General features: G+C 73.7%; 54 protein-coding genes, 2 pseudogenes and 1 riboswitch (1 of these 57 only partly in view). Of the genes and pseudogenes, 32 read left to right on the top strand and 24 right to left on the bottom strand.

All coding sequences use genetic code 11. The annotated features are described in order from the left end of the window. A pseudogene (locus CXR44_RS39735) lies at positions 1-900 on the top strand (hypothetical protein); the annotation flags it as partial. 311 nt (positions 901-1,211) lie between these two features. Continuing rightward, positions 1,212-2,069, top strand: a complete 858-nt coding sequence (locus CXR44_RS29205) for a hypothetical protein (RefSeq protein WP_245899526.1) — start codon at positions 1,212-1,214, stop codon at positions 2,067-2,069. Between the two features lie 7 nt (positions 2,070-2,076). Here CXR44_RS29205 and CXR44_RS29210 read toward each other — a convergent pair whose 3' ends face one another. Together CXR44_RS29210 and CXR44_RS29215 are read right to left on the bottom strand one after the other, a co-directional pair. Beyond that, complete coding sequence (locus tag CXR44_RS29210) at positions 2,077-3,210, bottom strand: UDP-N-acetylglucosamine--N-acetylmuramyl-(pentapeptide) pyrophosphoryl-undecaprenol N-acetylglucosamine transferase (protein ID WP_101789355.1); 1,134 nt, start codon at positions 3,208-3,210, stop codon at positions 2,077-2,079. A 4-nt stretch (positions 3,211-3,214) separates the two neighbouring features. Next, positions 3,215-4,030 (bottom strand): formylglycine-generating enzyme family protein, encoded by an 816-nt coding sequence (locus tag CXR44_RS29215; protein WP_101789356.1) that lies wholly within the window; start codon positions 4,028-4,030, stop codon positions 3,215-3,217. A gap of 250 nt (positions 4,031-4,280) precedes the next feature. On the opposite strand from CXR44_RS29215, the gene CXR44_RS29220 reads away from it, so the two are divergent. Further along, positions 4,281-5,231, top strand: coding sequence for a Ppx/GppA family phosphatase (locus CXR44_RS29220; RefSeq protein ID WP_101789357.1), 951 nt, complete (start codon positions 4,281-4,283; stop codon positions 5,229-5,231). Positions 5,232-5,289: 58 nt separating this feature from the next. Further along, complete coding sequence (locus tag CXR44_RS29225; protein ID WP_101789358.1) at positions 5,290-5,487, top strand: hypothetical protein; 198 nt, start codon at positions 5,290-5,292, stop codon at positions 5,485-5,487. On the opposite strand, the gene CXR44_RS29230 is transcribed toward CXR44_RS29225, so the two are convergent. Further along, positions 5,482-5,967, bottom strand: coding sequence for an ATP-binding protein (locus CXR44_RS29230; protein ID WP_101789359.1), 486 nt, complete (start codon positions 5,965-5,967; stop codon positions 5,482-5,484). The genes CXR44_RS29225 and CXR44_RS29230 overlap by 6 nt on opposite strands. A gap of 85 nt (positions 5,968-6,052) precedes the next feature. Then, complete coding sequence (locus tag CXR44_RS41800) at positions 6,053-6,598, bottom strand: TetR/AcrR family transcriptional regulator (protein WP_101789360.1); 546 nt, start codon at positions 6,596-6,598, stop codon at positions 6,053-6,055. A gap of 141 nt (positions 6,599-6,739) precedes the next feature. Between CXR44_RS41800 and CXR44_RS29240 the strand changes: the two genes are divergently transcribed. Continuing rightward, complete coding sequence (locus tag CXR44_RS29240) at positions 6,740-8,278, top strand: MDR family MFS transporter (protein ID WP_245899559.1); 1,539 nt, start codon at positions 6,740-6,742, stop codon at positions 8,276-8,278. A 115-nt stretch (positions 8,279-8,393) separates the two neighbouring features. Here CXR44_RS29240 and CXR44_RS29245 read toward each other — a convergent pair whose 3' ends face one another. Further along, the gene (locus CXR44_RS29245; protein WP_219602029.1) at positions 8,394-8,714 is read right to left on the bottom strand and encodes an STAS domain-containing protein; all 321 of its coding nucleotides are present in this window, start codon (positions 8,712-8,714) and stop codon (positions 8,394-8,396) included. Positions 8,715-8,784: 70 nt separating this feature from the next. On the opposite strand from CXR44_RS29245, the gene CXR44_RS29250 reads away from it, so the two are divergent. Then, entirely contained in the window at positions 8,785-9,714 is a 930-nt protein-coding gene (locus tag CXR44_RS29250; RefSeq protein WP_101789362.1) for a GNAT family N-acetyltransferase, read from the top strand. A gap of 30 nt (positions 9,715-9,744) precedes the next feature. On the opposite strand, the gene CXR44_RS29255 is transcribed toward CXR44_RS29250, so the two are convergent. The 7 genes from CXR44_RS29255 to CXR44_RS29285 all read right to left on the bottom strand — a co-directional run bounded on the left by CXR44_RS29255 (position 9,745) and on the right by CXR44_RS29285 (position 17,752). After that, on the bottom strand, positions 9,745-11,082 hold the full coding sequence (locus CXR44_RS29255) for an AAA domain-containing protein (RefSeq protein ID WP_245899528.1): 1,338 nt from the start codon (positions 11,080-11,082) through the stop codon (positions 9,745-9,747). After that, positions 11,079-12,506, bottom strand: a complete 1,428-nt coding sequence (locus CXR44_RS29260; RefSeq protein ID WP_101789363.1) for a hypothetical protein — start codon at positions 12,504-12,506, stop codon at positions 11,079-11,081. Before CXR44_RS29260 ends, CXR44_RS29255 begins: the two co-directional genes overlap by 4 nt. Positions 12,507-12,611: 105 nt before the next feature. Next, positions 12,612-13,712, bottom strand: coding sequence for a hypothetical protein (locus CXR44_RS29265; RefSeq protein WP_101789364.1), 1,101 nt, complete (start codon positions 13,710-13,712; stop codon positions 12,612-12,614). Further along, on the bottom strand, positions 13,709-14,617 hold the full coding sequence (locus CXR44_RS29270) for a serine/threonine-protein kinase (protein ID WP_245899530.1): 909 nt from the start codon (positions 14,615-14,617) through the stop codon (positions 13,709-13,711). The genes CXR44_RS29265 and CXR44_RS29270 overlap by 4 nt, the downstream gene beginning before the upstream one ends. A 182-nt stretch (positions 14,618-14,799) precedes the next feature. Beyond that, on the bottom strand, positions 14,800-16,410 hold the full coding sequence (gene mctP / locus CXR44_RS29275) for a monocarboxylate uptake permease MctP (RefSeq protein ID WP_101789365.1): 1,611 nt from the start codon (positions 16,408-16,410) through the stop codon (positions 14,800-14,802). Then, positions 16,407-16,616 (bottom strand): DUF3311 domain-containing protein, encoded by a 210-nt coding sequence (locus CXR44_RS29280; RefSeq protein ID WP_101789366.1) that lies wholly within the window; start codon positions 16,614-16,616, stop codon positions 16,407-16,409. Before CXR44_RS29280 ends, mctP begins: the two co-directional genes overlap by 4 nt. Before the next feature lie 137 nt (positions 16,617-16,753). Then, positions 16,754-17,752, bottom strand: coding sequence for a helix-turn-helix transcriptional regulator (locus tag CXR44_RS29285; protein ID WP_397024815.1), 999 nt, complete (start codon positions 17,750-17,752; stop codon positions 16,754-16,756). A 181-nt stretch (positions 17,753-17,933) separates the two neighbouring features. Here CXR44_RS29285 and CXR44_RS29290 point away from each other — a divergent pair, with 181 nt between their 5' ends. Next, on the top strand, positions 17,934-18,176 hold the full coding sequence (locus CXR44_RS29290) for a DUF6289 family protein (RefSeq protein ID WP_101789368.1): 243 nt from the start codon (positions 17,934-17,936) through the stop codon (positions 18,174-18,176). 3 nt (positions 18,177-18,179) lie between these two features. Here CXR44_RS29290 and CXR44_RS29295 read toward each other — a convergent pair whose 3' ends face one another. Then, the gene (locus CXR44_RS29295) at positions 18,180-19,628 is read right to left on the bottom strand and encodes a glycosyltransferase family 39 protein (RefSeq protein WP_101789369.1); all 1,449 of its coding nucleotides are present in this window, start codon (positions 19,626-19,628) and stop codon (positions 18,180-18,182) included. A 225-nt stretch (positions 19,629-19,853) separates the two neighbouring features. Here CXR44_RS29295 and CXR44_RS29300 point away from each other — a divergent pair, with 225 nt between their 5' ends. The 4 genes from CXR44_RS29300 (at position 19,854) to thyX (ending at position 25,202) form a co-directional block, all read left to right on the top strand. Continuing rightward, the gene (locus CXR44_RS29300; RefSeq protein WP_101789370.1) at positions 19,854-21,992 is read left to right on the top strand and encodes an anthranilate synthase component I; all 2,139 of its coding nucleotides are present in this window, start codon (positions 19,854-19,856) and stop codon (positions 21,990-21,992) included. 284 nt (positions 21,993-22,276) lie between these two features. Continuing rightward, positions 22,277-23,092, top strand: a complete 816-nt coding sequence (locus CXR44_RS29305; RefSeq protein ID WP_101789371.1) for a GDSL-type esterase/lipase family protein — start codon at positions 22,277-22,279, stop codon at positions 23,090-23,092. 87 nt (positions 23,093-23,179) lie between these two features. Then, complete coding sequence (locus CXR44_RS29310; protein ID WP_101789372.1) at positions 23,180-24,325, top strand: amidohydrolase family protein; 1,146 nt, start codon at positions 23,180-23,182, stop codon at positions 24,323-24,325. A 94-nt stretch (positions 24,326-24,419) separates the two neighbouring features. Beyond that, positions 24,420-25,202 carry an FAD-dependent thymidylate synthase gene (gene thyX / locus CXR44_RS29315; RefSeq protein ID WP_101789373.1) on the top strand — a complete coding sequence of 261 codons (783 nt, stop codon included), beginning with the start codon at positions 24,420-24,422 and terminating at the stop codon, positions 25,200-25,202. A gap of 13 nt (positions 25,203-25,215) precedes the next feature. On the opposite strand, the gene CXR44_RS29320 is transcribed toward thyX, so the two are convergent. Together CXR44_RS29320 and CXR44_RS29325 are read right to left on the bottom strand one after the other, a co-directional pair. Next, on the bottom strand, positions 25,216-25,524 hold the full coding sequence (locus CXR44_RS29320; RefSeq protein WP_144070127.1) for a ubiquitin family protein: 309 nt from the start codon (positions 25,522-25,524) through the stop codon (positions 25,216-25,218). Between the two features lie 3 nt (positions 25,525-25,527). Beyond that, entirely contained in the window at positions 25,528-26,607 is a 1,080-nt protein-coding gene (locus CXR44_RS29325) for a WD40/YVTN/BNR-like repeat-containing protein (RefSeq protein WP_101789375.1), read from the bottom strand. 215 nt (positions 26,608-26,822) lie between these two features. Here CXR44_RS29325 and CXR44_RS29330 point away from each other — a divergent pair, with 215 nt between their 5' ends. Continuing rightward, entirely contained in the window at positions 26,823-28,427 is a 1,605-nt protein-coding gene (locus CXR44_RS29330) for an FAD-dependent oxidoreductase (protein WP_101789376.1), read from the top strand. A 20-nt stretch (positions 28,428-28,447) separates the two neighbouring features. Further along, the gene (locus tag CXR44_RS29335; protein ID WP_101789377.1) at positions 28,448-29,764 is read left to right on the top strand and encodes a cytochrome P450; all 1,317 of its coding nucleotides are present in this window, start codon (positions 28,448-28,450) and stop codon (positions 29,762-29,764) included. A gap of 21 nt (positions 29,765-29,785) precedes the next feature. On the opposite strand, the pseudogene CXR44_RS29340 reads toward CXR44_RS29335, so the two are convergent. Beyond that, positions 29,786-30,028 (bottom strand): annotated as a pseudogene (locus CXR44_RS29340) (BTAD domain-containing putative transcriptional regulator); the annotation flags it as partial. Between the two features lie 127 nt (positions 30,029-30,155). Here CXR44_RS29340 and CXR44_RS29345 point away from each other — a divergent pair. Continuing rightward, positions 30,156-30,950: a helix-turn-helix domain-containing protein gene (locus tag CXR44_RS29345; RefSeq protein WP_180903760.1), complete on the top strand. Its 795-nt coding sequence runs from the start codon at positions 30,156-30,158 to the stop codon at positions 30,948-30,950. Here the strand turns inward: CXR44_RS29345 and CXR44_RS29350 are convergent. Both CXR44_RS29350 and CXR44_RS29355 read right to left on the bottom strand, forming a co-directional pair. Next, on the bottom strand, positions 30,947-32,014 hold the full coding sequence (locus tag CXR44_RS29350; RefSeq protein ID WP_245899532.1) for a globin domain-containing protein: 1,068 nt from the start codon (positions 32,012-32,014) through the stop codon (positions 30,947-30,949). The genes CXR44_RS29345 and CXR44_RS29350 overlap by 4 nt on opposite strands. A gap of 314 nt (positions 32,015-32,328) precedes the next feature. Further along, complete coding sequence (locus CXR44_RS29355) at positions 32,329-33,159, bottom strand: GNAT family N-acetyltransferase (RefSeq protein WP_101789379.1); 831 nt, start codon at positions 33,157-33,159, stop codon at positions 32,329-32,331. 217 nt (positions 33,160-33,376) lie between these two features. Here CXR44_RS29355 and CXR44_RS29360 point away from each other — a divergent pair, with 217 nt between their 5' ends. Next, complete coding sequence (locus CXR44_RS29360; protein WP_101789380.1) at positions 33,377-34,063, top strand: gamma-glutamyl-gamma-aminobutyrate hydrolase family protein; 687 nt, start codon at positions 33,377-33,379, stop codon at positions 34,061-34,063. Positions 34,064-34,418: 355 nt separating this feature from the next. Next, complete coding sequence (locus CXR44_RS29365; protein ID WP_101789381.1) at positions 34,419-35,375, top strand: alpha/beta hydrolase; 957 nt, start codon at positions 34,419-34,421, stop codon at positions 35,373-35,375. A 351-nt stretch (positions 35,376-35,726) separates the two neighbouring features. Here CXR44_RS29365 and CXR44_RS29370 read toward each other — a convergent pair whose 3' ends face one another. Then, the gene (locus CXR44_RS29370) at positions 35,727-36,335 is read right to left on the bottom strand and encodes a class I SAM-dependent methyltransferase (RefSeq protein ID WP_101789382.1); all 609 of its coding nucleotides are present in this window, start codon (positions 36,333-36,335) and stop codon (positions 35,727-35,729) included. A gap of 130 nt (positions 36,336-36,465) precedes the next feature. Between CXR44_RS29370 and CXR44_RS41235 the strand changes: the two genes are divergently transcribed. The 12 genes from CXR44_RS41235 (at position 36,466) to gcvP (ending at position 50,522) form a co-directional block, all read left to right on the top strand. Beyond that, the gene (locus CXR44_RS41235; RefSeq protein WP_245899534.1) at positions 36,466-38,526 is read left to right on the top strand and encodes a sensor histidine kinase; all 2,061 of its coding nucleotides are present in this window, start codon (positions 36,466-36,468) and stop codon (positions 38,524-38,526) included. Further along, positions 38,523-39,209 (top strand): response regulator, encoded by a 687-nt coding sequence (locus CXR44_RS29385; RefSeq protein WP_101789383.1) that lies wholly within the window; start codon positions 38,523-38,525, stop codon positions 39,207-39,209. Before CXR44_RS41235 ends, CXR44_RS29385 begins: the two co-directional genes overlap by 4 nt. Positions 39,210-39,414: 205 nt before the next feature. Continuing rightward, a complete protein-coding gene (locus tag CXR44_RS29390) occupies positions 39,415-39,960 on the top strand; it encodes a hypothetical protein (RefSeq protein ID WP_245899536.1) in 546 nt (181 codons plus the stop codon). A gap of 10 nt (positions 39,961-39,970) precedes the next feature. After that, a complete protein-coding gene (locus CXR44_RS29395; protein WP_101789384.1) occupies positions 39,971-40,564 on the top strand; it encodes a phosphoribosylanthranilate isomerase in 594 nt (197 codons plus the stop codon). Then, positions 40,554-41,327, top strand: coding sequence for a GNAT family N-acetyltransferase (locus CXR44_RS29400; RefSeq protein WP_101789385.1), 774 nt, complete (start codon positions 40,554-40,556; stop codon positions 41,325-41,327). The genes CXR44_RS29395 and CXR44_RS29400 overlap by 11 nt, the downstream gene beginning before the upstream one ends. 80 nt (positions 41,328-41,407) lie before the next feature. Then, on the top strand, positions 41,408-41,989 hold the full coding sequence (gene clsA, locus CXR44_RS29405) for a cardiolipin synthase ClsA (RefSeq protein WP_101789386.1): 582 nt from the start codon (positions 41,408-41,410) through the stop codon (positions 41,987-41,989). Positions 41,990-41,993: 4 nt separating this feature from the next. Continuing rightward, complete coding sequence (locus tag CXR44_RS29410) at positions 41,994-44,498, top strand: mannose-1-phosphate guanyltransferase (protein WP_101789387.1); 2,505 nt, start codon at positions 41,994-41,996, stop codon at positions 44,496-44,498. A 268-nt stretch (positions 44,499-44,766) separates the two neighbouring features. Next, on the top strand, positions 44,767-45,279 hold the full coding sequence (locus tag CXR44_RS29415; protein ID WP_101789388.1) for a double zinc ribbon and FHA domain-containing protein: 513 nt from the start codon (positions 44,767-44,769) through the stop codon (positions 45,277-45,279). Positions 45,280-45,302: 23 nt separating this feature from the next. Then, positions 45,303-45,938: a transcriptional regulator FtsR gene (gene ftsR / locus CXR44_RS29420; RefSeq protein WP_101789389.1), complete on the top strand. Its 636-nt coding sequence runs from the start codon at positions 45,303-45,305 to the stop codon at positions 45,936-45,938. 189 nt (positions 45,939-46,127) lie between these two features. Beyond that, entirely contained in the window at positions 46,128-46,598 is a 471-nt protein-coding gene (locus CXR44_RS29425) for a bifunctional nuclease family protein (RefSeq protein ID WP_101789390.1), read from the top strand. A 148-nt stretch (positions 46,599-46,746) separates the two neighbouring features. Beyond that, entirely contained in the window at positions 46,747-47,367 is a 621-nt protein-coding gene (locus CXR44_RS29430; RefSeq protein ID WP_101789391.1) for a MerR family transcriptional regulator, read from the top strand. Between the two features lie 23 nt (positions 47,368-47,390). Further along, a riboswitch (glycine riboswitch) is annotated at positions 47,391-47,486 on the top strand. A 156-nt stretch (positions 47,487-47,642) separates the two neighbouring features. Then, on the top strand, positions 47,643-50,522 hold the full coding sequence (gene gcvP, locus CXR44_RS29435) for an aminomethyl-transferring glycine dehydrogenase (RefSeq protein ID WP_101789392.1): 2,880 nt from the start codon (positions 47,643-47,645) through the stop codon (positions 50,520-50,522). A 165-nt stretch (positions 50,523-50,687) separates the two neighbouring features. On the opposite strand, the gene CXR44_RS39740 is transcribed toward gcvP, so the two are convergent. After that, complete coding sequence (locus CXR44_RS39740; protein WP_180903762.1) at positions 50,688-50,837, bottom strand: hypothetical protein; 150 nt, start codon at positions 50,835-50,837, stop codon at positions 50,688-50,690. 138 nt (positions 50,838-50,975) lie between these two features. Between CXR44_RS39740 and CXR44_RS29440 the strand changes: the two genes are divergently transcribed. Next, complete coding sequence (locus CXR44_RS29440) at positions 50,976-51,785, top strand: hypothetical protein (RefSeq protein ID WP_101789393.1); 810 nt, start codon at positions 50,976-50,978, stop codon at positions 51,783-51,785. Between the two features lie 50 nt (positions 51,786-51,835). Here CXR44_RS29440 and CXR44_RS29445 read toward each other — a convergent pair whose 3' ends face one another. Continuing rightward, positions 51,836-52,096, bottom strand: a complete 261-nt coding sequence (locus tag CXR44_RS29445; RefSeq protein ID WP_144070128.1) for a hypothetical protein — start codon at positions 52,094-52,096, stop codon at positions 51,836-51,838. Positions 52,097-52,679: 583 nt separating this feature from the next. Beyond that, positions 52,680-53,021, bottom strand: coding sequence for a hypothetical protein (locus CXR44_RS29450; protein WP_101789395.1), 342 nt, complete (start codon positions 53,019-53,021; stop codon positions 52,680-52,682). Positions 53,022-53,102: 81 nt separating this feature from the next. Between CXR44_RS29450 and CXR44_RS29455 the strand changes: the two genes are divergently transcribed. Continuing rightward, positions 53,103-53,699, top strand: a complete 597-nt coding sequence (locus CXR44_RS29455; protein WP_101789396.1) for an alpha/beta hydrolase family protein — start codon at positions 53,103-53,105, stop codon at positions 53,697-53,699. Between the two features lie 231 nt (positions 53,700-53,930). On the opposite strand, the gene CXR44_RS29460 is transcribed toward CXR44_RS29455, so the two are convergent. Then, positions 53,931-54,122 (bottom strand): DUF5999 family protein, encoded by a 192-nt coding sequence (locus CXR44_RS29460; RefSeq protein WP_101789397.1) that lies wholly within the window; start codon positions 54,120-54,122, stop codon positions 53,931-53,933. Positions 54,123-54,319: 197 nt separating this feature from the next. Further along, the gene (locus CXR44_RS29465) at positions 54,320-54,880 is read right to left on the bottom strand and encodes a TetR/AcrR family transcriptional regulator C-terminal domain-containing protein (protein ID WP_180903763.1); all 561 of its coding nucleotides are present in this window, start codon (positions 54,878-54,880) and stop codon (positions 54,320-54,322) included. Between the two features lie 111 nt (positions 54,881-54,991). Here CXR44_RS29465 and CXR44_RS29470 point away from each other — a divergent pair, with 111 nt between their 5' ends. After that, a complete protein-coding gene (locus CXR44_RS29470; protein ID WP_101789399.1) occupies positions 54,992-55,390 on the top strand; it encodes a hypothetical protein in 399 nt (132 codons plus the stop codon). 362 nt (positions 55,391-55,752) lie between these two features. Further along, positions 55,753-55,844, top strand: the start of a protein-coding gene (locus CXR44_RS29475; RefSeq protein ID WP_180903764.1) for a dienelactone hydrolase family protein. Its footprint extends 643 nt past the window's final position; only the first 92 of its 735 coding nucleotides appear in the window; the start codon lies at positions 55,753-55,755; its stop codon lies off the right edge, out of view.

Below are 55,844 nucleotides of genomic sequence, written 5' to 3' on the forward strand. Positions count from 1 at the left end.
CTGACCCGCACCGCGGCCGTGCCACTGATCGGCCTGGCCCTGCTCCACCTGCTCGTCCGGCGCGCCGGATGGCGGCCGCTCGCGGCGATGGCCCTGGCGGGGACGCTCCCGCTGGTCGCGTACGCCGGCTGGTACGCCCAGCACCACGGCAGGTTCGCGCTCAGCGGCTCCGACGGGGTCGCGCTGTGGGCGCGCACCATGACCTTCGCCGACTGCTCGGTCGTCAAGCCGCCCCCGCAGGAGGCGCGGCTCTGCCCGAACGGCACCGTCGTCGACGCCGCCTCCGAGTACGTCTGGGCACCCACCGCCTCGCTCAACCGGCTGCCCGGCGGCAGGTTCGCCCACAACGACCTGGCCAGGTCCTTCGCCGTGCGGGTCATCGCGGCCCAGCCGCTCGACTACCTGGCCGAGGTCGTCAAGGACACCTCCCTCGCCTTCACCTGGGAGCCGGTGCCCCACCCCAGTCGCATGCACCCCACCACGTCGTTCCCGCGCGGCTCCTGGCCGCTGCCCGAGCAGCACGCCCTGGTCGGCGAGGTCCGCCGCGCCTACGACAGCGACATCCGCGGCATGCGCTCGGTCGAGCCGTACGCCTCCCTGCTGGCCGCCTACCCGTACCCGTGGTTCCTGCACGGCACCCTGTTCGGCGTGCTGCTGCTCGCCGGCGGGCTCGGCTCGATCGGCCGCCGCCGCCCGGCGCTGCTGCCGTGGGCGCTGGCGATGTTCCTGCTCGTCGCGCCGGTCGCCGCCCTCGACTTCGACCACCGCTACGTGCTGCCCGCCATCCCGCTCGCCTGCGTCGCCGCCGCCCTGGCACCGGCCGGGACGCGACGCCCGAGGTCCTGCCCGTCCCGGAGTGAGGACGCTCGCTCCGACGTGAGGACGCCCGTCCCGACGTGAGGACGCCCGTCCCGGCGTGAGGAGGCCCGCGCGGGTGTGAGGAGGCCCGCGCGGGTGTGAGGAGGCCCGCGCGGGTGTGAGGAGGCCCGCGCGTCGCGACTCCGCCCCCGCCCGCGTGCCCGGACGGAAGGCGCCGCCCCCGCCCTCACCCCCCTCCGCGGCCGGCTCTGTGGCCGTCGGGGTCGGTGGGACTGTCCTTCGCGAGGCTGACACCGGCGCCGAATGTTCCGTACTATTCGGACATCACGAGCGTTGGGGGCGCCAGGGTGCCGGCACAGAGCGTGGGTGTGGTCGTCGATCCGGGAGTACCGGTGGACGTCGCCGGATCGCTACGCGCGAACGCCCCCCTGCTCGTCCGGATCAGGTCCGGCTGGGTGCCGCCCGCCACGCCGCCGGAACCGCCGCGGCGCGGCCCGTCCAGCGTCGGACTGCTCGCCGCGACCCCCGTGGTGCTCGCCGTGATGGCCCTGCTGCTCGACTCGCCGGTGGCGCCGGCCGGCTTCGCCGTGCTGGGCGGCTTCCTCTTCGTCGTCCTCCTCAAGATGACCTCCATGAACGAGCCCGCCGAGCGGGAGCGGCCCCACGCGCGCCGCGTGTACGAGCAGGCCCGCCTGTACGACGGCCGTTACCTGCTCCCCGAGGACTTCGACCGGGAGGCGGCGGACGCGCTCGGCCGGGCGCAGCGGGCCATCGGCACCGTGCTGCGCTCCCACGTCAACGCCGAGGGGCTGCTCGACGGGGCCCGCAACGCCGTGCTGCTGCCCGAGCAGGAGTGGGAGATCGCCCGCCTGCTCGCCAAGCTGTCGGCCCTGCGCGCCGAACACCGCGCGCTGCTCGCCCGCGGCGTCGCACCCGAGGTCGCCGCCGTCGTCCAGCCGCTCGAACGGGCCCTGGCCGACAGCGAGGCGGCGATCGTCGCCCGCGTGGAGGCGCTGGAACGTTACGCCGCCCACGTCACGGAGGCCGAGCGGGCCTACCACGCCCGCGGCCAGATCGAGGAACTGCGCACCCGGCTGCCGCGCTACGAGGAACTGCTGGCCGAGTCGGGCGCCGATTCGCTGTCCGTGCCGGAGATCGAACGCCTCGCGCAGGACGCCGACCAGCTCGAACGGCTGCTGAGGCGCAGCGTCAGCTCGGCGCACGAGGCGTTCCGCTATCTCGAGGGCTGACCGCCCGTCAGCGGGGCACCGCCGCCGTCTCCAGCAGCAGGTCGCACAGCGCGTCGGCCGCGTCGAGACGGCCCAGCTTGCGCGCCGCCTCCGCCATGGCCGCCCGCAGCCCAGGATCGGCCAGCAGCGGCATCAGCTCCGCCAGCAGCTGCTCGGCCCCCGGGTGCGGCTCCAGCAGCGCCCGGGCCGCTCCCGCCGACACCAGGTAGGAGGCGTTCTTGCGCTGCTCGTCGCCACCCGTCGGGATCAGCGGCACGAGCACCGACGGCTTGCCGATGGCCGTCAGCTCCGAGACCGTGCCCGCCCCGCTGCGCGAGATCACCACGTCGGCCGCGGCGAACAGGTCGGCGAGCTCCGGCCCCACGTACGGCACCGGGTGGTAGCGCTCGGCCAGCTCCGGCGGCAGCTGCACGGCCCGCATCTGGTCGATCCACGCCGGGCCGCACTGGTGCACCACCTGGGCGTGCGGCAGCAGCCGGGGCAGGATCTCCGCGATCAACGTGTTGATCTGCTTGCTGCCCTGGGCGCCGCCCGTGACGTAGACCAGCGGCACCTCGAACGTCAACCCGAACAGGTCATAGGCCGCGGCCCGGTCGCCGCGCAGCAGCTCGGGCCTGATCGGGTTGCCGGTCACCACCGCCCTGGCCCGCGCCGACGGCGGCAGGTGCTCCAGCGACGACTCGTGCGACAGCGCGATCCGGGTCGCCAGCCTGGCCAGGATGCGATTGGCCAACCCCACCACCGTCGTCTGCTCGTGCATGACCAGCGGCCGCCTGATCAGCTTGGCTGCCACCCCGATCGGCACGGCGACGTAGCCGCCGGTCGACAGCACCACGTCCGGCAGGTACCGGGCCGCGTGCCCCACCGCCTGCGCCACCCCCACCGGGATGCGGAACAGGTCGGCCAGGTTGGTGCCGAGCTCACGCAGGTTGGGCCGGCGGCGCAGCTTGCCCGTCGTGATCGCCTTGAACGGGATGCCGTGCTCGGCCGTGATCCTGGCCTCCAGGCCGTTCGCGGTGCCCACCCAGAGCACGTCGTGCGGCACCTGACGTCGCTGGACGGCCTGCAGAGTCGTCAGGGCCGGATAGGTGTGACCGCCGGTGCCGCCGCCGGTGATCAACAGTCGCAGGGTACGAGACATGCGATCAGGGTATGGCCGCGCAGCGGAAACCCGTGTGCCCGGTCGCGGAGTCGGGGGTGTTGGACGTGCGCGCCGCCACCCGGTAGCGGTTGCAGTAGGAGTCGTGGCACAGGTAGGAGCCGCCCCGCATCACCTTCCCGGCTCCCTCGGCCGGGCCCGCCGGGTCCTCGGCGTACCGCTCCCACGTGGTGCCCCACCAGTCGGCCGTCCACTCCCAGACGTTGCCCACCACGTTGTACAGCCCGTACCCGTTCGGCTGGAACGACTTGACCGGCACGGTCCCCTTGCCCGGTGCGGTGGGGAACGGGCCCTGCCAGATGTTGCACCGCCGCCGCCCGTTCGGGGCCAGCTCGTCGCCCCACGGGTAGCGCGCCCGCTCCAGGCCGCCGCGCGCGGCCATCTCCCACTCGGCCTCGGTCGGCAGCCGCTTGCCCGCCCAGGCCGCGTAGGCGGCGGCGTCGTGCCAGGACACGTGCACCACCGGGTGGTTCTGCCGGTCGCCGACCGACGAGCCGGGGCCCTCCGGGAAGCGCCACGTCGCCCCCGCCACGCCGGCCCACCACGGCGCCCCCGGCACGCCGGCGTCCATGACGCCGCCGGTGGCGAACCGCCGGAACACGAACGACCAGCCGATCTGCTCGGCCTGCGTGACGTAGCCGGTCTCCTTGACGAACCTGGCGAACTGGGCGTTGGTCACGCACGCCGGATCGATGAGGAACGGCCGCAGTCGCACCTCCCGCACCGGGCCCTCGCCGTCGGCGGGGTGCCCGTCGGGGTCGTCGCCGCCCATGCGGAACGTGCCGCCGGGCACGCGCACCATCCCACGCGGCGGCTCCCGCCTCGCCCGCGCCGGGCCCGCCGGCGCGGGGGCCGCCGGTAGGGGGCCTGCCGGTAGTGAGCCCGCCGGCGGTGCGGCGTCCGGCCGGCTCGGCCCACAGCACGCGGTCAACGCTTCCCTCCCCGCTTCGTGACATCTGGAAGGGTAGTGGCCCAGCGGGACGGGTTCGGCCCGGTTCGCCGGTCAGGTCCCGCTTTCACGGTGCGGGGCGGCGGCCTGTAGCGTCGTCCTCATGCGACTCGGCGTGCTGGACATCGGCTCGAACACCGTGCATTTACTGGTGGTCGACGCCCATCGGGGCGCCTGCCCCATCCCCGCCTACTCCCACAAGGAGGAGCTGCGGCTCACCGAGCACCTCGACGCCGCCAACGAGCTGTCCGCCGAGGGCATCGAGCTGCTGGGCGCGTTCGTCGAGGAGGCGCTGCGGCTGGCCGAGGACAAGGGGGTCGAGGAGTTCCTCGCCTTCGCCACCTCCGCCGTGCGCGAGGCCGCCAACGGCGATCAGGTGATCACCCAGGTCGACGAGCGCTGCGGCGTGGACATCGAGGTGCTGTCCGGGCCGGACGAGGCCAGGCTGACGTTCCTGGCGGTGCGGCGCTGGTTCGGCTGGTCGGCCGGCCGGCTGCTGGCCTTCGACATCGGCGGCGGCTCGCTGGAGATCGCCGCGGGGGTGGACGAGGAGCCCGACGTGGCCGTGTCGCTGCCGCTCGGCGCGGGGCGGCTGACCCGTGACTGGTTCACCGCCGACCCGCCGCCGGCCGCGGAGGTGCGCGCGCTGCGCAGGCACGTACGCGCCGAGATCGCCCGCACGGTCGGCGGCATCGTCCGCTACGGCGAGGCCACCCGCGCGGTCGCCACGTCCAAGACGTTCAAGCAGCTCGCCCGGATCGCGGGAGCCGCCCCGTCGGGCGACGGGCCGCACACGCCGCGCTCGCTGTCGCGGCGTGACATGGCCGACTGGGCCGGCAAGCTCACCACCATGGACGCAGCCACGCGGGCCCAGCTCCCGGGGGTGTCGCCGGGCCGGGCGGCGCAGCTCGCGGCCGGCGCGCTCGTCGCCGACGCCGTCATGGACCTGTACGAGGTGGACCGGCTGGAGGTCTGCCCGTGGGCGTTGCGCGAGGGGGTCATCCTGCGCCGGCTGGACCTGCTCCCCGGTCCGGGTGATCTGCCCTCCCGGTGAGACGGATCTATCGCCGCGTCAAGGCATAGGCCCGGTCCGGGCGGGAACGTCTGGCCGGATGTTGGAAGCTCTCGGCGCGCTCGCCTCCCTGGCGATCGCCCTGTCCCTGGTGTTCCTGGCGATGGTGCTCATCGCGGTGGTGTTCCTGCTCGCACTCGCGTGCCTGGCGGGGGCCACCGCCCGGCACGCGCACGGTCCGGGTCGCGCGGCGTTCGGCCGCTCGGCGCTCCGGACCGTGCTCAGAGGGGTCTCATAACGTCCTGCCCGGACGCCGGCCCGTCGCCCCGGCGGGCTGGGCGGTCTCGCCGTGCCCCATGAACGGCGAGGCCGCCGCCCCGGGCGTGAAGCGCAGCCGCTTCTCCAGGCACACCACCGCCCCGTGCTCCGCCCTGTTGGTGAACCGGATGTCGTCGGCGAGTGCCCGCATGATCTGGATGCCCCGGCCGTGCTCGGCGTTCGGCGGGGCCTCGCCCACCAGCCGGGCGTCGAAGCCGTTCCCCGTGTCGACCACCTTGATCACGCACAGGTCGTCGTGCACCCCCGCGCTCACCGTGTACTCGTCGCTGGGTCCGGCGTGCCTGATCACGTTGGAGCACGCCTCGCTCAGCATGAGCTCGATGTCGTCGCGGATCTGCTCCTCGACGCCGAGGGTGTCGAGAGCCGACTCGAGGATCTGCCTGATCAGCGGGACGCTCGCCGCATCCCTGGGCAGTCGGAGCGCTATGGTCGCCTCCACCTGCTTCTCCTCCCGTTCGGATGCGTGACAGCCCCATGCCCGGGATCGATCGTCCCAATCGCCGCCGGGGTTCCACGAGTGCGATCTAGGGTTCCACGAGCCTGAGCGCCACCTCCAGGGCCGCCTCGTTCATCTCCTCCTCCGGCACCGTCTCGCTGTGCATCACCCACTTGCCCGCGTGCAGCGCGAACAGCGACATCGACCGGCTCAGCTTGACGGCCGGCGGGTCGTCCGGCTCGCTCAGCTCGGTGGTGATCTCGAGCAGCGCCTCGCGGATCCGGATGAACTCGGGGTTGGCGCGCAGCGCCGTCTGGTTGCGCTCCAGGAAGCGCGTGATCTGCAGGTAGCGGCGTTCGCGCAGCATCCGGGCGTAGCGCACCACCAGCTCCCGCCGCGTCTCCGGCGTCCTCGGCTGCGACCTGAACCAGGCCAGGAGCTTCTCGATCTCCTGCATGCGCATGTCGACGAGGCTCGTGACGATGTCGTCCTTGGTCCTGAAGTGGTAGTACAGCGCGGCCTTGGTCACGCCGAGCTCCTCGGCGATCTCGCGCAACGACGTCGCCTCGTAGCCCTGCTCCGTGAAGAGCCTGAGCGCGATGTCCTGGATACGGGTCCGGGTGTCTTCTGGCAAGGTGCCCTGTCTCCCCAATCGATCAGCTTGACGGCCGGCTAGTAAGTATCTACCTTAGACCCGCTTGCCGGTCGGCAAGTAAGGACACGTCGATACACGGGGGGTTCCATGTCGGAAGCGGGAGGACGCCGCCGTGAGGTGATGGTCGTGCTGCCCGGACTGATGCTGGCGATGATCCTGGCCATGCTCGACAACATGGTGGTGGGCACGGCGATGCCCCGCATCGTGGGCGAGCTCGGCGGGCTGTCGCAGCTGTCCTGGGTCGTCACCGCCTACGTCCTCGGCACGACCGTCTCCACCCCCCTGTGGGGCAAGATCGGAGACCTCTACGGCCGCAAGACCGTCTTCATGGTCTCCGTCGTCATCTTCATGGCCGGCTCCGCCCTGTGCGGCATGTCCGGCTCGGCCGTGCTCGGCGGCGCCGAGAACGGCATGGCCCAGCTCATCGGCTTCCGCGCGCTCCAGGGCCTCGGTGCGGGCGGCCTGATCGTGAATGTCATGGCGATCATCGGCGACCTCGTCCCGCCCCGCGAGCGCGGCCAGTACCAGGGCCTCATGGCGGGCACCATGTCCCTCGCCATGATCGCGGGGCCGCTCGTCGGCGGCTTCATCACCGACCATCTCGACTGGCGCTGGGCGTTCTACGTGAACCTGCCCATCGGCGCCGTCGCCCTGGTCCTGCTGGCCGTCAAGCTGAAGCTGCCCCGCCACGACCGCGGCCGGGTACGCATCGACTGGCCCGGCGCGATCCTGCTGTCGGTCAGCATCACCGCCATGGTGCTCGTGACCACCTGGGGCGGCACCGACTACGCCTGGGGCTCCTGGCAGATCCTCTCCCTGGTGGCCGCCGCGGTCGTCACCCTGGCGGCCTTCCTGTACGTCGAGCGCGGCGCGGCGGAGCCGATCATGCCGCTCCAGCTCTTCCGCAACCGCAACTTCACCCTCATCTCCGCCATCGGCTTCCTGCTCGGCTTCGCCATGTTCGGCGCGATCAACTTCCTGCCGCTGTTCCAGCAGACCGTCCAGGGCGCCTCGGCCACCGACTCGGGGCTGCTCCTGCTGCCCATGATGGGCGCGGCCATGGTGGTCTCCCTGTTCGTCGGCCGGGCCATCACCACGACCGGCCGCTACCGGGTCTACCCGGTGATCGGCGGCGTCGTCATGGTCGCCGGCATGTGGCTGCTGTCGACGATGGGCGTCGGCACGCCGAGCTGGCAGACCGGCCTCTACATCGCCGTCCTCGGCTCCGGCATGGGCTTCCTCATGCAGACCACCCTGCTGATCGCGCAGAACAGCGTCGAGCAGAAGGACCTCGGCGTCGCCAGCAGCACGGCCACGTTCTTCCGGTCCATCGGCGGCTCGTTCGGCGTGTCCCTGTTCGGCGCGGTGTTCAACCACGGCTTCGCCGACCGGCTCACCGAACGGCTCGGCGCGCAGGCCGCCGAGCGCCTCGTGCGGGGCGGCGGCCGGATGGACCCCGCCACGCTGGCCGCCATGCCGCCGCAGGGACGGGCCGGGATCGTGGAGTCGCTGGCCACGTCCATCTCCACGGTCTTCTGGTGGGCGGTCCCGTTCGCCGTGGCGGTGCCGGTGCTGGCCGTGTTCGTCAAGGAGATCCCGCTGCGCGGCTCCGCGCCCGAGCAGAACCCGGGCAAGCAGCCGGTCGGCCCGCCCGCCTGATCAGCCCGCCTACCTGAGCAGCCCACCTGAGCAGCCCGGCTGAGCCCGCCCGCCTGACCGGTCTGGCGGAGCGCGCTCCTCCGACCTGCCCCGCCCGCCTGACCGGTCCGCCGCGTCAGTCGGGCGGGAGCGCGAACAGGCGGTCCATCGCCGTCATCCGCAGCACGTCGCGCAGGTAGGGCGTCAGCGCCACCACCCGCATGGCGCCGCCGTCCTGCTCGGCGCGGCGGTGCAGGCGGATCAGCGCGGCCAGCCCCGAGGAGTCGAGGAACGTCACGCCCGACAGGTCGACGTCGAGCCGCCGGTAGCCGTCCGGCAGCTCCAGCGCCGTCAGACCGGCGACGGTCTCGTAGTCGAGGTCGCCGTCGAGCACGAGCCGGACGACGTCCGGCTCCGGCGTCTCGGTGCCGATGCTCAGCGGCGTCTTGTCGACCACCCCTCCAGCGTAACCAGCGGCGCGGAAAACCAGAGGCGCCGCCCCGGCCGGTGCGTGCACAATCACCCGCATGACCGCACTCAGCCGGCCCCGGGCCGAGGACGCCGCCGCCATCCACGACCTCGTGGCCGCCTGCGACCTGGCCGTCCTCGGCAGGGTCGACACGCCCCTCGACGACATCGTCGACGAGCTGGCCGAGCCCGGCTTCGACCTCGACCGCGACGGCTGGCTGGCCCACGACGCCGACGGCCGCCTGGTGGGCTGGGCGTCGGCGTACGCGCCGGGCGGCGACGACCTGGTGCAGATCGACGTGTACGTCCGGCCGGGCTCCGAAAGCCGGGCCGACGAGCTGTGGCAGCTCGTCCTCGGCCGGGCCCGCGAGCTGGCGGCCGAGCGCGGCCACGACCGCGCCACCGTGGACGTCGGCGTGCACCGGGCCGACGAGGCCAAACGCGCGCTGGCCGGGCGGCACGGGTTCGGCCCCGGCACCACCTACCACCGGATGCGCATCGACCATCACGGCCCGGTCGCCCCGCCGGCCGTGCCGCCCGGCGTCACCCTGCACACCGGCGATGCCGACGAGGTGCGCCGCCAGGCCCACCAGGTCCACCAGGACGGCTTCGCCGACCACTTCGGCTTCGTCCGCGTCGGCTACGACGACTGGTACGAGCGGCGCCAGGCGCGCAGCACCACCGACTGGAGCCGGCTCACCCTCGCCAGGATCGACGGCCGCCCCGCCGGGGTCGTCATCGGCAACGACCAGTTCGTCCCCGACGAGGGCTGCGGCTACGTCGCCACGCTGGCCGTCCTGCCGGAGTTCCGCGGCAGGGGCCTCGGCCGGTTCCTGCTGCTGCACGCCTTCGCCGCCGACGCCGCCGCCGGCCGCAAGGGCACGATCCTGCACGTCGACTCGCACAACACCACGCCCGCCCTCGACCTCTACCTGTCGGCGGGCATGCGCCCGGTCATGATCATCGACGTCCTGCGCCGCCACCTCTGACCTCACCGGGGCGCGGCGGGACGCGGCGGGTCAGACGCGGTGGGCCGCCAGGTGGTCGAGGACCGACTGGTTGGCCTCCCAGCCGTCCGGGAACTTGACCGGCACTCCGAGCTGCACCGGCTCCGCCGACGGGTGGGCGTCCAGCAGCTCGGCGATGCCGGCCCGGGCCACCACCACGCACGCGTGCCGGTGCCGCGAGGCGAGCACGCACAGCCGCCCCGACTCCAGGTGGAAGGCGGTCGCGTCGCGCCGCCCCGACAGCGGGTGCAGCACGATCGTCACGTCGTACTCCCGCCCCTGCAGCCGGTTGGCCGTGTCCACCGTGATCTCCGGCGGCAGCCCGGCGTTCCTGATCGCCGCCACCTGGTCGCGGTGCGCGGCGCCCACCGCGATCCGGTCGGCCGTCACGGGCCGCTCACCCTGCTCCGAGCCCGCCACCGCGCCGCGCTGCAGCAGCCGGGCCGCCAGCTGCGCGACGGCCTGCACGGCCTCGCCGTCGGTGCGGACGGTGTGCCGGTTGGGCAGCTCCAGCAGCGCCCACCCGGACCGGGCCGCCTCCTCCAGCGCCCGGTCGTGCACGGTGCCCATGCCGCCCGTCGCCAGCTCCAGCCGCCGCTCGCCCGGCCCCGTGCCGGAGCGGAACCCGGTGAACGGGTAGAACGCCCGCGACACCACCGGCGCCGCCGACGCGGGCAGCCGCCACGACACCGGCAGCCGGTGCACCGGCAGGTCGGGGTTGTGCCGCAGCAGCACCGACACGGCGCTCTGCAGCGGGTCCCACGAGAGCCCCGACCAGCGGTCGCCGTCCACGATCGAGAACGGGTCGAGCTGCCCAGGGTCGCCCACGAACAGCGCCCGGTCGAACAGCCCCGCGATGCGCAGCAGCTTGTCGGAGCGCATCTGGTAGGCCTCGTCCACGATCGCCCACGGCCACGTCCGCCCGGCGATCCACGCCCACTTGTCGGCGGTCGCGATGACGATGTCCGGGTCGCCGAGGTCCTGCACCCGCGTGCCGACGGTGACGCCGGGCAACTCCAGCACCCGCCGCGGCGCCACGTACCCGCTCGCCGACAGCCGGCCCACGGTCAGGTGCGGGTGCCGCTCGCACAGGCGCCCCACCAGGTCGTCCACCTGCTCGTTCGTCTGGGCCACGATCATCAGCGGCTCGCCGGTCCCGGCGATGTGCGCCGCCGCCCGTACGACGAGGGTGGACTTGCCCGCACCCGGCGGTGAGTCGACGACCACGCCGCGGTGGCGCGGCAGGTCGGCGAGCACCCTCCGGATGACCTCCTCGGGGCCCGGCGCCGGCTTGGGTCCGGCCTCGCCCGCGGCCGGGCCGATGGCCCGCGCGGCGGCCTGCTCTGTCACGACCACTCCTCCTGGGCGTCGTCGTCGGTGGGCACGTACGCGCTGGGCGGTCCGCCGTGCGTCCACGGCGTCGCCTCGGCCTCGGGCAGCGTGGCGGAGCCCTGGAAGTCGTCGGTCAGCGAGGAGTAGCAGACCCGCTCGCCCACCTCGGGCACCGCGCCCGGCGTGGGTGTCCGGCCCCGCCCCATCCCCTTGGTGATCTTGATGGTGACCAGGCCGTCGCCCGCGGACACGAGCTCGGCGCCCTGGCCGCGCCGCTGCGGCGTCCCCAGCGCTGTGCCGGGCGCCAGGCGTACCGGGTCGTCGGTCTTGACCACCACGAGCGGGCGGAGCTTGCGCGAGCGGCCCTCGCCCTCGGCGTGGGCGGGGTCGGTCTCGACCACCTCTCCGGCGAACGCCTCGCCGGTCAGCCGGTACTCGGCCATGACGAGCGGGTCGTCGTAGGCGCGCTGCACCTCGTAGGCGGCCTGGGCGCGCTCCATGCGCGCCAGCCGGGAGGCGGCGGCGACCGCGCCGTCGCGCCGGGCCTGAGGCGGCGCGCCCTCGGCGATCTGCGCCGCCATCCCGGAGAACGAGCCGCGGTCCTGCTCCCACCGCTGCGCCACGCTGGCCCCCTCCGGCAGGCCGGCCAGCAGGTCGACGGCCTGCCACATGAGGCGCCAGGTGGGTTCGAGCTGGGTGCGCAGCGCCTCGGTGATCCGTTCGGCGGAGCCGCTCTCGATGGCGGGCGCCAGCACCTCGGCGTCGAAGCCCGGGTCGGTCGCCGGGCCGGCCGGCGGCCAGATCAGCGGGTCCTCGGCGTCGTCGGCCGGCCCCTCGGTGATCCAGCCGAGCAGCGCGGCCAGGTTGGCGTCCTCCAGCCCGCTCTGCCCGCTCGCCCAGTGCCGGCCCAGCTCCTCGGTCGCGGCCAGCATGAGCGACGAGCCGGGGAACGCCGCCCGCTCACCGAAGTAGGTGAGCCACCGGCCGAGCAGCGGAACCGTCTCCGGCACCGGGTAGGGCCCGTCGGGCCGCCGGAAGCGCGTGGAGCGGCCGAGCAGCCGGGTGAAGGCGATCCCGGCCGTGTTGGGCACGAGGAGCTGGGGCGCGTCCAGCGCCCGCTCGTACGGGTCGGCGTTCCTGCGCTCCACCGTCTCGGTGTCCGACAGGAACCCCTCCACGTACGGCAGCAGCACCCCGGCCAGTTCGGCCGCCCAGGCGAAACGCAGGTCACGGTTGCGCGGCTGGGTCACCACGAGCAGGTGCGGCCGGTCGCGGTCGGTGCCCAGCACGGCGGCCAGCGGCGCGGCGGCCTCGCCGGAGAGCTTGAGCGGGACGAACACCATCGGCCGCGCCGACAGGTGGCAGTGCCGCACGGTCGCGATGGGCTGGGCGATGCCCTCGTCGAGCGCCCGCAGCCGGGCGAGGGAGGTCAGCAGGCTCACGACGGACGCCTCCGGAGCTCGGGGCGGCCGGGCGCGGGCGGCACCCGGGCCGCTCCGACGGGCGCGGGCGTCATGCGGGCAGCTCCCGCAGGTGCGGTGCGGGGGTCACGCGAGGCACTCCCGGCGCAGGCGCTCGGCGTTGCGGAGCAGGCGGGCGATCTCCTCCTGGCCCTCACCGGGGGCGCGGGTGCCGTCGGCCAGCCCGAGCGCCTCGCCGACGGAGCCGACACCGCCCAGCTCGTCGCGGACGTGCCGGCCCAGCAGATCGGTGGCCCCCTCCTGGCGGGCCTCGTCACGGCAGAAGAAGCACAGATCGCAGGTCGACAGGCAGTCGGGCGCGTAGCGGGCGGTGGCCCGGCGCAGCGCGTCGGCCAGCTCGGCGGCCGGCCGGGTGGGCAGCCCGTCCTCGCCCGGCATCAGGTCGAACGTCAGCTCCTCGGGCAGCCCGTCCAGCAGCCGGTCGAGCGCGGTCATCCGGGTGAGCTGCCGTTCGAGCACGCCGAGCTGCCTGCGCACGTCGACCAGGGTCGCCACGGGGCGGTTCGCGAAGTTCTCCGGGCAGACCAGCACCACGTCGTGCGCCACCCGCAGCGGGTCGTGGCCCAGCTCGGCGAGCATCCGGCGCAACGCCAGCACGTAGACGGCCGCCTGCCGCGCCGCCGCCGCCACCGCCGCCGGGTCGGCCTGCCCGTCGATGACCGCGAACGACTTGATCTCCACGATGTGGAAGCGGCCGCCGAGCTGGAAGGCCACCACGTCCGGCTCCAGGTAGGCGGTGTGGCCGGCGATCCGCAGGCTGAGCAGCGGATGGTCGTAGACGGTGCCGGCGTCGTCGCCGTCGCGGGCCGCCCGGTCGAACAGCGCGCGCGTGTGGGCGTGACGCAGGTGCGCGCCGACGTTCTCCACGTCGTGGTAGGCCACCTCGGCGATCGGCAGGCCGAGCAGCTCGCGCAGCATCCGCAGCAGCTCGGCGCACCCGTCGGCCTTCACCAGCGACTCGAACGCGTTGCCACGCGTGATCGCGAACGGGGACTGGCCGAACGGCGCCGGGAAGCCCAGGTGGCGGGCCGCGGCGTCCTTGTCGATGCCCGCGCCGTCCAGCAGCGCCCGGCGGGTGCAGCCGGGGTTGGCGGCGAGCGCGGCGATCGCGCGCGCGTCGTGCGGCTTCTGCGGGGTCGAGCCCCGTAGCGCGTCGAGCCGGTTCATCGGCGGCCTCTCGTGGCTGTGCCCCCGGCCGTGCCGGAGGTGGTGACGGTGTCGCCCGCGACCGTGTCGCGGGCGACGGTGATCAGCGTACTGGCGCCGAACAGCCGGGCCCGGTCATCGAGCTGGGATGTCGCGCGTCCGGCCAGCTCCGCGCGGTCGCGCGTGTCGCGGCCGGCGTGCACGGCCAGCTCGTGGGCCGCCGCCCCGGCCACCCGATCGGGATCGGGCGGGCCGAGGTCGGCGTCGGTGGCGCCGGGGATGTTGCGCGCCATGCGGGCCAGCAGCCGCAGCGCGCGGGGGTCGAGGGCGGCGACCGGGTCGGCGCCGAGGTGCCGGGCCACGGCCATGGCGCAGGTCAGGAAGTCGACGCGGGGGCTGAGCGGGCCCACCACGCGCCGCTCCAGCGGCCAGGTGCTCACCGTGAGCAGGCCGCGGGCGGGGGAGAGGCGGTCGGTCAGCGCCGCGCACAGGTAGTAGGGCCGGCCGTAGGGGGAGGAGACGAACGAGCGCTCCTCGTCGCGGCGCAGGCTGGTGAGCTGGGCGCCGCGCAGCGCGCCGTCGAGCAGTGCCTCGCTCACGGCCGCGACGAGCCGGGGCTGCGCGGGCGCGCCGAGCAGGGTGAGCGCCTGGTGCACCTGCTCGCGGACCGTCACCAGCCGGCCGCCGCGCGGTCTGCCGCGCCCGCCCGTACGGGGACCTGGGACGGCGGCCGGGGCGCCATCGGTGCCGGCGGCGGTGCCGGGGGCGGCGTCCTCGGTGACCAGCGCGTCCCAGGCGCGCTCGGCCGCGCGCAGCTCGGCGCGCAGGCCGCGGGCGGTGGCCGGGTCCTTGGCGCGCATGGCTCGGCGCACGCCGGCCCGCAGTCCGTCGATCCGTCTCTCCAGCTCGTCCAGCCGGTCACTCATGGCGGGAAGCGTAACAGGAGTTCCAGTCTTTCCCAGTAATTCGCAAAAATCTACGGTGTAAAGGCCCCTGGCGGGGCGAGCACCCGCGCGCCCGCCCCGGGGCGCTCCGGCCCGCCACGGGAGAGGCCCGCGCCCCGGTACCGGGGAGCGGGCCTCAGGAGAGCGCGCCGTGGAGGCGGGTCCTAGTGCGGGGCCGACAGGTCCAGTTCCTTGACCCGGGGGTCGCCCTCGTCGGCGAAGTAGTCGGCGCGCGACGTCGCGTCCTCGCCGTCGGCCACCTTCATCGCCCGGAACGCCAGCGTGCCGAGCGCCGCCACCGCCAGGTTGACGGCCAGCGCGAGGAAGCCCGCGTAGATCGTCATGGTGGTGTCGAAGCCGAGGTTGGACAGGCCGAACGCCGAGCCGCCGAAGTGCGCCTTGCCGGTGGCGGGGTTCGGGATGAGGTAGAGCATCCACATGCCCGCCGCCAGCCCGAGCGCCCAGCCGGCGAGCAGCCCGCCCTTGTGGAACCAGCGGGTGTAGAGACCCAGCGCCACCGACGGCAGCGTCTGCAGAATGATCACACCGCCGATGAGCTGCAGGTCGATGGAGAACTGCGGGTCGAGCGCCAGGATGCACAGCACCGCGCCGACCTTCACCACCAGCGACACGATCTTCGACACCTTCGCTTCCTGGGCGTCGGTGGCGTTCTTGTTGAGGTACTCGCGGTAGATGTTGCGGGTGAACAGGTTGGCCGCCGCGATCGACATGATGGCCGCCGGCACCAGGGCGCCGATGCCCACCGCCGCGTAGGCCACGCCGGTGAACCAGTCGGGGAACATCTGGTCGAACAGCACCGGCACGATCGTGTTGCCGTCGGGCTTGCCGTTGGCCCCGGCGACGGGCTTGGTCTTCGCGGCGATGGCCATGAAGCCGAGCAGCGCGATGAGGCCCAGCAGGAAGCTGTAGGCGGGCAGCGCGGCCATGTTCCGCTTGATGACGCCGCGGTTGCGGGCCGCCAGCACGCCGGTGAGGCTGTGCGGGTACAGGAACAGGGCCAGCGCCGAGCCGAAGGCCAGGGTGATGTACTGGAGCTGGTTCGCTCCGGTCAGCAGGATCCCGTCGCCCTTGGCCGGCGTCGCGTCGAACTTGGCCTTGGCCGCGTCGAAGATCGAGTCCCAGCCGCCCAGCCGCGCCGGGATGTAGATGACGGCCGCGAGGATCACGATGTAGATCAGCGTGTCCTTGACGAAGGCGATGAGCGCCGGCGCCCGGAGCCCCGACTGGTAGGTGTAGGCCGCCAGGATGGCGAACGCGATGACGATCGGCAGGTGCCCGGTGATGCCCATCGCCTTGAGCACCGCCTCGATGCCGACGAGCTGCAGCGCGATGTACGGCATCGTGGCCACCAGCCCGGTGATCGCGACCGCCAGCGCCAGCGTCGGCGAGCCGAACCGGGCCCGGACGAAGTCGGCCGGGGTGACGAACCCGTGGACGTGCGACACCGACCACATCCGGGCCAGCACCAGGAACACCAGCGGGTAGACGACCACCGTGTACGGCAGCGCGAAGAAGCCCATGGCCCCGGCCCCGAACACCAGCGCGGGCACGGCGACGAACGTGTACGCCGTGTAGAGGTCGCCGCCCACCAGGAACCAGGTGATCCACGAACCGAAGTTGCGCCCGCCGAGGCCCCATTCGTGCAGGCTCTCGATGCTCTCGGGCCGCCGCCACCTGGCCGCCACGAAACCCATGCCGCTGACGACGAGGAACAGCAGTGTGAAGATGACCAGTTCGGTCGTGTGCCCGCTCATCGCGTCATCCTGTAGACGATCGTCGTGCAGACCACGCCGACGACGATGAAGGAGAGCTGGAGCCAGTAGAAGGTCGGGAAGCCCAGCAGGCGGGGCTCGTCGGAGTTGTACAGGAACGTCAGCAGGGGCAGCACGATCGGCACGACCAGCAGCCAGTTCCATGGGCTGCGGTCGGTGCGTGGCCGTCCGGGGTCCGGGGTAGTCATTCGACCCTCCGTAAAACAGACCAGGAACCGGCCGCGACCGGCTCCTGACGCGTCGTCAACGACGGGGAGATTATCTTTAGGGTGGTATCAAGCCCTACGTCCAGATCGCCGAGCGGTAGCTCCGCCGCGCCGAACGGTCATCCCCCGGCCGGCACGCCGTCCTGCTCTCCCGGCGGCACGCCATACCGCTCCCCGTACTGCTCCGCCATCCGGGCGGCGGCCCGCGCCAGCAGCGCGCGCAGCTCTGGCGGGTCCAGCACCTCGGCCTCGGGGCCGAACCGGAGCAGCTGCCCGTAGGCCACCTCGATCGACTCCACGGCCAGCCGGGCGGTGCCGTCGGGCCGCAGCGAGGCGAGCGCGTCCGGCACCGCGGCCGGGTCGGCGACGTGGCGCAGCATCCGCACGCCCCGCTCGGTCAGCCGCAGCGTCACGGTGGTCCGCAGCAGCGAGCGGCTGAACGCCGCCGCGTGCTCGGCCCAGAAGGCCGCCAGGTCGAAGCCGGGGTCGCGGTCGAACGTCTCCTCTCCCGCGAGCACGCCGCCGAACCTGTCCACCCGGAAGATGAGCAGCCGCGACCCGGCGCGGGCGGCCAGGTACCAGGCGCCCGCCTTCAGCACCAGCCCGTACGGCTCCAGCGTGCGCTCGCGCCCCTTGTAGGAGGCGGTGACCACGCGGTCGCTCCACACGGCGCGGGCCAGCGGCGCGAGCGCGGGCGGCGGCGGGTCGCCGGGGGCGAACCAGCCGGGCGCGTCCAGGTGGAAGCGCTGCGCGGCGGTGGCGGGCGCGTCGCGCAGGCCGGGCGAGAGCGCTGCGGCGGCCTTCAGCCGGGCGGTCGCCGCCACCTCCTGCAGCCCCATCTCGCGCAGCGCCTCCGGCACGCCGGACAGGAACAGCGCCTGCGCCTCGGCCCGGTCCAGCCCGGTCAGCCGGGTCCGGTAGCCGTCGAGCAGCCGGTAGCCCCCGCCCCGCCCCCGGTCGGCGTAGACGGGGACGCCCGACTCCGCCAGGGCGAGCACGTCGCGGTGCACGGTCCGCTCAGACACCTCCAGCTCCCTGGCCAGCTCGGCCGCCGTCATCCCGCCGCGGTTCTGCAGCAGCAGGAGCAGCGACATCAACCGCGCGGCGCGCACGGCCACCTCACCCCCGCCGACGAGGAAAACCGCGACGCCGGTCGGACGTCGTGGAGCGGCTGGAACCGGACACCTCGCATGGCCTACCTGTAACAGACGGGAGCGGAACGGTGGTAGCCCGGGCCCTTGAGTTCCCGGCCGCGCCGACCGATGATCCGGATGTCCCCCCTCCTACGGAAGGATCGTCATGCTCCGCCGACCGCTTCTGGCCGCCACGGTGAGCGCCGCGCTCACCCTCGCCACCGTCGCCGTGACGAGCGCCCCCGCCCAGGCCCGGCCCTGCAGGATCGACCACTTCTGCGACACCGTCTACTACTCCGACTCCTCCCACACCACCGCCGTCGGCGGTAAACGGGAGGACTGCGACGGCACCGTCCAGACCTGGGGCGTCCGTACCGGCTACCTCACCTTCACCGAGGCACCCTGCTGACGGTCAGCTCAGGTGCCGGTAGCGGGGCCAGGCGGCGCTCCACGGCTGCCTGAGCCCCCGGCACAGGTGCACGGTCATGCCCTGCAGTTCGTTCTCGACGCCGACGCCGTTGTCGATCCTGGCCCGCTCCTCGCAGGCCGCGTACTGGAAGTCCATGCCGCGCCGGCCGATGTTCACGGCGACGGCCACCGTGCCGGTCTCGGGGGGCGGGCCGTAGGCGTGGAGCTGGTTGTGGCCGCTGTAGACGCGCGGGACGCCGGCCCTCACCAGCTCGCCGTGCTCGCCGTACGAGCCGGTCAGCACGATCGCGCGGGCGCGCTCGCCGGGCGGCAGCGTGTCGAGCACGCCGCGCACGGCGGCGGTGAACCGCGGCCAGCCGACCGACTCCCGCGCCACCTCGTTGATCGCCGGGATGGGGGTGGAGGCCAGCACGGTCACCGGGACCAGCGGCAGCGCGAGCAGCACGCCGCCGACGGCGTTGCAGCCGAGCGCGACGCCCGCCGAGCGTCGCCGGCCGGCGCCGGCCGCCTCGGCGCTCACGCAGCCCGCCGCGAACAGCAGCAGGATCAGCCCGCCCGTGTAGTCGAACCGGCCGCCGCCGGCCAGCGTGGCAGCGGCGGCCACCGGATAGGCCACGGCCGCCGCCCGTACCCGGCGGTCACGCCACAGCCGCCACCAGCCGAACGCGCCGATCACCGCCACCACCGGGCCGAACAGCAGCAGCTGCATCGGCACGAACAGCACCCGCATCTCGGCGCCCTCGTCGGCGCTGAGCGCCTCGGCCATCGCGAGCTGCGGCCAGCCGTTCGTCACCTGGTAGAGCAGGTTGGGAGCGGCCAGCACCGCCGCGGCCAGCGCGCCCGCCCACAGCCACGGGCTCGCCAGGACCCGGCGCGGCCCCACCGCGGCCAGCCCCGCGGCCAGCCCGGCGAACAGCAGCGCGATCAGCAGTTTGTTGTACGTGGCGAGCCCGGCGACCACCCCCACCGCGAGCCACCACCGCGGCTGCCCGCGCAGCAGCGCCCGCAGCGTGAACAGGATCGCCGCCGTCCAGAACGGCAGGTCGAAGCTCACCGTCAGCATCGTGTGGCCGGCGATCAGCGTGTAGACGCCGCCGGCCGTGCCGAACGCCGCCAGCGTCTGCGCCGTGGCGCGGCCCCCGAGTTCGCGCGCGACCAGCGCCACCAGCACGACGAGCAGCCCCGCCGCCAGCGCGGGCAACACCCGCAGGCCGGGGAGCGTGTCGCCGAACACCGCCCGCGACAGGCCCGCCAGCAGCGGCGTGAGCGGCGGCTGGTCCACGTACCCCCACGCGGGATGCTCCGACAGCACCCGGAAGTACAGCTCGTCCCGGTGGTGGCCGTAGCCGCCGGAGGTGAGCAGCAGCAGCGCGACCAGCGCGCCGGAGACGGCGGCGACCGGCCGCCGGGCGGGGGGAGGGGGGAGGTCCATGGGCGTCACGCTAACCGCCGCGCCCCCGCGGGTCACGTTGCGAGATCTTGCGTGCGACGGTTACCCTGTCGCCATGCGAAACCGCGTCGAGCTTCAGTGGTGGCGCCGCTCCTAGGCGGCGCTGGTTTCGCATCTCACAACGGACGGCCGCCCCGGATGGCGGCCTTTCTCGTGTCCGCCCCCGGGGCGCATCAGGTTACGGCGACGGTCGGCAAAGGGGCACAGGTGGAGACGAGCGGATATACCAGCGGTTACGTCACGGCCGGGGGCATCGGGGTCGAGCGCGAGACGCGCGAGACGTCGGAGGCGGCGCTGGAGGAGATCGTGACGGCCCTCGGCGAGCGGCGCGGCGGCGCGTTCTCGTCCGGCATGGACTATCCCGGCCGCTACAGCCGATGGGCGTTCGGCTACGTCGACCCCTGCCTGGAGCTCGTCGCCAAGGGCCGCACCATCTCCGCGACCGCGCTCAACGAGCGCGGGCGCGTCGTGCTGCCCGCCGTCGCCTCCTGCCTGCTGGCGGCCGGCAAGCCGGTCACCGAGCCGACGGCGGGCCGGGTCGAGGTGTACGTGCCCGAATCCGAGGACCTGCTGCCGGAGGAGATGCGCAGCCGCCGGCCCACCGTGTTCACCGCGATCCGCGAGGTCATCGCCGCCTTCCGCGGCGACGACCCGCACCTGGGGCTCTACGGCGCCTTCGGCTACGACCTGGCCTTCCAGTTCGAGCCGATCCGGCAGGAGCTCGTCCGGCCCGACGACCAGCGCGACCTGGTGCTGCACCTGCCCGACCGGCTCGTCGTCATCGACCGGCAGCGCGAGACCTGCGTCGAGCACCGCTACGAGTTCACCGTCGACGGGACGAGCACCCGCGGCCTGGACCGCACCGGCGCCGCCACCCCCGTCGTGACCCCCACCCAGATCCCCAAAAATCCGGAGAAGGGGGAGTACGCGAAGGTCGTCGCGGCGGCCAAGGAGAAGTTCAAGCGCGGCGACCTGTTCGAAGTGGTGCCCGGCCAGGTCTTCCACGCCGTCTGCACCGACCCGGCCGCCTTCTACCGAAGCCTGCGCCACAGCAACCCCGCGCCGTACGAGTTCATCATCAGCCTCGGCGAGGGCGAGCACCTCGTCGGCGCCTCGCCCGAGATGTACGTCCGCGTCACCGGCGACCGCGTCGAGACCTGCCCCATCTCCGGCACGATCGCCCGCGGCAGCAACCCCGTCGAGGACGCCGAGGCCATCCGCACCCTCCTGACCAGCGTGAAGGAGGAGTCGGAGCTGACCATGTGCACCGACGTCGACCGCAACGACAAGTCGCGCATCTGCGTGCCCGGCTCCGTGCAGGTCATCGGCCGCCGCCAGATCGAGCTCTACTCCCGGCTCATCCACACCGTCGACCACATCGAGGGCCGGCTGCGCCCCGAGTTCGACGCGCTGGACGCCTTCCTCACCCACATGTGGGCCGTCACCGTCACCGGCGCGCCCAAGACCTGGGCGATGCAGTTCATCGAGGACCACGAGGCCACCACCCGCCGCTGGTACGGCGGCGCCATCGGCTTCATCGGCTTCGACGGCTCCATGAACACCGGCCTGACCCTGCGCACCGCCCAGATCAGGCACGGCGTCGCGACGGTCCGGGCGGGGGCGACGCTGCTGTTCGACTCCGACCCGGCCGCCGAGGAGCGCGAGACCGAGCTGAAGGCCAGCGCCCTGCTCGGCGCGCTCGCCGCCGTCAACGAGCCGTCCGCCGCGGCCGTCACCCCGGCCCGCGACCAGCCCGGCCTCGGAATGAAGGTGCTGCTCGTCGACCACGAGGACTCCTTCGTCAACACACTGGCCGACTACTTCCGGCAGGAGGGGGCGGACGTGGTGACGCTGCGCCACGGCTTCCCCACCGAGATGATCGACTCGATCGCCCCCGACCTGGTCGTCCTGTCGCCCGGCCCCGGCTGGCCGTCCGACTTCGGGATGTCCGCCCTGATCGACCAGGTGTACGCGCGCGGGCTGCCGGTCTTCGGCGTCTGCCTCGGCCTGCAGGCCATGGTCGAGCACGCGGGCGGCTCGCTGGAGCTCCTCGACTACCCCGAGCACGGCAAGCGCGGCCAGGTCGGCCGCCTCGGCGACAGCGCGCTGCTCGACGGGCTGCCCGAGCAGTTCACCGCGGCCCGCTACCACTCCCTGCACGCCAAGCGGCCCGGTGTCGTCGGCTTCGCCGCCACCGCCGTCACGCCCGACGGCAACGTGATGGCGATCGAGGACACCGCCAACCGGCGCTTCGCCGTCCAGTTCCACCCCGAGTCGATCCTCACGGCCGAGGGCGGCGCGGGTGCCAGGATCATCGCCAACGTCCTGCGCCTGGCCCGCCGCTGACGTCCTCGGCCCCGCCGCTGGCGTCCTCCCGGCCCCGCCGTGCCCGGTCCCGCCGTTCCCGGCTCCCGGCCCCGCCGTGCCCGGAGCCGCCGTTCCCGGCTCCCGGCCCGGCGCCGCCGCTCCCGCGCCACCCGCGGGAGCGGCGGACACGCGCCCCGGCCGCCGGCTCGCGGCCGGGCATGTCACCCGCGAGTCAGAACCCGTAATTGGGCCTTGTCAGGGCAGCGCCGCGGGCCGACATTCTGAGCGACAGCGCCGATCGGGGACGACCTCAGGAGGCTCGCTTGCCCACCCCCCGCCGCACCCTCACCCTGCTCGCAGCGGTCACGCTCGTCCTCGCCCCGGCCACGGCCGAGGCGCACGCCGCCGAGGTCCCCGACGCGATGGCCTCCCTGGGCGACTCCATCACCCGCGGCTTCAACGCGTGCGGATTCTTCGTCGACTGCACCTCACGGTCCTGGGCCACCGGCTCCAGCTCGACGGTGAACAGCCACTACCTGCGGTTCCGGGCGGTGAACCCCTCCGTCGTCGCCCACAACGACGCGCGCTCCGGCGCCAAGGTCGCCGACCTGGCCGGCCAGGCCGACCGGGCCGTCTCCCAGGGGGTGGACCACGTCACGATCCTGATCGGGGCCAACGACGCCTGCACCTCCTCCGAGACGGGCATGACCACGGTCGCCGACTTCGAGTCCAGGTTCCGCGCGGCGATGCAACGGCTCACCACCGGCCTCCCCGAGGCGTCGGTCTTCGTCTCCAGCATCCCCGACGTCAAACGCCTGTGGGAGGTCGGCCGGAACAGCTCCTCGGCCCGCGCCGCCTGGTCCGCGTTCTCCATCTGCCAGTCGATGCTGGCGGCCCCCCGCTCCACCGACCCGGCCGACGCCGACCGGCGTGAGCGGGTGCGCCAGCGGGTGTCCGACTACAACGCGGTGCTGGCCAGGGTGTGCGCCGAGCAGGCCAGGTGCAGGTACGACGGCGGCGCCGTCTTCTCCTACCCGTTCGCGCTGTCACACCTGAGCACCTGGGACTACTTCCATCCCAACTCCTCCGGCCAGCGGCTGCTCGCCGAGATCACCTACACCGCCGCCTTCGACCTGTGACGGCCGGGGCCGGACCGCGCCCGCGACGGGCTCCGGCGTGGGCAAAACGCGGGCGGCGGCGTGCGGGAGCCCCGTAAAGTCTGCCGCATGCTCCCCGTAGACCTGCCCGACACGGTGCGTGAGGCCCTGCTCGCCCCACTGGTCGATCACCACTGCAACGGGGTGCGGCGCGACGAGCTGTCACGGTCGCGGTTCGAGCTGCTGATCGGTGACGGAGGCGGCCCGGCGCCCCCCGGCACGACCCACTTCGACACCCCGTTCGGCGTCGCCCTGCGCCGCTGGTGCGCCCCGGTGCTCGGGCTCGCCCCGCACGTGACCCCGTCCGTCTACCTGTCACGCCGGGCCGAGCTCGGCCCCGGCGAGGTCAACCGGCGGCTGCTGCGGGCCGCCGGGGTGGCGGCGTTCCTGGTGGACACCGGCGTGGAGAGCGGCGAGCTGCTGTCGGCGGCCGAGATGGGCCGGCACGCCGACGCCGCGGCCGACGAGATCGTCCGCATCGAGCAGATCGAGCACGACGTGGCCGAGATGGCGCGGATCGCCGTCGACTACATGGACAGCCTCGCCGAGGAGCTCGTCGCCCGCGCCGCCCGGGCCGTCGGCATGAACACCGTCATCGCGCACCGCTGCGGCCTCGACTTCGACCCGTCACGGCCGAGCCGCGGCTCGGTGATCGCCGCGGCGAACCGGCGGCTGTCCGACCCCAAGGAGCGCCTGACCGACCCCGTCCTGCTGCGCCACCTGCTGTGGACCGCGGTCGACGTGGCCCGCGAGCGGGGCCTGCCGCTGCAGTTCCACACCGGGGCCGGCGAGGCCGACGTCGAGCTGCACCGTGCCGACCCGGCCCGGATGACGGGCTTCATCAAGGCGCTGCAGCCGATCGGGGTGCCGGTGGTGCTGCTGCACTGCTACCCGTTCCACCGTCAGGCCGCCTACCTCGCCGCCACGTTCCCGCACGTGTACGTCGACGTCGGCCTGGCGCTGGCCCGCACGGCGGCCGGGGCGGCGCGGGTGATGGAGGAGGTGCTGGAGCTGGCGCCGTTCCACAAGCAGCTCTTCGGCTCCGACTGTTCCGGCATGGCCGAGAGCTGCCACCTGGCCGCCGTGTACTTCCGGAGGTCACTGGCCGCGGCCCTCAAGCCGCGCCTCGACGCGGACGAGTGGACCGCGGCCGACGCCGCGCGCGTGGCGCACATGGTGGGCTCCGGCAACGCCCGGCGGATCTACCGCCTCTGACACGCCGCTCCGCGGTCACCCCCCGAAGTCGCGTCCGGGGCCGCGACCTGGTTTGCTTGGGCCGTCACATCGCCTAACCGAGCGGGGGCTCGCCATGCGCACCGTCGAACCCGAGGTCTTCCTCGTCGCCCGACCGCAGCTCGACTACGACGAGCTCGCCCGCTACCTGCAGGAGGTCGGCGGCCAGAGCTGGCTGGAGCGGCTCGACCGGGGCGACCTCGACGCGCAGAATCTCGCCGAGTTCGCCGGCCGCCTGTGCTACCGCTCCTTCGAACCCGGCCTCAACCCCAACGTCGTCCGCATCCGGGGCCAGCAGGACGAGTACCTCCGCAACATCCTGGCCAGCGCGCACGGCTCCGTCCTGGAGCACGTCAGCTTCAGCTTCGTGCTGCACAACGTCAGCCGGGTCCTCACCCACGAGCTGGTCCGGCACCGGCCGGGCGTCGCCATCTCCCAGGAGTCGCTGCGCTTCGTCCGGCTGGACGAGCTGCCCTTCTGGTTCCCCGAGTGGGCCAAGGAGGACGGCGAGCTGATGGAACGGGCCACGGCCGTGCTGCGCGAGCTGGAGGCGTTCCAGCTGTGGATGGCCGAGCACTTCGGCCTCGACGAGGAGGGCGTGCCGTTCTCGGAGAAGAAGCACCGCACGTCGTTCATGCGCCGCTTCGCCCCCGAGGGCGTGGCCACCGGCCTGGTGTGGACCGCCAACGTCCGCACGCTGCGCCACACCATCGAGGCCCGCACCGCCGCCGGCGCGGAGGAGGAGATCCGCCTGCTCTTCCAGCGCATCGGCGAGCTGATGGTCAAGGAGGCCCCCGCCCTGTTCGGCGACTACACCGTCGAGGACGGGGCGTGGATCCCGGGCTGGCGCAAGGTCTGAGCGGCTCCGCGCCCTACGCCAGGGTCGGCAGCACGTACACCTCGGCGCCGGGGGGCAGCGCGAGGTCGAGGCTGCCGAGGCCCCGCGCGTTCTCCCCGGAGACGATCATGCTGATGTGGCGCCGGATCCGCCCGTACTCGTCGCGCAGCCGCTCCTCCAGCAGCGGATGCGTACGGCGCAGCTTGTCGAGCGCGGCGCCCAGGGTGGGCGGGGTGTCGGTGTCGGCGCCCACGGCGAACACCTTCACCTCGCCCAGCCCGCTCACCCAGCGGCGCAGCGAGCCGGGCAGCACGAACACGACCATCGTCACGGGTCTGGCCATGCTCTACAGCACCGCCGCGCGCACGGTCAGCACGTCGGGCAGGTGCCTGACGACCAGCGACCAGCTCTCGCCGTCGTCGCGCGAACCGTAGACCTCGCCGTCGCGGGTGCCGAAGAACACGCCCGCCTCGGAGGCGGTCATCGCGTCGCGCAGCACCCCGACGTACACCGGAGGCTCCGGCAGGCCCCGGCCGAACGGCCGCCAGCTGCCGCCGCCGTCGTCGCTGCGGTAGACGCGCAGGTGGTGGCCGACCGGCGTGCGGTCGAGGTCGGCCTGCAGCGGGAGCACGTAGACGGTGTCGGGCCGTGCGGGATGCACCGCGACGGGGAACCCGAAGTCGGACGGCAGCGACGAGCCGACGTCGGTCCAGTCGCCGCCGAAGTCGTCGCTGCGGTAGACGCCGAAGTGGTGCTGCAGGTAGAGCCGGTCGGGCCGGGAGGGATGCAGGCCCACCTTGTGCACGCACTGCCCGAACTCGGGGAACTGCTGCCCCTCCGGCAGGAACGGCACGCGGATGCCGCGGTTGGCCGCCTCCCACGACAGGCCCCCGTCGGTGGTCCGGTAGAAGCCGGCCGCCGACACCGCCACGCCCATGATCCGCGGATCGGACGGGTGCGGCACGATCGTGTGCAGGCACAGGCCGCCGCCGCCCGGCTGCCACCGCTCCCGGTGGGGGTGCTCCCACAACCCCTCGACCAGGGTGTAGGTGACGCCGCCGTCCTCCGACCTGAACAGCGCGGCCGGCTCGGCCCCCGCCCACACCACCCCCGGCTCCACCGGGGACGGCTGGATCTGCCACACCCTCACCAGCGTCGCTCCCGTCTTGTCGGGGAACGCCACCGGCGGGCGGGACGCCTCCTGCCAGGAAACGCCCAGGTCGTCGGAGTACATCACGGACGGCCCGAAATGGCCGTACTCTATGCCGGCGAGAATGCGGGGAGTGCCGCCGCGGACGTCGATCGCCACGGACGGCACCCCGATGGTGGCGAACTGGATCGGCTCGACCTCGAACGGGCCTCCGCCGGTCGAACGGGCCAGGAACAGGCCCTTGCGGGTGCCGATCGCGAGCAGCGCGTCAGTCATGCCCAAGCTCCCATCGCTTCGGGTGCGCTCTGCGGGCCATCGTGCCACGTCAAGGGGCCGCCCGCCCGGAACTGGCCGATTCCCCCACCGGGGAACGACCGTTTTGCCGAGAATTGGCGCCGTCCCGCCGTACCGCTGAGACCGTGACGACGAAGCGCCGGGTACGCCCTCGGATGCGCCCGGGGAGCCCCTCGGGCATGAGCGGGGAGGGGCCGGTGCGGGTTCTCATCGATCTGACGCGCTGCCAGGGCTACGGGCAGTGCGCGTTCCTGGCGCCGGACGTCTTCACCATGCACGGCGACGAGGCCGTCCTGTACGACCCGGACCCCGATGACGCGCAGCGCGAGCGCGTCCTGCGCGCGGCGGCCGCCTGCCCGGTCCAGGCGCTGCACGTCGACCGGATGGCCATGCGGCACCGGACCGCCTCAGGCCCGGCGACGCGGGACGGCGCCGCCTTCAGGCGCGACGGCCGCATCGTCATCGTGGGAGCCTCGCTCGCCGGGGCGCGGGCGGCGGCGGTGCTGCGCCGCGAGGGCTTCACCGGCTCGCTCACCGTCATCGGCGACGAGCCCCACCCGCCCTACGACCGCCCGCCGCTGTCCAAGCGCGTGCTGAGCGGCGGCGTGCCCGCCGAGCACACGCTGCTGCCCCGCCTGCGCGAGGAGATCGGCGCCGAGTGGCTGCTCGGCACCGCGGCGACCGGCCTGGACCTGGCCGCCCGACGCGTCCGGCTGGCCGACGGCCGCGAGGTCGGCTTCGACCGGGTGCTGATCGCCACCGGCACCCGCGCCCGGCCCTGGCCCGACCCGGCCGAGGCCGCGTTGCGCGGCGTGCACGTGCTGCGCACGATGGAGGACGCGGCCGGGCTGCGCGAGGCGCTGGCCGCCGGCCCCCGCCGGGTCCTGGTGATCGGCGGCGGCTTCACCGGCTCGGAGGTCGCCTCCGTCTGCCGCGACCTGGACCTGCCGGTCACCCTCGTCGAACGCGGCCCGTCCCCGCTCTCCGGCGCGCTGGGCGGCGTGCTCGGCGAGGTGGCGGCCGGGCTGCAGCGGGCGCACGGCGTGGACCTGCGCTGCGGCGTCACGGTCACCTCCCTGGAGGGCGACGCGGACGGGCGGCTGCGCCGCGCCCACCTGTCCGATGGCGGCACCGTGGACGCCGAGGTGGCGGTGGTCGCGCTCGGCGCGGTCCGCAACGTCGAGTGGCTGCGCGGCTCCGGCCTGGCGGCCGGCGTGTGGGGCGTCGCCTGCGACGCCGGCTGCCGCGCCGTCGACGCCAACGGCCTGGTCACCGACGACGTGTTCGTGGCTGGCGACATCGCGCGTTTCCCGCACCCGGTCTTCCAGTACCAGTTCATGTCGCTGGAGCACTGGGGCAACGCGGTCGACCAGGCCGAGATCGCGGCGCACAACATGGTCAGCGACCAGACGCGGCGCTGGCCGCACCTGTCGCTGCCGGTGTTCTGGTCCACCCAGTTCGGGGTGAACATCAAGTCCGTCGGCGTGCCCACGTTCGCCGACGAGATCGTCGTCACCCAGGGGTCGGTGGCCGAGCGGCGCTTCGTCGCCGTGTACGGCCACCGCGGCCGGATCACCGCCGCGGTGACGTTCGACCAGGGCATGTGGCTGGAGTTCTACCGGCGGCTGATCGAGCGGGCCGCGCCGTTCCCGCCGGACTTCCCGCACGTGGACCGGCGGGAGGACCCCCGGCCGGTGCCGGCGGGGGCGCCGGAGCGCATCGTCGCCGCCGCGGGCGCCACCGTCGTGGTGACCGGTCACGACCCGTCCGAACGGCGCGCCTCGCTGGCGCCCGGCCGGTGACGAGAGGAGCCGAAACGCCCATGGCGTCCCAGAGCCCGTCCGAGAGCCCGTCCCAGAGCACGTCCGGGAGCGCGTCCGAGAGCCCGTCCGTGAGCACGTCCGAGCACGCGTCACAGAGCGTCTTCCAGCGCATTCTCGATCCCGCCAACCGGGCCGACCCCTACCGGCTCTACCACGAGCTGCGCGAGGTGCCGGTGCGGCGCGAGGCCGACGGCACCTACGTCGTCAGCACCTACCGCGAGATCGTCGAACTGCTGCACGACCCGCGCGTCAGCTCCGACCGGCGCAACCTGGCCCGCCCGTACGGGGCGGACGCCCTCGCCGACGCCATGCCGGCGCTGGCGTTCATCGGGCTGGACCCGCCGGAGCACGACCGGCTGCGGCGCCTGGCCATGCGGCACTTCGGGCCTCCGCACACGCCCTACCGGGTGGAGAGCCTCCTGCCCGAGATGAGCGCGATGGTCACCGGGCTGGTCGACGGCCTGGCCGGCAGGCACCGCGCGGACATCGTCGACGACGTCGCCTACCCGCTGCCGGTGACGGTGATCTGCCGGCTGCTCGGGGTGCCGCGCGAGGACGAGCCCCGCTTCCACGCCTGGGCCGACGCGATCGTCGAGACCCTCGGCCCGGGGGAGGAGGACCGCGCCGAACGGGAGCGCGCCCGCCTCGAGACCACCCTGCACCTGCGCGACTACCTGCAGGAACTGGTCGCCGCCCACCGCCGCGACCCCGGCGACGACCTGCTGTCCGGGCTGGCGACGTACGAGGGTCCCGACGGGGCGATGGCGCCGGCCGACGTCGTCGCCACGGCGGGACTGCTGCTGATCGCCGGGCACGAGACGACGGTCAACCTCATCGCCAACGGCATGCTCACCCTGCTGCGCCACCCCGAGCTGCTGAAGCGGCTGCGCGGTGAGCCGGACCTGGTCGTCAGGTTCGTGGAGGAGCTGCTGCGCTACGAACCCCCCGTCCAGTTCCTGCCCCAGCGGGTCGCGCTGGCCGACATCGAGCTGGCCGGGACGACCATCACCGCGGGCTCGCCCGTCGTGCTCGCGCTCGCCTCGGGGAGCCGCGATCCGGCCCACATCCCCGACCCCGACGTCTTCGACCCCGACCGCCCGTACACCGAGCACCTCGGCTTCGGCGGCGGGGTCCACTACTGCTTCGGCGCCCCCCTGGCCCGGCTGGAGGCGCAGCTCGCGCTGCGCGAGCTGGCCGGCCGGCTGCGCGCCCCCCGCCTGGTCGCGGACCCGCCGCCCTACCGGCCGAGCGCCACCCTGCGCGGACCGCGCCACCTGCTGGTGGACTACGACGGCGTGGACCCGGCGTCGCCCTGAGCCCCGGCCCCGCCGTGAGCCTCAGCCGAGAAGCGGGTCGTCGGCGAGTGCCGCCCGCAGGTGCGCGATGGCGTCGTCCAGCCGCCGCAGCGCCAGCAGCGCCTCCACGTGGTCGCGCACGGCGGTCAGCCGACGCTCGGTCAGCTCGGCGGCGGCCAGGCCGAGCGGATCGGAGCAGTCGTGCAGGCCGTCCGGCGCGGGCCCGGTCCACAGCCCGAGCGCCCGCGCCAGGTCGCCCGCCGCCTCCTCGTGCCGTGCCGCCCCGCGCCGACCTCGGCTCCCGCCCGTTCCACAGGCCGTGCACCAGCCGGTCGGCGGATGGCGGCTGCGGTCCGTCCGCTACCTCGGAGGTAATCGTGCCGCGTCCCGTCGTACCGATAACGTGCCGGGCATGGGAGCACTTGCGCTGACTGAGGAGTCTTTCGGTGACCTGCTGCGGTCGTGGCGGCAACGGCGCCGGGTGAGCCAGCTCGACCTGGCGATCGAGGCCGACGTGTCGGCCCGCCATGTCAGTTTCCTGGAGACCGGGCGGGCCCGGCCGAGCCGCGAGATGGTGATGAGACTGGCCGAGGAACTGGAGGTGCCGTTGCGGCACCGCAACAGGCTGCTGGTGGCGGCCGGGTTCGCGCCCGTCTTCCCCGAGCGGGAGGTGCGCGCGCCCGAGATGCAGGTGGTGCGGCAGGCCCTGGACAAGATCCTGGCCGGCCACGAGCCGTACCCGGCGCTGGTCGTGGACGCCGCGTGGAACCTGGTGGCGGCCAACTCCGCGGCCGCCGTCTTCATGGACGGCGTCCCGGCCGAGCTGCTGAAGGAGCCGATCAACGTGATGCGGCTGTCGCTGCATCCCGACGCCATGGGCGGCAGGCTGATCAACCTGGCGGAGGTGCGGGCCCACCTGCTGCACCGGCTGCGCAGGCAGGCCGAGGCCTCGGCGCACGGGGCGCTGGCCGAGCTGCACGACGAACTGGCCGCCTACACCTACCCCGGGGTCGATCTGAACGTGGCACACGTGCCCGGGCCGGCGGACATCCTGCTTCCGCTGCGGATCAGGCACGGCGACCGCGTGCTGTCGATGTTCACCACGATCGCCACGTTCGGTACGCCCGTGGACGTGACGGTGTCGGAGCTGGCCATCGAGACGTTCTGGCCCAACGACGAGGAGACCGCGGCGGCCTTCGCCCGCTAACGCTCGTCGTGGACGACGTCGCGGTGGATGCGCGACAGCGGCACGCCGTCGATCTGCAGCCGCTGCACCGTCTCGTTCACCATGGCGGACGGCCCGCACACGTACACCTCGTGCTCGGCCCAGGACCGGAAGCGCTGTGTGACCTCCGGCAGGCGGCCGCGCATCCCGTCGTAGGCGGGCTCGTGCGAGACCACCGGCACCACCCGCAGCCACGGGAACGACGCCGCCATCCTGACCAGGTCGGGCAGGTCGTACAGTTCGGCCGAGGTGCGCGCCCCGTACAGCAGGTGGACGTGGGAGCGCCGGCCCGAGGCGATGATCTGCTCGATGACGGCCTTCAGCGGCGCCAGCCCGGTGCCGCCGGCCACGCACAGCACGTCGCGGTCGGCGTCGTCCGGCGGGGCCATGGTGCCCATCGGCGGCCCGATCATGATCGTGTCGCCGATGCGGGTGTCGCGGGTCAGCGCGGTCGAGACCCACCCGCCGGGGACGGAGCGCACGTGCAGGCGGATCGTGTTGTCCGGGCGGGGCGCGTTCGCGATGGAGAACGTCCGCCACACGCGCGGCCAGCGCGCCGTCTGCACGGTCACGTACTGGCCCGCCCGGTACGGCAGGTGCTGCGTCGGCCGGAGCGTGATGACGGCGATGTCCTGGGTGCGCCGTTCGTGGTCGATGACGTCGGCCAGCCACCACGCGGGCATGACGGCGGCGGCCGAGTCGGCGGCGTCGATCATCATGTCGGCGGCCGTCCGGTAGGCCGACACCCAGGCGGCCTCGATCTCGTCGTCCCAGACGGCGGCGGCGAACGTGCGGACGGTGGCGAGCAGCGCCTCGCCGATCGCGCCGTAGTGGTCGGCGGTGACGCCGTACTTGCGGTGGTCGCGCCCGAGCTGGCCCAGGAAGGCCGCCATGCTGTCGGGGCTGTCCAAGCTCCAGACGATGCGGGTCAGGGCGCGGAACAGCCGGTCGCGCTGCCCGTCCATGGCCGGCGGGAACATCCCGCGCAGGTGCGGGTTCGCGGCGAACAACCGGCCGTAGAAATAGGCGGCCGCCTTGTCGGCCACGGGTTCGATGACGGAGAAACTCTCTTTTACCAGGCGCGGATTCAACGGCATTGCCTCATCAACCTCACCCTGTTGACCGGAAGGGTGTTCCGGTCGCGTCGTTCCACCTCCCTGACGGCTCCGGGTCTCGAGCGGACGGCGGGCCCCGGCACATCCGTACGCTCGAAATCGAGTCTTACACCACTACCAGGGCGTCACAACCGATTCACCCCATCAGGGGGCTAACCCGAACTATGCGTGACAGTAATGTTATGCGTCGATGCGAAGGGCTCTTATTTATGGTCAATGAAGGTGAATAAGTATTTCATTCGCATTCATGGTGTGAAGTGGTACGGGGTCGTCGTGCTCAGCGCCGTGAATCCGAGCCGGTGCAGAATCGGGCGGCTGTCCTCGGAGGCGTCCACCTGGAGGTAGCGGTGGCCGCGCTCGGCGGCGATCCGCGCGCGGAAGCCGAGCAGGGCGCGGTAGAGGCCACGCCCGCGCTGGTCCGGCACCGTGCCGCCGCCCCACAGCCCCCCGAAGTCGGTGCCGGGCCGCGTCTCCATCCGTGCCGCGCTGACCGGCCGCCCGCCCACCACGGCCACCACCGCCACCGCCACCGCGCCGCCCGCACCGTCCGCTTGCGCGCCGCCCGCACCGTCCGCCAGGAGCGCCAGCAGCCGGCGCCTGATCGCGTCGCGGCCCTTGCCGAACGCCTGCTCATGAACCTCCGCCAGCAGTTCCACCCCGGCCGCGTCGGTCACGGGCACCAGCCGCGCGTCGCCGGGCGGGCGGCCCGCCGGCCCGTCGAGGGCCCGCACGACCGCCGCCGTCTCGGCCACCATCAGCGTCTCCGCAGGCTCCGGCTCGAAACCGGCCGCCAGCAGCCGCCGGCCCAGGTCACGCGGGTGGTCGTGGGAGTACAGCTTCCACTCGAACGCCAGCCCGCGCGCGGCGTAGTGCCGCACCTGCGCGGCGATGACCGCCTCCGCCTCCTCCGGGCCCGCCTCCCGCAGGTCCGACCAGAGCACGCCGTTCCAGTCGCCGGCCCCGCCGGTCTGCCGCACCACCCGCCCGGCCCGCTCCACCCGCGCGCCGGGCCCGTCGGGGCGGGCGTCGCGCCGCATCTGGCGGTCGTAGGCCGCCAGCACCTCGTCGTGTTCCATCGCGCCAGCCCAGCACCGCCCCGACCGGCCGCGCAACGGCTTTTCCCGCGAGCGTCAGGGCGTTCCGGGGCGTCTCGGGACGGTCCGGGCACCCGCGACGGCGGGCGATCCGCGCGAGGGGTGCCGCGAGCCGAAAGGTGTGCGTCATGATGGGGACCCGTGGCCGCCGCCACGCCTCGCGGGCGGCGCGCGCCGCCCGCACACCTGTGGAGGCCGCATGTCCCGACCGCTGATCGGCATCACCGCCTACTTCGAGGCCGCCCGCTGGAGCGACTGGGTGCGCGAGGCGGTGCTCTCCCCACCGGCCTACGCCAAGGCGGTCGGCAGGGCAGGGGGCGCCCCGGTCGTGCTGCCGCCGCTCGACCCGCACGCCGCCGCCGACTACGTACGCGGCCTGCGGGGGCTGGTGCTGGCCGGCGGCGTCGAGGTGGGTGCCGGCGCCTACGGTGACGAGCAGGACGAGCGGGTGCCCGCGGCGCAGGACCACCGCGACCGCTTCGAACTGGCCCTGGCCCGCGCCGCCGTCGAGGCGGACGTACCGATCCTGGCCATCGCCCGCGGCATGCACGTGCTCAACGTCGCCCAGGGCGGCACGCTCATCCCGTGGCTGCCCGGCTCGCTCGGCCACGACCGGCACGGCAAGGCCGGCGTCGAGCACGTCATCCAGGTCAGCGTGTCCAGCAGGCTGGGCAAGGCCGTGGGCGACCGCGTCGAGGTGGTCGCGCCGCACGTCCAGTCGGTGCGGCGGCTCGGCGGCGGGCTGCTCGCCGTCGCCTGGGCCGAGGACCAGATCGTCGAGGGCGTCGAACTGCAGGGCCACCGGTTCGCGGTGGGCGTGCAGTGGCACCCCGAGCGCGGCACCGGCGCGGCCCTCTTCGACGCCCTCGTGGAAGCCGCCCGCTGACACCTTCCCCACCGACCACCCACCGACCACCCACCGACCACCCACCGACCACCCGCCGACCATCCGCCGACCATCCGCCGACCATCCGCCGACCGCTCGCCGACCGCTCGCCTACCGCCCGCTGATCCCTCATCGATCGCCTACCGACTCTCATCGACCGCTCGCCGATCCATCGCCGACCGCACGCCTACCGCGCCCCAAGCGCACGCCTACCGCGCCCCGACGGCACGCACCGCGCCCCGGCCGCGTCCCGCCGCGTCCCGGCCTCCGCCGACCGCTCGCCTGCCGACCTTGGTCGGGTGGCCGTCGAGGGGGACCCTCCCGGCCGGCGCCCCTTCACCGCTAGGCTCCCGCCATGCCGCTGCATCCCCAGGCGCGCGACTACGTCGCCCGCTACCCGTCGGACCTCGGCATCGACCCGGCCACGCTCGACCTGGAGCGGATCCGCGAGATGCGGGCCACCGACGGGCTGGCCGTCCACCGGGGCCCGCTCATCCGCCTGCCGTCCATCCGCGACGAGACCGCCGACGGCGTGCCGATCCGCGTCTACCGCGCCGACCCGGGCGACGGGCCGCTGCCGGTCCTGGTCTACTTCCACGGCGGCGGCTGGGTGTTCGGCAGCGTCCGGCGCAACGACGCCGTCGGCCGAGACCTGGCCGTCCGCACCGGAGCGGTCGTGGTGTCCGTCGACTACCGGCTGGCGCCCGAGCATCCCTTCCCGGCCGCGGCCGACGACGCCTGGACCGTCGTCCGCGACGTGTTCGCCCGGCCCGCGTTCTACCAGTGCGACGGCTCGGTCGCGGTGATCGGCGACAGCGCCGGCGGCAACCTCGCGGCCGTGGCCGCCTGGCAGGCCCGCGACGCCGGCCTCACCCTGGCCCACCAGGCGCTCGTCTACCCGGTGCTCGACGTGGCGATGGACACGCCCAGCTACGCCGAGTTCGCCACCGGCTTCGGGCTGGACGCCAGGGAGATGGCGTGGTTCGCCGAGCAGTACGCCGCGCACGCCGACCCCGCCGACCCGCGCCTGTCACCGCTGCGGCTGCCGTCCGTCGAGGGGCTGCCGCCCGCCACCGTCGTGACCGCCGGCTGCGACGTGCTGCGCGACGAGGGGGAGCGGTACGGAGCGCGCCTGGCGGAGGCGGGGGTGCCCGTCGAGGTGCGCAGGTTCGACGGCGCGGTCCACAGCTTCTTCGGCCTGCCGGGCCTGTTCGACCAGGCCGGTGAGGCCCGCGCGTTCGTGGCCCGCCGCCTGCGGGCCGACCTGGGGCTGGACGCCCCGGAGAGGGCCCCTGACCTGGGCGCATCGTGACGAACAGGTGAGAGCCTCGCCCGCATGGGTAGGCGCAGGCCCATGGCAGACAAGGATGCCAAGGACCCGCCGCCGCACCGATGCGAGCGGACGACGGGCCTGGCCGGAGAGGCCGAGAACGCCGCCCCGACGGCCACGCCCCGACCCGCTCGGGTCGCCGTGACGGCGGGACGGCGCCGACATCGCCACGGAGGACCTGCTGCCCGGACCATCAACGGCGATCATGGACCGGACGCGGCACGTGATCCATCGGTGCCGGGCAAGCGGGGGTGAAGGGCGCCGACCACGGGGCCCCGGGCACCCGGCAGGCGGGGGAGTTGAGACCTAGCTCGTCCACCCCGGGTGCGCCCTTCACCTCTGAGCCGAGCCGTCCGGACGGGGGCGACGCGCGTGGAAGACGAACGCCGGCGGCGCGTTCCGCCACACCGTGCGGCTCGGCACCACCTCCTCGAACCGCTCGGCCAGCAGGGCGCGGAACCGCCGCGCCGAGCCCAGCGGGATGGCGTGCACGTACGAGAACGTGGTGAACGCGGCGCCCGGGCTCATCGCCGCGCACACCGCGCCGAGCAGGCGGCGCTGCGCGCCGGCCGGGAAGGCCGCCCACGGCAGCCCGCTGACCACCACGTCGGCCCGCCCGAGGCCGCGGTCGGTGAGCAGCGACGTCAGGTCCGCGGCGTCGCCGTGCACCACGTCCACTGCGGGGAAACGCCGCGTGAGCAGGTCCGCCATGGAGGCGTTGAGCTCCACGGCCAGATGATGACCGCGCCCGCCCAGCCGCCGCTGGATCTCCTCGGTGAACGGCCCCGTGCCCGGCCCGAGCTCGACCACGGTCGGCTCCCCGCGCTCGGGGACGGGCGTGCAGACCGACGCGGCCAGACGACGTGAGCTGGGCGCGAACGCCCCCACCGTCGCGGGGGCGCGCAGGAACTGGCCGAAGAACAACGCGGTGTCATGGGGCATGCCGCCACCGTAGGGAGTGCGGGACGGGCACAAGATCAGCCGACCGGCCAGTGGTCCGGCCACTTGGAGGAGGCGGAGTCATCCGCACGGAGGATCGGGTAAGACGAGTTATCCGGATAACGTGCCGAGTATGCGTTGGCGTGGTTTGCCGCTTGACGTCCTGCTGGCCGTCTCCGGAACCGGACTGGACCTCCTGCTGTCGGGCAAGTCGGGCGGCGGGGGGCACCTGCCCTCGTTCATGACCGTCCCGATGGCGTTGCTCGTGGGCGTCCCCCTGGCGTTCCTGCGCCGGTGGCCGTTGCCGGTGAGCCTCTACCTGGCGGGGTTACTGGTCTTCGCCGACCTGGCCGGCTCGTTCACCTGCGACACGGCGCAGATGCTGCTGTGCGTGGCGATCGGCGTCGTGGCGCACCAGTACGACCGGTGGGCCGTCGGCGTCGCCCTGCTGGCCGCGGTGCCCGCCACCGTCGTCAACCTCCTCGACCCCGGCGTCTCGATCACCGTCAACACCTGGACGTTCTCCGTGCTCGTGCCCCTCCTCCCGGTCCTCGTCGGCGTCTCCCTGCGCGGCCCCGCCGGTCGGCTGGACCACGGCGACCTCACTCCCGACCTGCTCCTGGCCGGCGCGGGCGTGGCCAGCGCGGTGCTGGGCACGTGGACGGACTGGGACAGCGGCTCCATGCCGGTCTGGGTGGTGGGACTGGTCGCCGTCGCCGGCGGGTTGTCCCTCGGCGTGGCGCGCCGGCTGCCCGGGATGGTGTTCGTCCTGCAGGGCGCGCTGCTGCTGGCCGCCGACACCTACCTGGAGGAGGCGGTCAACACCTGCCTGATCCTCACCATGATCACACTGGCCGTGTTCGCCCTGCGGGTCAGCTCCTGGGTGTGGACGCTGATCGCGTACCTGGCGGGCTGCCTGCTGGCCGGCGCCGCCGTCGTCGTCCCCGGCACCGACGTCACGCCGTTCCGGGTGATCGTGCTGATGGCGTTGGTCGTCACGCCCATCGCGATCGGCCGCTACCTCGGCGTCCGCCAGGCGGCCGCCCGCGCCGAGCGGCTGCGCGCCCGCGAGTCGGCCCGGCTGGCGGTGGCGCAGGTCCGCGCCGACCAGCTCGCCGAACGCGAGCGGATCGCCCGCGACGTGCACGACATCGTGGCCCACCACGTGGGCGCCATGGTGCTGCGGGCGGGCGCCGCCCGCTACGCCGCCCCCGAGGGACCGGTCGCCGACGCCCTCGGCGACATCCGCGACACCGGGCACCAGGTGCTGGAGGATCTGCGCGGCCTGCTCGACGTGCTGTGCACCCCCGAGTACGCGCCCCCGTACACCGACCCGGGCGACCCCTCCAGCACCCGCTCCGACCCCGCCGGACGGTCCGTCCCCGTCCCGGACCGGCCCCCCGTCCCGGACCGGCCCCCCGTCCCGGACCGGCTCCCCGTCCCGGACCGGCTCCCCGTCCCCGCCGTCTCGTCGTCTCCTGCGGTCTCTTCGTCTCCCGCGGTCCCGTCGTCTCCTGCCGTCTCTTGGTCTCCCGCGGTGCCGTCGGCCGGCGAGGCGCCCTCCGCGGCGTTCGCCCGCCGCACCGGGATGCTGGCCGACCCCGCCGACGTCATGCGCGAGTCCGCCGAACGGGTGGCGTCCGCCGGGCTGGTCGTCGACCTCCGCCTCGACCCGGCCGCAGACCGTTCCCCGCTCGTCGCCCGCGCCTCCGCCGCCCGCATCGTCCAGGAGGGCCTCACCAACGTGCTCAAACACGCCGGCCCCGGCACCGAGGTCCGCGTCGCCCTGGCCGTCACGGGCAGGGGCATGTCCATCGAGATCCACAACGGCCGCCCGCCGGGCCACGTCGAGCGTCTTCCGTCCTCCGGCCGGGGCCTGGCGGGCATGCGCGAGCGGATCCGGGCGCTCGGCGGCACCCTCGCGGCCGGGCCGGACGGGGACGGCGGCTGGCGGCTGGCGGCGTTCCTGCCCGCCGCCCGGAGCCTCACGGCCCCGAGCGCGGCCGCCTCGGACACGGCCGGGATCACGCGGCGGGACACAGCCGGGGGCGCATCTGGGGACACGGCGAGGCACCGGCCGAGGCACACGGAGGTGGAGACGGCGGGCAAGACGGCGGGGGAGACGGCGGGGGGCATGGCCGACCCGGTGGAGGGCACGGTCGCCACGGTGGGCGGCTGTGGGGGCGCCCGGTGATCCGGGTCCTCGTCGCCGACGACCAGGCGCTCGTCCGCGCCGGCGTGCGGATGCTGCTGCAGGCCGCCGGCGACATGGAGGTCGTGGCCGAGGCCGAGGACGGCGCGGAGGCGGTCCGCCTCGCCGAGCGGCACCTGCCGGACGTGATCCTCATGGACCTGCGCATGCCCCGCGTCGACGGCCTGGAGGCGATCAGGCGGGTCCTCGCGGCCCGGCCGGCGAGCAGGATCGTCGTGCTGACCACGTTCGCCGAGGACGCCAACGTGCACGCCGCCCTGCGTGCCGGCGCGGTGGGCTTCCTGGTCAAGGACGACGAGCCGGAACGCATGGTCGACGCGGTGCGCCGCGCGTCGGCGGGGGAGCAGCTGCTCGCCCCGTCGGTGCTGCGCCGCGTCGTGGAGGGGTTCCTCGCCGCCGGGGAGCGCCCGGCCGCGCCCGTTCCCACCGGGCTCACCGAACGGGAGCTGGAGGTGCTCGCGCTGGTGGGCACGGGCCTGTCCAACGCCGAGATCGCCGAGGAACTGCACGTCGGGGTGACCACGGTCAAGACCCACGTCGCCGCCGCGATGGACAAGCTGGGCCTGCGCAACCGCATCCAGGCCGCCGTCGTCGCGCACCGCAGCGGCCTGGTGGACGCCTCGTTCCGGCCGGTACGCCATCACCCCCGCCGCGCCCTGGAGTGAGCCCGGAACCCGCCCGGCGCGGGCCTGGCGCGGGCCTGGCAGAGGCCTGGCATGGGCCTGCCGCGGGCCTGGGGCGCGGCGGCGTGAGCCCCGGGCGGGCGGATGTCATCCCCGCGGCGGACCCGCGAATAATCCGCCGGGCTGACGACCGGACCCGCCTGCGCCGACGACCATGGTCCTCCGCCATCTCAGGAAGGACCTCACCATGCGCGACTCCGGCCGGGACACCTCGCCCAACGCCGTGCTCCGCGACGCGGCCGCCCCAGCCGACGCCCCCGCCGCCAGCCGAGCCGACGCCCACGCCGACGCCCCCGGGGCGGGCACGCACGCCGGCACGGCCCCGCGCGACGGCGGCGCCCCGGCGCCGGCCCGGAAGGTGCCGCCCGGCCTGCTGTACGGGCTGCGCGTCGTGGTCGTCGCGCACGCCGCCGCCCTGGTCGTGGCCGCCTCGCTGGCCGGGCAGGCGGTGCAGGCGGGCGGCGGCGCGATGGCCGAGAGCCACGTGATGGCCGGCATGCTGTCCCACCTCGTGGCGATCGTCCAGGTCGTCATCGCCCTGCTCGTCTGGCGTCCCGGGCGCGGCGCGGGCTGGCCCGCGCTGGCCAGCGTCGTGCTGCTGGCCGCCGAGATGGCCCAGCACCTCACGTGGGAGTCGCTGGGCGCCCACCTGCCCAACGGGGTCGTCATGTTCGGCCTGACCACCGCCGTCCTCGTCTGGGCCTGGTCCCCGGGCTCGGCCCGCCGCCGCTAACCTCGACCGTGTGTACGTCAAGATCTGCGGGCTGAGCGAGCCCGAGCACGTGACCGCGGCCGTCGAGGCGGGCGCCGACGCCATCGGGTTCGTGCTGACCGAGAGCCCCCGCCGGATCGATCCGGAGCGGGCCGCGGCGCTCGGCCGCCTGGTCCCCGGCCACGTGCTGACCGTGGGGGTGTTCCGCGGCGAGGACCCGGCGACCGTCCGGGCGGCGGCCCTCGCCGCCGGCGTGCGGGCGGTCCAGCTGCACGGCCGCCATCCGCACGCCGACTTCACGGCGCTCAAGGACCTGGGCCGGACCCTCGTCAGAGCGGTCGACTCCAGCGCCGACCTGCGCTGCGGCGCCTTCGACGAGGACCTGCTCATCGTGGACGCGCCCCGGCCGGGCTCCGGCCTGCCGTGGGACTGGGCGGCCGTGCGCGGCAGGCCCACCGGCCGCTGGATGCTCGCGGGCGGGCTCAGCCCCGCGAACGTGGCCGAGGCCGTCGCCGCCGCCGCGCCGTGGGGGGTCGACGTGTCGAGCGGCGTCGAGGTCGCCCCCGGCGTCAAGGACTCGGCGCTCATCCGCTCGTTCGTGGCGGAGGCGCGCCGTGCCGCCTGAGCTGGCCCGGATCATCGCCTTCGAGCACGGGTTCGCCCGCCGCCGGGCGGGCCGGGTGGTCGAGGTGCCGGGCGGCTTCGCCGTGCTCAACGATCGCTATCCAGGCTCGTACGACGACAACAGGCTGATCGTCCGCCCACCCGGACCGCCGGGCACGCCGGCGGCTCCGCCGGCCGGTGAGGTGCTGCGGGTGGCGGACGAGGTGCTGGCGTCCCGCGCCCACCGCTACGTGTGCGTCGACGACGACACGCTCGGCGCCGCCTACGCGCCCGCCTTCGCCGCCGCCGGCTACACCCACGACGTCAACCTGATCATGGTGTTCCGCGGCACGCCGCCGGTGGACCCGCCGGCGGCCGACCACCTCACCCTGGAGGAGCTGCTGCCCGTGCTCCGCCACGACTGGCGCGAGCTGCTGCCCGACGCCGGCGAGAGCGTCGTCGAGGGGCTCGCCCGGCGCGTGGCCGAGCGGCTGCGTGGCGCCGACGTGGTGCAGTTCCGGGGCGTGCGCGACGCGGACGGCCGCATCGCCGCCCGAGCCGACCTGTACGCGCACGACGGGGTCGCCCAGATCGAGAGCGTGCACACCGGCACCCGCCACCGCGGCCGGGGCCACGCGCGCACGCTCATGACGGCCCTCCTGGCGGACGCGGCCGGCAACGACCCGATCTTCCTGGTGGCCGACGACGCCGACTGGCCCAAGGACTTCTACCGGCGCCTCGGCTTCGAGCCGCTGGCGCGCACCCACTCCTTCCTCCGCACCTGACGGGGGCGGGCGAAACAGGCGGCACGGACGGCCTGGCCGGGGCCGCCTGGAGTCACAGGTGACGCAGTAGGGTCTGCTCCGTGAGCGAAACTTCCGCTGAGGACCGGATCTGGACGGTTCCCAACCTGCTGAGCTTCCTGCGACTCCTCGGCGTGCCCGTCTTCCTCTGGCTCGTCCTCGGGCCGAAGGCGGACGGGTGGGCGATCGCCGTGCTGGCGGTCGCCGGGTTCACCGACTGGCTCGACGGAAAGATCGCCCGCGCCTTCGACCAGACCAGCAGGCTCGGCCGGATCATCGACCCGGCCGCCGACAAGCTCTACGTCTTCGCCACGATCCTGGCGCTGCTCATCCGCGACGTCATCCCGTGGTGGCTGGTGGCCGTCATCCTCGGCCGCGAACTGTTCGTCGCCTGTTTCATCCCCGTCCTCCGCCGGCACGGATACCGGGCACTGCAGGTGCATTTCCTGGGCAAGGCCGCCATGTTCAACCTCATGTACGCCTTCCCGCTGCTCTTCCTCGCCTCCCACACCGGCTGGTACGCCGACCTGGCGCGGATCACGGGATGGGCCTTCGCTCTGTGGGGAACAGGTCTGTACTGGTGGGCGGGCGCGCTCTACGTGGTGCAGGTGCGCCGGCTCGTGACTGCGACCACAAAGGAGTGATCGTGTGAAGGCGGTCGTCATGGCGGGAGGCGAGGGCACCCGGCTGCGGCCGATGACGGCCAACCAGCCCAAGCCCCTGCTCCCCGTCGCCAACCGCCCGATCATGGAGCACGTGCTGCGCCTGCTCAAGCGGCACGGCGTCACCGAGACGGTCGTCACCCTGCAGTTCCTCGCCGCGCTGGTGCGCAACTACTTCGGCGACGGCGACGAACTGGGCATGAGCCTGCAGTACGCCACCGAGGACATCCCGCTCGGCACGGCGGGCAGCGTGAAGAACGCCGCCGACCGGCTGCGCGAGGACACGTTCCTGGTGATCTCCGGCGACGCGCTGACCGACATCGACCTGACGGACATGGTCCGCTTCCACCGCGAGACCTCGGCCCTGGTCACCGTCGGGCTCAAGCGCGTCCCCAACCCCCTCGAGTTCGGCATCATCATCGTCGACGAGACCGGACGGGTGCAGCGCTTCCTGGAGAAGCCCACCTGGGGCCAGGTCTTCTCCGACACCGTCAACACCGGCGTGTACGTCATGGAGCCCGAGGTGCTCGACCACGTCGCCGCCGGCGGGCCCGTCGACTGGTCGGCCGACGTCTTCCCCCGGCTGCTCGACGCCGGCGCCCCCATCTACGGCTACGTGGCCGACGGCTACTGGGAGGACGTCGGCACCCACGAGAGCTATCTCAAGGCCCAGGCCGACGCCCTGTCCGGGCGGGTCAGGCTGGACCTCGGCGGCTTCGAGCTCTCGCCCGGCGTCTGGGTGGCCGAGTCGGCCTCCGTCGACCCGGACGCGGTGCTCAAGGGGCCGCTGCTCGTCGGCGACTACGCCAAGGTGGAGGCCGGCGCCGAGCTGCGGGAGTTCACCGTGCTGGGCAACAACGCGGTCGTGCGCGAGGGCGCCTTCCTGCACCGGGCGGTCGTGCACGACAACGTCTACCTCGGCCCCGGTGCCCACCTGCGCGGCTGCGTCATCGGCAAGAACACCGACGTGATGTCCGGCGCCCGCATCGAGGAGAGCGCCGTCATCGGCGACGAATGCGTCATCGAGCCCGAGGCGTACATCTCCAGCGGCGTCAAGGTCTACCCGTTCAAGACCATCGAGGCCGGGGCGGTGGTCAACACCAGCGTCATCTGGGAGTCGCGCGGCCAGCGCAGCCTGTTCGGGCCGCGCGGCGTCAGCGGACTGGTCAACGTCGAGATCACCCCCGAGCTGTGCGTACGGCTGGCCAGCGCGTACGCCACCACCCTGGAGAAGGGCGCCCACGTCGTCACCTCCCGCGACTCCTCCCTGGCGGCCAGGGCGCTCAAGCGGGCCGTGATCAGCGCGCTGACCGCGGGCGCCATCAACGTGCTCGACCTGGAGGCCGCCCCGCTGCCGGTGGCCCGCTTCCACACCTCCCGGGAGTCGGCCGCCGGCGGCATCACGCTGCGCACCACCGCCGGCGACCCGCAGAGCGTCGACATCGTGATCATGGACGACCGGGGCGCCGACCTGCCCGCCGCGGCCCAGCGCAAGCTGGAGCGGGTCTTCTCGCGGCAGGAGTTCCGTCGGGCCTTCCCCGGCGAGATCGCCGAGCTCCGCTACCCCGCCCGCGTGGTGGAGGACTACACCCACGAGCTGCTGCGCCGCATCGACATGACCGGCATCGACGGCATGAAGGTGGTCGTCGACTGCGCTGGCGGCACCTCCTCGCTCGTCCTGCCGACGCTGCTCGGCCGGGTGGGGGTGGACGTGCTCACCGTCAACGCCCGCCTCGACGACACCTCGCCCACCGAGACGCTCGCCGAGCGTCGCCGCGACCTGCAACGCCTCTCGGAGCTGGTCGGCTCCTCCCGCGCCGCGTTCGGCGTCCGCTTCGACCCCGTGGGCGAGCGGATCGCCCTCGTGGACGAGATGGGCCAGCTCATCGGCGAGGAACGCGCCCTGCTCGTGGTCCTCGACCTGGTGGCCGCCGAACGACGCGGCGGCAGGGTCGCGCTGCCCGTCACCACCACCCGGGTCGCCGAGCAGGTCTGCCGCTTCCACGGCGTCCAGGTGCAGTGGACCCCGACCGCGCTCGACGCGCTCACCTCGGCCGCCGCCGGCCACGACATGATCTTCGCGGGCGACGGCAGGGGCGGCTTCGTGGTCCCGGAGTTCTCGCCCGCGGTCGACGGGCTGGCCGCCTTCATGCGGCTGCTCGGCCTGGTCGCCCGCACCCGCCTGTCGCTCAGCCAGATCGACGCCCGCATCCCCGTGGCGCGGCTGCTGAAGCGCACCGTGCCGACCCGGTGGGCGGCCAAGGGGGCCGTCATGCGCTCGGTCATCGAGGTCGTCGAGGCGGGCTCGGAGCGGCACCGGGTCGACACCACCGACGGGGTGCGCGTCACCGGCGACGACGGGAGCTGGGTGCTCATCCTGCCCGCCGCCACCGAACCCGTCACCGACCTGTGGGCCGAGGCCCAGGACGTCGACACCGCCCAGGCGCTCCTCGAACGCTGGGCCCGGGTGGTCGAGCGGGCCGCCGGCTGAGCACCTGAGAGGAATGTCACCCTCCGTGACGGGCCGCCGGGGTTCGCATAGAACCGGGCAAGATCGTATCGTGTAAAGGCGCGGCGGCATGGACCTGCGGGCTAGGGCGGCGGTAACTTTGTCACCGTCCGAACCCGTCGTCCAGCGCCCCGCCTTGACCTTTGCCGTTCAGCAGCGTAAGTTGCGGCATTCGCAAACTTGAAGAGCGAAGCGAGGCGCGCCCCGAGCACCGTCGCCGCGTCTTCGCGGTAGGAGGCCGAGCCGATCGATGCCGAGCGTCTACTGCACGCAGTGCGGGCACGCCAACCCCGAGGATGCCCGTTTCTGTTCCCGTTGTGGGTCCCCGCTGACCAGGCATGAGGTCGGCGCCGACACGACATCGACGATCTCCGTCGCGGGAATCGAGGCGTACGAGGCTGAGACCGGCAACATGCTGCTGGCCGAGCAGGCGCTGGTCGAACAGCTCCCGCCGGGCACGGGGTTGCTGACGGTGACCAGGGGCCCCAACCAGGGCAGCCGGTTCCGCCTCGACAAGGACCTCACCACCACCGGGCGCCACCCCGAGAGCGACATCTTCCTCGACGACATCACGGTCTCGCGCCGCCACGTCGAGTTCTACCGCCACCGGGGCGGCCAGTTCTCCGTGCGGGACGTGGGCAGCCTCAACGGCACCTACGTCAACCGCGAGCGCATCGAGGAGGTGCCGCTGCACTCCGGCGACGAGGTGCAGATCGGCAAGTTCCGCCTCCTGTTCCTCGTGCGGAGCGCCGGCGGCGCATGAGCTCGCAGGCGGCACGCTCGCACATGAGCATCGGGGAGGTCCTCGCCCTCCTGCAGGGCGAGTTCCCCGACGTCACGATCTCCAAGATCCGCTTCCTCGAGGGTGAAGGGCTCATCGAGCCCGAGCGCAGCCCGTCGGGCTTCCGCAAGTTCACCCACCTGCACGTGGAGCAGCTGCGCTACATCCTCACCGAGCAGCGCGACCACTACCTCCCGCTGCGGGTGATCAAGGACCGGATGGCCGAGGAGCTCGGCCGCCCCCGCGCCGTCCCCGGCGCGCAGGAGACGCAGGAGGTGCGGCTGAGCCGCGCCGAGCTGCTGGAGGCGGCCGGGATCGACGACGAGACGCTCACCGAGCTGGAGGACTACGGCCTGCTCGCCGCGCACGCCCGGCGCTACGACCAGGACGCGCTGGAGGTGGCGCGCAGCGTCGGCGCGCTGGCCAGGTTCGGCCTGCACGCCCGGCACCTGCGCGCCGTCAAGGCGGCGGCCGAGCGCGAGGCGGGCCTGGTCGAGCAGACCGTCGCGCCGATACTCAAACGGCGCGCGCCAGGCGCGATCGGCGAGGCCGACGAGGTGGCCCGTGAGGCCTCCACGCTGCTGCTAGACCTGCACGCCGCGCTGGTGCGCATCGGTGTGCGCACCGTCCTCGGACGCTGAGCCGCCGGACGCCGGGCCTCCGGGCCCCGGACGGCCGCCGACGGCAGGGCGGCGGGACCCGGGACGGCCGAGCCGGACCGGGCCCCTCCGGCGGGACATCCGGGGCCTGTCGGGTGTTACGTTGAATTGCAGAAGCGGACCAGCAATGACCTGTGCCGGGTCACCGGCCAGTCGAATACGGAGCAGCCCGTGTTGCAGATGGAGGTCGTGGGCGTACGCGTTGAGATGCCCACAAACCAGCCGATCGTCTTGCTCAAGGAGGCACACGGGGAGCGGTTCCTGCCCATCTGGATCGGCATGACCGAGGCCACGGCCATCGCGCTGGCCCAGGCGGAGGAGCCGCCGCCGCGGCCGCTGACGCACGACCTGTTCAGGGACGTGCTGAGCGCCCTGGGCGTCGGCCTGCGTGCCGTCAACATCGTCGCCCTGCGCGACGGCATCTTCTTCGCCGATCTGGTGTTCTCCAACGGGGTGGAGGTGAGCGCGCGGCCGTCCGACTCGATCGCGCTCGCCCTGCGCACCGGGGCGCGCATCTTCGCCAGCGAGGAGGTCGTCCAGGAGGCCGGAGTGATCATCCCCGACGACCAGGAGGACGAGGTGGAGAAGTTCAGGGTGTTCCTTGACACGATCACGCCCGAAGACTTCGGTAAGGCGGGGTAGGTATTTCAGTGCATTTACGCTTCACGACGCGCCGAGCCGGATCGTTGACTGCGCATGGTCACAGTCCTACGGTGCAAGTGAAACCCGTGGTCGCCCTTTTACGAACCCCCAGATCAGGCCACGGGATGAGAGAAAGCCGGAGGTCCGCGTGGCGGTCAGCAGCGGCGAGGGTAAGACGGCCGGCCAGGAAGATTCGGTGCGGCGCGAGAGCGCCCGGCAGCGTGCCGGGGAGCAGGGCCTGCTCTTCGACGAGCAGCCGACGGCGCTGCCGGGTGACATCGGATACCGTGGCCCGACGGCCTGCGCGGCGGCCGGCATCACCTACAGGCAGCTTGACTACTGGGCGCGCACCGGTCTGGTCGAGCCCACGATAAGAGCCGCCCAGGGCTCGGGCTCCCAGCGGCTCTACAGCTTCCGCGACATCCTGGTGCTCAAGGTCGTCAAACGGCTGCTCGACACCGGGGTGTCCCTGCAGCAGATCCGCACCGCCGTGCAGCATCTGCGTGATCGCGGGGTGGCCGACCTCGCGCAGATCACGCTCATGAGCGACGGCGTCAGCGTCTACGAGTGCACCTCGGCCGACGAGGTGATAGACCTGCTCCAGGGCGGTCAGGGCGTGTTCGGCATCGCGCTCGGCCGGGTCTGGCGGGAGGTCGAGGGCAGCCTCGCGGAGCTGCCGGGGGAACGAGCGGCGGTCGCGGACACCGTCCCGGCCGACCACCCCGCTGACGAGCTGGCCCAGCGGCGACGGGCGCGCCGACTGGGGTAGTAACCTGGAGAGCGCAAGGCTGACGACCCCGTGCGGGAGAGTCCCCGGGCAGGTCCCAGGGGGCGCCGAAGGAGCAACCCTCCCCGGAATCTCTCAGGCACCTGTACCGCTCGGGTGAGGCGACTCTGGAAAGCAGCCGCGCCCGCCAGGCGCGTCTCACCGACGGTGCAAGCCCCTCATCCGGGGTGAAGCTCTCAGGTCGAGATGACAGAGGGGGAGATCCGGCACACGTCCGCGCCCTGGCGCCGGTCTCCACAGCCTCGGGAGGCATCTCCATGACCGACCTGTCAGCTCCGCCGTTCTCGACCCGGCACATCGGCCCGTCGGAGGCCGAGCGGCAGCGCATGCTCGAGGCCGTGGGCTTCGAGTCCGTGGCCGACCTGGTGTCCGTGGCCGTCCCGGAGGCCATCAGGGCCAAGGACCGGCTCAAGCTCCCCGTCGCCGCGAGCGAGACAGAGGCGATCGCCGAGCTGCGCGCGCTGGCCGGGCGCAACCAGGTGTTCACCTCCATGATCGGCCTGGGCTACCACGACACCGTGACGCCCGCCGTGATCCGCCGCAACCTGCTGGAGAACCCCGGCTGGTACACCGCCTACACGCCGTACCAGCCCGAGATCTCGCAGGGCCGCCTGGAGGCGCTGCTCAACTTCCAGACCGTCGTCTCCGACCTGACCGGCCTCGACGTGGCGGGCGCCTCGTTGCTCGACGAGGGCACCGCCGCCGCCGAGGCGATGACGCTGGCGCGCCGGGCCGGCAAGGCCAGGAGCGATGTGTTCGTGGTCGACGCCGACGCGCTGCCGCAGACCAAGGCGGTGCTCGCCACCCGCGCCGAGCCGCTCGGCATCACGCTGGTGGAGCACTCCCTCGACGGCGACCTGCCCGAGTGCTTCGGCGTCCTGGTGCAGTACCCGGGCGCCTCCGGCCGGCTGCGCGACTTCCGCGCCGTGGCCGAGGCCGCGCACGCCGCCGGCGCGCTGGTGGTGGCCGCCGCCGACCTGCTGGCGCTCACCCTGGTCACCCCGCCCGGCGAGCTGGGCGCCGACATCGCGGTCGGCTCCTCGCAGCGGTTCGGCGTCCCGTTCGGCTTCGGCGGCCCGCATGCCGCCTACATGTCGGTGCGCGAGGGCCTGCAGCGGCAGCTGCCCGGCCGCCTGGTCGGCGTGTCCGTCGACGCCGACGGCGACCCCGCCTACCGGCTCGCCCTGCAGACCCGCGAGCAGCACATCCGCCGTGAGAAGGCCACCAGCAACATCTGCACCGCCCAGGTGCTGCTCGCCGTCATCGCCGGCATGTACGCCGTCTACCACGGGCCCGAGGGCCTGCGCCGCATCGCCGCCCGCACCCACCGGCACGCCGCCGCGCTCGCCGAGGCGCTGCGCCGCGGCGGCGTCGAGGTGGTGCACGGCGAGTTCTTCGACACCGTGCTGGCCCGGGTGCCGGGCAAGGCCGCCGAGGTGGTCCGGGCGGCGGCCGCGCGGCGCGTCAACGTGTGGCGGGCCGACGACGACCACGTCTCCGTCGCCTGCGACGAGACGACCTCCGCGGCCCACCTGGAGGACGTGCTGGCCGCGTTCGGCGAGGCCGCCGGCCACCGGCCGGTCGCGGCCGACGAGCTGGCCGGGCTGCTCGGCGACGCGGGCCTCGACCGGCTGCCCGCCGCGCTGACCCGCGAGTCCGCCTACCTGACCCACCCGGTCTTCCACAGCCACCACTCCGAGACCGCGATGCTGCGCTACCTGCGCCGGCTGCAGGACAAGGACATCGCGCTCGACCGGTCGATGATCCCGCTCGGCTCCTGCACGATGAAGCTCAACGCCAGCACGGAGATGGAACCGATCACCTGGCCGGAGTTCGCGGCGATCCACCCCTACGCGCCGGAGGAGCAGGCCGCCGGCTACCTCGAGCTGATCCGCACCCTGGAGGACTGGCTGGCGGAGGTCACCGGCTACGACGCGGTGTCGCTGCAGCCCAACGCCGGGTCCCAGGGCGAGCTGGCCGGGCTGCTGGCCATCCGCGCCTACCACCGCGCCAACGGCGACGAGGGCCGCGAGGTGTGCCTCATCCCGTCGTCCGCCCACGGCACCAACGCCGCCAGCGCCGTCATGGCCGGCATGCGCGTCGTCGTGGTGGCCTGCGACTCCGAGGGGAACGTGGACCTGGCCGACCTCGACGCCAAGATCTCCAAGCACCGCGACGCGCTGGCCGCGATCATGGTGACCTACCCGTCCACGCACGGCGTGTACGAGGAGGCCATCACCGAGATCTGCGCCAAGGTGCACGAGGCGGGCGGCCAGGTCTACGTCGACGGGGCCAACCTCAACGCGCTGGTCGGCCTGGCCAAGCCGGGCGAGTTCGGCGCCGACGTGTCGCACCTCAACCTGCACAAGACGTTCTGCATCCCGCACGGCGGCGGCGGGCCGGGCGTCGGCCCGGTCGCGGTGCGCTCCCACCTGGCGGGCTACCTGCCCGGTCACCCGCTGCGCGCCGGCTCCGGCCCGGCGCCGGCCGACCGCGTCGGGCCGGTCTCGGCCGCCCCGTACGGCTCGGCGGGCATCCTGCCGATCTCGTGGGCGTACATCCGCATGATGGGCTCCGACGGTCTCACCGCCGCCACCCAGCAGGCCATCCTGTCGGCCAACTACCTCGCCCGGCGGCTCGCCCCCCACTACCCGGTGCTCTACACCGGCCGTGGCGGGCTGGTGGCCCACGAGTGCATCATCGACCTGCGGCAGATCACCAAGGAGACCGGTGTCACGGTCGACGACGTGGCCAAGCGGCTCATCGACTACGGCTTCCACGCGCCGACCATGTCGTTCCCCGTGGCGGGCACGCTGATGATCGAGCCGACCGAGAGCGAGGACCTCGCCGAGCTCGACCGGTTCGCCGACGCGATGATCGCCATCCGCGGCGAGATCGCGAAGGTGGCCTCGGGCGACCACGACCGCTCCGACAACCCGCTGCGCAACGCCCCGCACACCGCCGAGGCCGTCGCGGCCGACGAGTGGCCGCACCCCTACACCCGCACGGAGGCGGCCTACCCGGTGCCCGCGCTGCGCGACGGGAAGTACTGGGTGCCGGTGCGCCGCATCGACCAGGCCTTCGGCGACCGCAACCTCGTGTGCTCCTGCCCTCCGCTGGAGGCGTACGAGGACTGAGGCCGGGCCGCCCTCGGGGCGGCGCACCCCGGCGGGCACGCAGGGCGTGCCGTCGGACGACAATGGGCACGTGGTTCTCGCCGAACGACGACCCGGTGCCGGAGGCGGCGAACACCGCCTCCGGCACCGGCGTCAGGTCCGCCTCCAGGGGCGGCGAGAAGCCCTTCATGCCGTTGCCGACTCGTCCCTCAGCCGGGCCGCGCCGTCGTCCTCCCGGCTGACGGTGATGACGACGCCCTCGCGCCGGTGGCTGCCGACGCGCGGCGTGACGTCCACGACGGGCGGCCGCGCCGGCGGGCCGGACGGGGGCGGCATGGTGACGCCGGCCAGTTCGGCGCACGGCGGACTCCGTCGTTCGCGAACGGGTCTTCCAGACCTTCCCCGGCAAGCGGGCAGACATGATCGTCAGAAGTCGTTAGGCTCGGGGCGATCGCCGCCGAAGGGGAGCCTTTCGTGACATCTTCAGAGCTGGAGACCCCGCCTCTGGACACCGCCCGCCGCCTGGCCGAGCAGGGCGACCTCGACGGCGCGGCGGCCATCCTCTCCGAGCTCGCCGCCGACCCCGACGAGCCCCACCGGGCGCAGGCCGCGGTCGGCCTCGCCGTCGTGCTGGAGGAACGAGGCGACGCCGAGGGCGCCCGTGCCGCCGCCAGGGCCGCGCTCGCCACCGGGCATCCCGAGTTCGCCGCCCAGGCTGCCTGCCACCTGGCCCAGGGCTTCGAACGGGAGGGGCGGGCCGAGCAGGCCAGGGGCGCCTGGCAGGCGGTGCTCGGCGTCGGCACGCCCGCCTACCTGCCGCTCGCCCACCTCGCGCTGGCGCGGCTCGCCGTACAGGCGGGCGACGACGGCGAGGCCGAGCAGGCGCTGCGCCAGGCCCTCGCGGCCGGTGAGACCGCCGGCGACGCCGAGTCGGCCGCGCACGCCGCCCAGCAGCTCGCCGGCCTGCTCCTGGAACGAGGAGAGGCGGGCGAGGCCGCCGACCTGCTCCTCGACGCGCTCGCCGTCGCCCCGGCCGCGTCGGTGCCGCGGCTGCGCGTGCAGCTCGGGATCGCGCACCTGGAGCTGGCGTGCGCGGAGTTCGCGGCGGCCGTCGAGGACGGCGCCGACGCCGGGACGGGTGCGCTCGCCATCGAGCTGCTGGCCCGCACGCTGCCCCTGCGCGGCCGCGACGAGGACGCCGGCCAGGTGTGGGCGTACGGGCTGGACCACGAGGACGAGACCCTCGCCGCCGAGGTCCGCCTGCGCCTCGGCCGCGACACCTGACCCCGCCCCGCATCCCTGATCGGCGAGGGGCCCACAGGGAGGGAGTCGGCTCAACCGATGACGTGCTCTATGCCGATCCCCACAGCCGCGAGGAGGGCGGAAAGGGACGTGATGGCGAGCACGACGAGGGCGCATCCGCCCGAGGCAGGTTTCGGCGAGTTCATCTTGGCGGCGGTCTGGTGGTAGAGCTTCACGGCGGGGTCGTTCTCGTCGTCGTAGTCCCCGTCGTGGTAGCTGATCATTTTCGCGGCGCACAATGCGCAGAGACTTCCCGCCGAGACCTCGGTGCCGCAACCGTTGCATTTCGCCATGCTCAACCTCCGCGTGGTCGGGTCATCGAAGCGTATCGATCTAGGCGGAGCTTTACACCCCATATGCCTTTCTCAGCCGGGCGCCGCAGCTCATGGTCCCGAGCCATGTCTGTGCGAGGGTGGGTGCGTCGGCTGCCACAGTGTGTCGGACGGAGGGTCGGTATCGATGCCGCGGGGGTGTGCCGTAAATCCTGCTTGGTGCGCCGCGCTTCTTTAATCACCTCTTTTCGGGTGTGCCCGCTATGCCGCGCTTGCTCAATTCGTCCCGGAAAAGAATGCGAATGACAGTCATGCGTGGTGAATCGCGGCGGCCGACAGCGAGGTGCCGGCTGAGCCCATCCGGTGGGCCGGCGCTGTCCGTGCCTGGCGCAGCAGCAGCACGCGCCGGAGGGTTCCCACCAGCTCATGACGTACCGGGCGTAGGGCTCCAGCGGTTGTCGGGAGAGTGGCGGCCGGGCATGCTGACACGACGCGCCGGGGCGAGGTCGGCGGCGGGCGGAAGGCGGCTCGGTGACCCATGGCGGGTGCAAGCCGGGGTCGGCAGGGCTGGGGCCGGGAGGTCTGGGGGTCGGGGGAGCTGGAATCAGCGGCGGTGGACCATGGTGGCCGCGGCGGCGACGTTGACCGCGACGATGGCGAGCCAGGCGATGATCAGCCCCATCGTCCCCGCGGTGGAGCCCGCGATCGCGGTCAGCGGCACGCCGAGCGCCAGCGAGCCCAGGGTGATCGGTGCCATGCCGTTGCCCTTGGGCTTGCGCGGCGAGGCCGGATGGGCGTCGAGCTCCGCCTGCACGCGGGCGGCGATGGTGGCGTCGAGCCGCGCCGCGAACGACTCGACGAGCGCCGCCTCGTAGGCAGGGCCGAGGTCGCGGTGGGCGTCCAGCGTGGCCTGGAGATCTTCGCGGATGGGGTGGGTGTCCTGCATGCGGTCATTCTCCCCGCTGGGCGACCCGCCGTCATCAGCCCTGAGAGCTAGCGTCGGATCGTCCGAAGGTACGGTTGCGCCATGGAGGTCATGACGCCGCGCGGGCCGGCGCGGGTCGAGGTCGACGAGGCGGAGCGGCCCCGGATGCTGCTGGTCCTGACCCACGGCTCGGCCGGGACGGTGGACGCGCCCGACCTGCTGGCGGTGCGCGACGCGGCGCTCGGCGTGGGCGCGAGCGTGGCCCGGGTGACGCAGCCGTTCAGGCTCGCGGGGGGCCGGGCTCCGGGCCCGGCGGCCCGGCAGGACGAGGCCTGGGGGGCGGTGCTGGGCGAGCTGCGGGCCCGCTGGCCGGGGCTGCCGCTGGTGCAGGGCGGCCGGAGCAACGGGGCCAGGGTCGCTTGCCGTACCGCCAGGGACGTCGGCGCGACGGCGGTCGTGGCCCTGGCGTTCCCGCTGCACCCGCCGGGCCGGCCCGAACGGTCGCGAGCGGACGAGCTGCGCGGCGCCGGCGTGGACGTGCTCGTCGTGAACGGAGACCGCGACCCGTTCGGCGTGCCCGACGCCGCCGACGCGGCGCGGCTGGTCGTGCTGCCGGGGGAGGGGCACGAGCTGAAGAAGGACCCGGCCCGGGTGGGCGAGGTGGTCGCGCGGTGGCTGCGAGCCCTGGTGCCCGCCTAGAACGGTGACTCTCCCGGGCCGCCCCGTCACCCGGGAGCGGGCGGGACCGGCGAGCCCGACCCGCGCGGGAAGCCCCCAGGGAGCCCCACCGGCTGCCCACAGGGGTTGGGCGGTGGGGTCCGGGACTCGTCGCGAAGGGTTGATGACCCGCTCCGGATCACCGGTGTGGACACGGGGGAGCGGGAGGCGCCGGGCCGCCACGCGGCGCGGCGGTCGTGGAGACGTGCGAGGTCAGGCGGCTCCGACCACGGGCCGGTGCGGGGCGATGGCGGTGCCGCCCGGCAGCAGCTCTCCGGTGTCCTCGAACAGGACCACGCCGTTGCACAGCAGGCTCCACCCCTGCTCGGGGTGGCAGGCGATGGTACGTGCGGCCTCGCGGTCGGGCGCCTCGGCGGACGGACAGACCGGGTGGTGCGGGCACATCGGCGTGCCTCCGATATCTCGTCGAAGCCCCCGCGGGAAGGGCGGGAGCGGCTCGGGTTCGTCGTTGTAGCAAGTGTGCGATGTACGTCACACCATCCGACATAGTCCGTTAGGACGGTTGGAGGAGGATGCCGGGGAGGTGTGACCCTCGACACAGCGTGCCTTAAGCAGGATAACGGTCCAAGCTCGACACGCCACTACGTTTCGAGGCCTTTGAGCAACGCCTCCAGCCCCCGTTCGAAATCGACGTCGGCCCGTTCGTCGCGGCGGACCCACTCGTCCACCTCGGGATCGGCCCAGCCGGACTGCTGCACCTCCACCGCCACGCTGCCGAAGACGAACGCCCGCAGCGCGCGCACGGCCTCGGCGGCGCCGGGCAGGCCCGCGTCGGTGAGCTGCTCGGTCTGCTCCCGGATGGCGACGGCGGTGGCGCCCTTGGGCGGTTTGGTCAGGGCGAGCGCGAGGACGCCCGGATGGTCGCGCAGCAGCTCACGGCTGGCCCGGCACCACGCCTTGGCGGTCTCCTGCCAGGTGGACCCCGGCTCGACGTGGACCGCCGTGACGTGCTCGGCCAGCGCGTCCATCAGCGCCTCCTTGCCGCGCGGCAGGTGGTGGTAGATGGCCATCGCCTCCACCTGCAGCGCGTCGCCGAGTCGGCGCATGGTCAACCGGCGCAGGCCCTGCGTGTCGGCGATGTGCAGTGCGGCCTCGATGATGCGCTCCCGGGAGAGCGGCACGGGCGGCCTCTTGGCTGGCATGGAGATCATCTTACTATGTAAAGGGCCTGGGGCCGGTCCGATGACGAGGCGTGGCGTGAAACGGCGTACCCTTGTCGCTGGTAAGCAGTGGGTGCGCGAAAGGCAGAGTCGATGGCGTTTTTCCGTCCGCGGGTGAGCCGGGAGGCCGAGGTCCGCTACCACGCGGATCTGGAGATCTCCAGGACGTTCCCGGAGCTGCTGGAGAAGGCCAGGAAGGCCGAGCAGACCCTGCGCGAGCTGAGGGCCGCCGACGCGGACGAGGTCGAGCTCCTGGGCGCCGGGCTGGCGTTCGACAAGGCGCTCACCGAGGCGCTGCGGGCCGCCGAGGCGGGCCAGCGGTCCACGTTCGGCGTGCGGTCCTACGACGACCGCATCGCGCGCCGCAAGGCGAAGGCCACCCCGGCCGGCGCCATGTGGACCGCCGAGGTCGAGCGGCTGCGCACGCTGCGCGAGGAGAACCGGATGTGGGGCATCCCGCGCATCCCCCGTCCCGTCCCCGCCCAACGCTAGAACCGGCCCGGCGTCAGGGCCCGCCCGGTGTCAGGGCCCGCCCGGTGTCAGGGCTCGCCCGGCGTCAGGACTCGCTCGGCATCGGGGCCCGCCCGGCGTCAGGACTCGCTCGGCATCGGGGCTCGCCGGGCGCCGGGGCCCGTCCAGTGCCGGGAGCCCCTCCGGCGCCGGGACCTGCTCGGCGTGGCGGGAGCGGACGGCGCGCACGTCGCGCGCTCACCCGGCCGTGCCGACGGTGAACGGCCGCCCCGGGCGCTGACGGCCGCGCGGGGTGCCGGGCCGTGTTCCAGGACGGCCGGATCGCGGACGCCGTCGCCGCGCCGTCGCGCCCCCGCCCGCCTGGATCGCCGAGGACCCCCCGAGTGAGATCACACGTGCGCATCCCGCTGCCCGACGGCGACGCGCTGACCGCGACCGTGGCCCTGCCGGAGCGGACCGCACCCGCGACCGGATG

The sequence above is a fragment of the Nonomuraea indica genome (genome assembly GCF_002850745.1).
GTDB lineage: Bacteria > Actinomycetota > Actinomycetes > Streptosporangiales > Streptosporangiaceae > Nonomuraea > Nonomuraea indica.

What these genes read in the sequence shown, in the direction of transcription:
- CXR44_RS29210 (WP_101789355.1), bottom strand. Translation starts at nt 3,210, where the DNA reads ATGTCTCGTACCCTGCGACTGTTGATCACCGGCGGCGGCACCGGCGGT.
- CXR44_RS29215 (WP_101789356.1), bottom strand. Translation starts at nt 4,030, where the DNA reads ATGGTGCGCGTGCCCGGCGGCACGTTCCGCATGGGCGGCGACGACCCC.
- CXR44_RS29220 (WP_101789357.1), top strand. Translation starts at nt 4,281, where the DNA reads ATGCGACTCGGCGTGCTGGACATCGGCTCGAACACCGTGCATTTACTG.
- CXR44_RS29225 (WP_101789358.1), top strand. Translation starts at nt 5,290, where the DNA reads ATGTTGGAAGCTCTCGGCGCGCTCGCCTCCCTGGCGATCGCCCTGTCC.
- CXR44_RS29240 (WP_245899559.1), top strand. Translation starts at nt 6,740, where the DNA reads ATGGTCGTGCTGCCCGGACTGATGCTGGCGATGATCCTGGCCATGCTC.
- CXR44_RS29250 (WP_101789362.1), top strand. Translation starts at nt 8,785, where the DNA reads ATGACCGCACTCAGCCGGCCCCGGGCCGAGGACGCCGCCGCCATCCAC.
- CXR44_RS29265 (WP_101789364.1), bottom strand. Translation starts at nt 13,712, where the DNA reads ATGAACCGGCTCGACGCGCTACGGGGCTCGACCCCGCAGAAGCCGCAC.
- CXR44_RS29270 (WP_245899530.1), bottom strand. Translation starts at nt 14,617, where the DNA reads ATGAGTGACCGGCTGGACGAGCTGGAGAGACGGATCGACGGACTGCGG.
- mctP (WP_101789365.1), bottom strand. Translation starts at nt 16,410, where the DNA reads ATGAGCGGGCACACGACCGAACTGGTCATCTTCACACTGCTGTTCCTC.
- CXR44_RS29280 (WP_101789366.1), bottom strand. Translation starts at nt 16,616, where the DNA reads ATGACTACCCCGGACCCCGGACGGCCACGCACCGACCGCAGCCCATGG.
- CXR44_RS29290 (WP_101789368.1), top strand. Translation starts at nt 17,934, where the DNA reads ATGCTCCGCCGACCGCTTCTGGCCGCCACGGTGAGCGCCGCGCTCACC.
- CXR44_RS29295 (WP_101789369.1), bottom strand. Translation starts at nt 19,628, where the DNA reads ATGGACCTCCCCCCTCCCCCCGCCCGGCGGCCGGTCGCCGCCGTCTCC.
- CXR44_RS29310 (WP_101789372.1), top strand. Translation starts at nt 23,180, where the DNA reads ATGCTCCCCGTAGACCTGCCCGACACGGTGCGTGAGGCCCTGCTCGCC.
- thyX (WP_101789373.1), top strand. Translation starts at nt 24,420, where the DNA reads ATGCGCACCGTCGAACCCGAGGTCTTCCTCGTCGCCCGACCGCAGCTC.
- CXR44_RS29320 (WP_144070127.1), bottom strand. Translation starts at nt 25,524, where the DNA reads ATGGCCAGACCCGTGACGATGGTCGTGTTCGTGCTGCCCGGCTCGCTG.
- CXR44_RS29325 (WP_101789375.1), bottom strand. Translation starts at nt 26,607, where the DNA reads ATGACTGACGCGCTGCTCGCGATCGGCACCCGCAAGGGCCTGTTCCTG.
- CXR44_RS29335 (WP_101789377.1), top strand. Translation starts at nt 28,448, where the DNA reads ATGGCGTCCCAGAGCCCGTCCGAGAGCCCGTCCCAGAGCACGTCCGGG.
- CXR44_RS29345 (WP_180903760.1), top strand. Translation starts at nt 30,156, where the DNA reads ATGGGAGCACTTGCGCTGACTGAGGAGTCTTTCGGTGACCTGCTGCGG.
- CXR44_RS29355 (WP_101789379.1), bottom strand. Translation starts at nt 33,159, where the DNA reads ATGGAACACGACGAGGTGCTGGCGGCCTACGACCGCCAGATGCGGCGC.
- CXR44_RS29360 (WP_101789380.1), top strand. Translation starts at nt 33,377, where the DNA reads ATGTCCCGACCGCTGATCGGCATCACCGCCTACTTCGAGGCCGCCCGC.
- CXR44_RS29365 (WP_101789381.1), top strand. Translation starts at nt 34,419, where the DNA reads ATGCCGCTGCATCCCCAGGCGCGCGACTACGTCGCCCGCTACCCGTCG.
- CXR44_RS29370 (WP_101789382.1), bottom strand. Translation starts at nt 36,335, where the DNA reads ATGCCCCATGACACCGCGTTGTTCTTCGGCCAGTTCCTGCGCGCCCCC.
- CXR44_RS41235 (WP_245899534.1), top strand. Translation starts at nt 36,466, where the DNA reads ATGCGTTGGCGTGGTTTGCCGCTTGACGTCCTGCTGGCCGTCTCCGGA.
- CXR44_RS29390 (WP_245899536.1), top strand. Translation starts at nt 39,415, where the DNA reads ATGCGCGACTCCGGCCGGGACACCTCGCCCAACGCCGTGCTCCGCGAC.
- CXR44_RS29415 (WP_101789388.1), top strand. Translation starts at nt 44,767, where the DNA reads ATGCCGAGCGTCTACTGCACGCAGTGCGGGCACGCCAACCCCGAGGAT.
- ftsR (WP_101789389.1), top strand. Translation starts at nt 45,303, where the DNA reads ATGAGCATCGGGGAGGTCCTCGCCCTCCTGCAGGGCGAGTTCCCCGAC.
- gcvP (WP_101789392.1), top strand. Translation starts at nt 47,643, where the DNA reads ATGACCGACCTGTCAGCTCCGCCGTTCTCGACCCGGCACATCGGCCCG.
- CXR44_RS39740 (WP_180903762.1), bottom strand. Translation starts at nt 50,837, where the DNA reads ATGCCGCCCCCGTCCGGCCCGCCGGCGCGGCCGCCCGTCGTGGACGTC.
- CXR44_RS29445 (WP_144070128.1), bottom strand. Translation starts at nt 52,096, where the DNA reads ATGGCGAAATGCAACGGTTGCGGCACCGAGGTCTCGGCGGGAAGTCTC.
- CXR44_RS29450 (WP_101789395.1), bottom strand. Translation starts at nt 53,021, where the DNA reads ATGCAGGACACCCACCCCATCCGCGAAGATCTCCAGGCCACGCTGGAC.
- CXR44_RS29455 (WP_101789396.1), top strand. Translation starts at nt 53,103, where the DNA reads ATGGAGGTCATGACGCCGCGCGGGCCGGCGCGGGTCGAGGTCGACGAG.
- CXR44_RS29460 (WP_101789397.1), bottom strand. Translation starts at nt 54,122, where the DNA reads ATGTGCCCGCACCACCCGGTCTGTCCGTCCGCCGAGGCGCCCGACCGC.
- CXR44_RS29465 (WP_180903763.1), bottom strand. Translation starts at nt 54,880, where the DNA reads ATGCCAGCCAAGAGGCCGCCCGTGCCGCTCTCCCGGGAGCGCATCATC.
- CXR44_RS29470 (WP_101789399.1), top strand. Translation starts at nt 54,992, where the DNA reads ATGGCGTTTTTCCGTCCGCGGGTGAGCCGGGAGGCCGAGGTCCGCTAC.